The organism is Klebsiella sp. JN_Kp126 (genome assembly GCF_033843325.1).
GTDB classification, from domain to species: Bacteria; Pseudomonadota; Gammaproteobacteria; order Enterobacterales; family Enterobacteriaceae; genus Klebsiella; species Klebsiella michiganensis.
The window spans coordinates 1-55510 of the sequence record NZ_JAWXQV010000076.1 but is presented as its reverse complement, the minus strand read 5'-3'; the positions used below and the strand labels follow the sequence as shown (position 1 = coordinate 55510).

Genomic DNA, 55510 nt, shown 5'->3' with positions numbered 1-55510 from the left:
GGCATCAAACAAGTGAAGAGCCCATCCTGACGGATGGGCTTTTTGCGTTTTTGTCATTTAAAATTGCCAGATTTTAGGCACGCCATGGTACCTGCTCCCCCTGACAATCAGGCAAGCCTTCCCTCGCTATATACGGTAAACTAATGCAGATTTTGCATCTGGAAGCCATTATGAGCCACTCACTTAAGCCCTGGAACACCTTCGGTATTGACCGTTCTGCCAAAGCGATTGTACGCGCCGAAACTGAAAAACAGCTACTGGATGCCTGGCAAAATGCCACCGCAGAGCGCCAGCCAACCCTGATCCTTGGTGAAGGAAGCAATGTTCTGTTCCTGAAGGATTATTCCGGTACGGTCATTATCAACCGTATTATGGGGATAGAAGTGAGTGAAACATCTGACGCGTGGCATTTGCATGTTGGTGCAGGAGAAAACTGGCATCAGTTGGTCCAGTTTGCGCTAAATAACGGAATGCCGGGCCTGGAAAATCTTGCTTTGATTCCTGGCTGCGCCGGCTCCTCGCCGATTCAAAATATTGGTGCTTACGGCGTTGAATTACAGAAGGTTTGCCGGTACGTCGACTGCATTGAGTTGGTCACGGGGGTGAAACAGCGTCTTTCCGCTGCTGAATGTCGCTTTGGCTACCGGGACAGTATTTTTAAACATGAATATCAGGACCGCTACGCCATTGTGGCGGTTGGTTTGACGTTGCCAAAAGCCTGGCAACCCGTTTTGACCTACGGTGATTTAACCCGGCTCGATCCGCAAACCGTTACCCCGCAGCAGGTATTTGACGCCGTCTGTCATATGCGCATGACCAAACTCCCCGATCCAAAAGTGAATGGAAATGCGGGGAGCTTCTTTAAGAACCCGGTCGTTAGCGCGGACAAGGCGCAAGCGCTGCTGGCGACCTATCCGGGCATCCCTCACTACCCTCAGCCGGATGGCAGTATGAAACTTGCCGCCGGCTGGCTTATCGATCAATGCCAGCTTAAAGGTAAAGTGATGGGTGGCGCAGCGGTGCATAGCCAGCAGGCGCTGGTATTGATCAATCAGCATCAGGCAACCAGTGAAGACGTGGTTGAGCTGGCTCATTACGTACGCCAGCAGGTTGGTGAGAAGTTTAATATTTGGTTACAGCCGGAAGTGCGCTTTATCGGTGAAACGGGTGAAGTTAATGCCGAGGAGACCATCGCATGAAAGACTACACCGTTCCTTTGACGCTAATATCGATCCTGGCCGACGCTGAATTTCACTCAGGTGAACAGCTTGGCGAGCGTTTAGGGATGAGTCGGGCAGCAATCAACAAGCATATTCAAACGTTACGCGATTGGGGAGTCGACGTATTTACCGTTCCGGGTAAAGGCTACAGTCTCCCTGAGCCTATCCAGCTTCTGGATGAAGAGCAGATCGCCAGGCAGATCGAGCATGGCCGGGTAACCGTACTACCGGTGATTGATTCCACGAACCAGTATCTTCTGGACAGACTTAGCGAACTGCAATCGGGTGATGCCTGCGTGGCTGAGTATCAGCAGGCAGGTCGCGGCCGCCGCGGGCGCAAGTGGTTCTCGCCGTTTGGTTCTAACCTTTACCTTTCAATGTACTGGCGACTGGAGCAGGGCCCTGCTGCGGCTATAGGCTTGAGTCTGGTCATTGGGATCGTCATTGCCGAGGTGCTGCAAAGCCTGGGGGCGGATAAAGTTCGGGTGAAATGGCCAAACGATCTCTATTTACAGGATCGGAAGCTGTCCGGGATCCTGGTGGAACTGACGGGGAAAACCGGCGATGCTGCGCAGATAGTCAGCGGCGCGGGGATTAACCTCATGATGCGCCGGGTGGAGTCTGATGTTGTCAATCAGGGTTGGATCAGCCTCCAGGAGGCAGGGATCTCTATCGATCGTAATACGTTAGCGGCTTGTCTGATTAAAGAGCTGCGGGCAGGATTTAAACTTTTTGAGAATGAAGGTCTGGCACCCTATCTCACCCGCTGGGAAAAGCTCGATAACTTTATTAATCGACCGGTTAAACTTATTATTGGCGATAAAGAGATCTTTGGTATTTCGCGAGGTATTGATGCTCAAGGCGCATTATTACTGGAGCAGGACGGGATGGTAAAACCCTGGATTGGCGGTGAGATATCATTGCGCAGCGCTGAATAAAAAAAGGGGAGCTAACGCTCCCTTTTTTATTTTCTTAAACGCACCTGATTCACAGAGTGGTTTGCGCTTTTGGTCATTATAAGGCTGGCTCGCTCACGCGTTGGTAGAATGTTCTCTTTTAAATTCAAAAGATTAATCTCATTCCACAGCGATGTGGCAATATCAATTGCTTCATCTTTAGACAGCTGAGCATAGCTATGAAAATAGGAGTCCGGGTCGGTAAACGCGCCTTCGCGGAATTTCAGAAAACGATTGATATACCAGTTTTTTAGCAGTTCTTCAGGCGCATCAACGTAAATTGAAAAATCAACGAAGTCCGAAACAAATACATGATGCGGATCGTGTGGATAATCCATGCCGCTCTGCAGAACATTTAATCCCTCAAGAATTAATATATCAGGCTGCGTGACGGTTTTATCCCCATCAGGAATGACGTCGTAAATCAGATGTGAATAGACCGGCGCCGTAGCGTCAGGAACGCCGGATTTCAGGTCTGAGACGAATTTAACCAGGCGATGCATGTCATAAGACTGCGGGAAGCCCTTCTTCTTCATCAGGCCGCGTTCTTTCAATACCGCGTTAGGGTGCAGAAAACCATCCGTCGTGATTAATTCTACGTGTCGATGTTCAGGCCAGCGGCTCAGCAATGCTTGCAGCACGCGCGCGGTAGTGCTCTTCCCGACCGCCACGCTACCCGCAATGCTAATGATGTAAGGAATACGTTGGCCGTTGGTGCCAAGGAATTGTTCCAGTACAGCCTGGCGGCGCAGATTAGAGCTGATATAGAAATTGAGTAAACGCGACAGCGGCAAATAAATTTCCGCTACTTCTTCCAGGGAAAGATCTTCGTTGATGCCTTTTAACCGCGTGATTTCTTCTTCTGTTAGCGTCATCGGAACGGAATCACGAAGCGCAGCCCATTGGTCGCGGTTAAATTGTAGATACGGTGTCATTAACGTTTGCTCTTTTAGGCTCATAAGCATGCTCTTGCAACCGCCGAATTACATGAAGGCGGGGTGCTTCACACTAGTTAATCAGGACAATGGGCAGGAGGGTAACACCAGATTGCGAGGAATAATAAGAAAAAAACTCATTGAATGATGCTTTCTAAAGGTAGCATCACAGAGATGAATGGTTTGGTAAGGGGATATAAAGTTCTCAGCAGAGACCCGTGGGTTATTCATTGAATCGGGTGGTCAGGTGATGGGGTATCGATGCCGCTTTAGCGACATCACTCTACTTTTTGCCCTCCTCGGCAACCCTGTCCGTGAGGATGATTGGCGTATTTTTGTCCTGCTCTGTTTGAAATTACACCATTTTTTCTCGTTTGAGCACAAAATGTGAGCAATAGAACATTTTCTGCAATTTTTTAGTTGCATGAACTCGCAGGTCTCCCTAGAATGCGCGCTACTTGATGCCGACTTAGCTCAGTAGGTAGAGCAACTGACTTGTAATCAGTAGGTCACCAGTTCGATTCCGGTAGTCGGCACCATCAAGTGCCTGGTGGGGTTCCCGAGCGGCCAAAGGGAGCAGACTGTAAATCTGCCGTCATCGACTTCGAAGGTTCGAATCCTTCCCCCACCACCATCTTTCGGCAACGCTTTGCGGAGCCAGAGTTGATTGGTTAAACTGGTCAGCTCAAACAAAAAAAGAGACGCTTCTCTTTTTTTTGTTATAGAAAGAACTGGGTAGCCGAGTTTCAGGATGCGGGCATCGTATAATGGCTATTACCTCAGCCTTCCAAGCTGATGATGCGGGTTCGATTCCCGCTGCCCGCTCCAAACGTGCTGATATGGCTCAGTTGGTAGAGCGCACCCTTGGTAAGGGTGAGGTCCCCAGTTCGACTCTGGGTATCAGCACCACTTCTTTATCTCTCCTCCCCTGTTTCTCTCTTGTTTATTGCATTCAACAAGTCGGGCATGTTGCCCGGTTGATGTGGTGATATCACCGATTTATCCGTGTCTTAGAGGGACAATCGATGTCTAAAGAAAAGTTTGAACGTACAAAACCGCACGTTAACGTCGGTACTATCGGCCACGTTGACCATGGTAAAACAACGCTGACCGCTGCAATCACTACCGTTCTGGCTAAAACCTACGGTGGTTCTGCTCGCGCATTCGACCAGATCGATAACGCGCCGGAAGAAAAAGCTCGTGGTATCACCATCAACACTTCTCACGTTGAATATGACACCCCGACTCGCCACTACGCGCACGTAGACTGCCCGGGCCACGCCGACTATGTTAAAAACATGATCACCGGTGCTGCGCAGATGGACGGCGCGATCCTGGTTGTTGCTGCGACTGACGGCCCGATGCCGCAGACTCGTGAGCATATCCTGCTGGGTCGTCAGGTAGGCGTTCCGTACATCATCGTGTTCCTGAACAAATGCGACATGGTTGATGACGAAGAGCTGCTGGAACTGGTTGAAATGGAAGTTCGTGAACTTCTGTCTCAGTACGATTTCCCGGGCGACGACACTCCGATCGTTCGCGGTTCCGCTCTGAAAGCGCTGGAAGGCGACGCAGACTGGGAAGCGAAAATCATCGAACTGGCTGGCTACCTGGATTCTTACATCCCGGAACCAGAGCGTGCGATTGACAAGCCGTTCCTGCTGCCGATCGAAGACGTATTCTCCATCTCCGGTCGTGGTACCGTTGTTACCGGTCGTGTAGAGCGCGGTATCATCAAAGTTGGCGAAGAAGTTGAAATCGTTGGTATCAAAGAGACTGCGAAGTCTACCTGTACTGGCGTTGAAATGTTCCGCAAACTGCTGGACGAAGGCCGTGCTGGTGAGAACGTCGGTGTTCTGCTGCGTGGTATCAAGCGTGAAGAAATCGAACGTGGTCAGGTACTGGCTAAGCCGGGTTCTATCAAGCCGCACACCAAGTTCGAATCTGAAGTGTACATTCTGTCCAAAGACGAAGGCGGCCGTCATACTCCGTTCTTCAAAGGCTACCGTCCGCAGTTCTACTTCCGTACAACTGACGTGACTGGCACCATCGAACTGCCGGAAGGCGTAGAGATGGTAATGCCGGGCGACAACATCAAAATGGTTGTTACCCTGATCCACCCAATCGCGATGGACGACGGTCTGCGTTTCGCAATCCGTGAAGGTGGCCGTACCGTTGGCGCGGGCGTGGTTGCTAAAGTTCTCGGCTAATTGCTGATAACATTTGACGCAATGCGCAATAAAAGGGCATCATTTGATGCCCTTTTTGCACGCTTTCACACCAGAACCTGGCTCATCAGTGATTTTTTGGGTCATAATCATTGCTGAGACAGGCTCTGAAGAGGGCGTTAAGTCCGAAACGCAGCAGAGCATTTCGGTTTGGTCGCCTCGCATTTCATGCGGGGTGAAGTTATTTGTCTGAATTCTTGTGACAGGTTGGTTTATGAGTGCGAATACCGAAGCTCAAGGGAGCGGGCGCGGCCTCGAAGCGATGAAGTGGACAATCGTAGTCGTGCTGCTGGTTGTGGCCATCGTCGGCAACTTCCTTTATCGTGACATTATGCTGGCAGTGCGTGCGCTGGCTGTAGTGATTCTGATCGCTGCAGCGGGCGGTGTCGCGCTGTTAACGACAAAAGGTAAGGCGACAGTCGCCTTCGCTCGTGAAGCGAGAACCGAAGTCCGCAAGGTGATCTGGCCGACTCGCCAGGAAACGTTGCATACCACGCTGATTGTTGCCGCAGTGACTGCCGTAATGTCACTGATCCTGTGGGGACTGGATGGTATTCTGGTTCGCCTGGTATCCTTTATCACTGGCCTGAGGTTCTGAGATGTCTGAAGCTCCTAAAAAACGCTGGTACGTCGTTCAGGCGTTTTCCGGTTTTGAAGGTCGCGTAGCTACCTCGTTGCGTGAACATATCAAATTACACAATATGGAAGAGTTGTTTGGCGAAGTCATGGTGCCGACCGAAGAAGTGGTCGAAATCCGCGGCGGCCAGCGTCGTAAAAGCGAACGCAAATTCTTCCCGGGCTACGTGCTGGTCCAGATGGTGATGAACGACGCGAGCTGGCACCTGGTGCGCAGCGTACCGCGTGTGATGGGTTTCATCGGCGGTACATCTGACCGTCCGGCACCGATCAGCGACAAAGAAGTCGACGCGATCATGAACCGTCTGCAGCAGGTTGGCGATAAGCCGCGGCCGAAAACGCTGTTTGAGCCGGGTGAAATGGTTCGCGTTAGCGACGGTCCATTTGCCGACTTTAACGGTGTGGTTGAAGAAGTGGACTACGAGAAGTCTCGTCTGAAAGTGTCCGTTTCTATCTTCGGTCGTGCGACGCCGGTTGAGCTGGACTTCGCTCAGGTAGAAAAAGCCTAACAGCCGATCAAAAAAGCAACGTTTTAATCGTTGCATGAGGCGCGGAATTGACATACAATTTCGCGCCTTTTGTTTTTATGGGTCTGATTCCCATAAAGCGATATTTATCACGGGGAGCCTTTTTAGGCGCTACACCCAAACGAGGAAATTTACATGGCTAAGAAAGTACAAGCCTATGTCAAGCTGCAGGTTGCAGCTGGTATGGCAAACCCGAGTCCGCCGGTTGGTCCAGCACTGGGTCAGCAGGGTGTGAACATCATGGAATTCTGCAAAGCGTTCAACGCAAAAACTGAATCCCTGGAAAAAGGTCTGCCGATCCCGGTTGTTATTACCGTTTACGCTGACCGTTCTTTCACCTTCGTTACCAAAACTCCGCCGGCAGCAGTTCTGCTGAAAAAAGCGGCTGGTATCAAGTCTGGTTCCGGTAAACCGAACAAAGACAAAGTAGGTAAAATTTCCCGCGCTCAGCTGCAGGAAATCGCGCAGACCAAAGCTGCCGACATGACTGGTTCCGACATTGAAGCGATGACTCGCTCCATTGAAGGTACTGCACGTTCCATGGGCCTGGTAGTGGAGGACTAAGAAATGGCTAAACTGACCAAGCGCATGTCCGTGATTCGTGACAAAGTTGATGCGACCAAACAGTACGACATCAACGAAGCCATCTCTCTGCTGAAAGAACTGGCTACTGCTAAGTTCGTTGAAAGCGTTGATGTTGCCGTTAACCTCGGCATCGACGCGCGTAAATCTGACCAGAACGTCCGCGGCGCGACCGTACTGCCGCACGGTACTGGCCGTTCAGTTCGCGTAGCCGTATTTGCCCAGGGCCCGAACGCTGAAGCAGCTAAAGCTGCTGGCGCAGAGCTGGTAGGTATGGAAGATCTGGCTGACCAGATCAAAAAAGGCGAAATGAACTTTGACGTTGTTATTGCTTCCCCGGATGCAATGCGCGTTGTTGGCCAGCTGGGCCAGGTTCTGGGTCCACGCGGCCTGATGCCAAACCCGAAAGTGGGTACCGTAACGCCGAACGTTGCTGAAGCTGTTAAGAACGCTAAAGCAGGTCAGGTTCGTTACCGTAACGACAAAAACGGCATCATCCACACCACCATCGGTAAAGTGGATTTTGACGCTGATAAACTGAAAGAAAACCTGGAAGCTCTGCTGGTTGCGCTGAAAAAAGCAAAACCGACTCAGGCTAAAGGCGTGTACATCAAGAAAATCAGCATCTCCACCACCATGGGTGCTGGCGTTGCCGTTGATCAGGCTGGTCTGAGCGCTTCTGCGAACTAAGATTAGCTTTACGTGGGCGGTGAATTTGTCTACAATCTTACCCCCACGTATTCTGCTTATAGCAGACGTATAGCCGAGATATTCAGGCTGTGGCAAGGCGACAAATGAGTGAATCGCCTGGAGCATAGTTAACTATGTGACTGGTGTGAACGAAGGCAGTCAATGCCGCCACAGATTGAATAGCGACGGATAGACAAGATTTGTTCGTTGGAGCCTGGCCTATCCAGGCCTCCGTCGAAGACCGCAGGTGTTTCGCAAGAGACTTAATGCCCTGCGTAGACGGTGACAGAACGCTAAGATTATTTTTGGATACTCTGGCTTGTTTCTGCTCACCGTATTAAGACGCTCTTCTCTTTGAGTAGAGTGAAGTGAGTTCCGGAGCATGAGCTCTGGCAAACATCCAGGAGCAAAGCTAATGGCTTTAAATCTTCAAGACAAACAAGCGATTGTTGCTGAAGTCAGCGAAGTAGCCAAAGGCGCGCTGTCTGCAGTAGTTGCGGATTCCCGTGGCGTGACTGTAGACAAAATGACTGAACTGCGTAAAGCAGGTCGTGAAGCTGGCGTATACATGCGTGTTGTTCGCAACACCCTGCTGCGCCGCGTCGTTGAAGGTACTCCTTTCGAGTGCCTGAAAGACACGTTTGTTGGTCCGACCCTGATTGCATACTCTATGGAACACCCGGGCGCTGCCGCTCGTCTGTTCAAAGAGTTCGCGAAAGCGAATGCAAAATTTGAGGTCAAAGCCGCAGCCTTTGAAGGTGAGCTGATCCCGGCGTCGCAAATCGACCGCCTGGCAACTCTGCCGACCTACGAAGAAGCAATTGCACGCCTGATGGCAACCATGAAAGAAGCTTCGGCTGGCAAACTGGTTCGCACTCTGGCTGCTGTACGCGATGCGAAAGAAGCTGCTTAATCGCAGTTGTCTTTGTAAAGCATTCGCTTACGTATAAACTTATTCTGATATTCAGGAACAATTTAAATGTCTATCACTAAAGATCAAATCATTGAAGCAGTATCCGCTATGTCCGTAATGGACGTTGTTGAGCTGATCTCTGCAATGGAAGAAAAATTCGGTGTTTCCGCTGCTGCTGCTGTAGCTGTAGCTGCTGGCCCGGTTGAAGCTGCTGAAGAAAAAACTGAATTCGACGTAATTCTGAAAGGTATCGGCGCTAACAAAGTTGCCGTTATCAAAGCAGTACGTGGCGCAACTGGCCTGGGTCTGAAAGAAGCTAAAGACCTGGTAGAATCTGCTCCGGCCGCTCTGAAAGAAGGCGTGAGCAAAGATGACGCTGAAGCACTGAAAAAATCTCTGGAAGAAGCTGGCGCTGAAGTTGAAGTTAAATAAGCCAACCTTTCCGGTTGCAGCCTGAGAAATCAGGCTGATGGCTGGTGACTTTTTAGTCACCAGCCTTTTTGCGCTGTAAGGCGCCAGTAGAATTTCACACTGTTTGACTACTGGTTGTCCTGACAATGCTTGTTTCTATAGACGACTTAATATACTGCGACAGGTTAGGGCTCCTGAGCTGTGTAAATCGCAATGAAATGGTTTAAGCGTGATAGAAACAGGTATTGCGGAAAGTGTTCCATTTTCCGGTCAACAAAATAGTGTTGCATAAAAAACTGCCTTATGTGGGCAGATGGGTCGACTTGTCAGCGAGCTGAGGAACCCTATGGTTTACTCCTATACCGAGAAAAAACGTATTCGTAAGGATTTTGGTAAACGTCCGCAGGTTCTGGACATACCTTATCTCCTTTCTATCCAGCTTGACTCGTTTCAGAAGTTCATCGAGCAAGATCCTGAAGGGCAGTATGGTCTGGAAGCAGCTTTCCGTTCCGTATTCCCGATTAAAAGCTACAGCGGTAACTCTGAGCTGCAGTACGTCAGCTACCGTCTGGGCGAACCGGTTTTTGACGTTAAAGAATGTCAGATCCGTGGCGTGACCTACTCGGCACCGCTGCGCGTCAAACTGCGTCTGGTGATCTACGAGCGCGAAGCGCCGGAAGGCACCGTTAAAGACATTAAAGAACAAGAAGTCTACATGGGCGAAATTCCGCTCATGACCGACAATGGTACCTTCGTTATCAACGGTACCGAGCGCGTTATCGTTTCTCAGCTGCACCGTAGCCCGGGCGTCTTCTTTGACAGTGACAAAGGTAAGACCCACTCTTCCGGTAAGGTCCTGTATAACGCACGTATCATTCCTTACCGTGGCTCCTGGCTGGACTTCGAGTTCGACCCGAAAGACAACCTGTTTGTCCGTATCGACCGTCGTCGTAAGCTGCCGGCTACCATCATCCTGCGCGCGCTGAATTACACCACTGAGCAGATCCTTGACCTGTTCTTCGAGAAAGTGGTCTTTGAAATTCGCGATAACAAGCTGCAGATGGAACTGGTACCGGAGCGTCTGCGCGGCGAAACGGCCTCCTTCGACATCGAAGCGAACGGCAAAGTGTACGTTGAGAAAGGGCGTCGCATCACCGCACGTCACATTCGCCAGCTGGAAAAAGACGATATCAAACATATCGAAGTTCCGGTTGAGTACATCGCTGGCAAAGTTGCCTCTAAAGACTATGTTGACGAATCTACTGGCGAGCTGATCTGCCCGGCGAACATGGAGCTGAGCCTGGATCTGCTGGCCAAGCTGAGCCAGTCTGGCCATAAGCGTATCGAAACGCTGTTCACCAACGATCTGGATCACGGTCCGTACATCTCTGAGACTGTACGCGTCGACCCGACCAACGACCGTCTGAGCGCGCTGGTAGAAATCTACCGCATGATGCGCCCAGGTGAGCCGCCGACTCGTGAAGCGGCTGAAAGCCTGTTCGAGAACCTGTTCTTCTCCGAAGACCGCTACGATCTGTCCGCGGTAGGTCGTATGAAGTTCAACCGTTCTCTGCTGCGCGACGAAATCGAAGGTTCCGGTATCCTGAGCAAAGAAGACATCATCGAAGTGATGAAGAAGCTCATCGATATCCGTAACGGTAAAGGCGAAGTCGATGATATCGACCACCTCGGCAACCGTCGTATCCGTTCCGTTGGCGAAATGGCGGAAAACCAGTTCCGCGTTGGCCTGGTCCGCGTAGAGCGTGCGGTGAAAGAGCGTCTGTCTCTGGGCGATCTGGATACCCTGATGCCTCAGGATATGATCAACGCCAAGCCGATTTCTGCGGCAGTGAAAGAGTTCTTTGGCTCCAGCCAGCTGTCTCAGTTTATGGACCAGAACAACCCGCTGTCTGAGATTACGCACAAACGTCGTATCTCTGCACTCGGCCCGGGCGGTCTGACCCGTGAACGCGCAGGCTTTGAAGTTCGAGACGTACACCCGACCCACTACGGTCGCGTATGTCCAATCGAAACGCCTGAAGGTCCGAACATCGGTCTGATCAACTCCCTGTCCGTGTACGCACAGACGAACGAATACGGTTTCCTCGAGACCCCGTACCGTAAAGTGACTGACGGTGTTGTAACCGACGAAATTCATTACCTGTCTGCTATCGAAGAAGGCAACTACGTTATTGCTCAGGCGAACTCCAACCTGGATGACGAAGGCCACTTTGTAGAAGATCTGGTTACCTGCCGTAGTAAAGGCGAATCCAGCTTGTTCAGCCGCGACCAGGTTGACTACATGGACGTATCCACCCAGCAGGTGGTATCCGTCGGTGCGTCCCTGATCCCGTTCCTGGAACACGATGACGCCAACCGTGCATTGATGGGTGCGAACATGCAACGTCAGGCCGTTCCGACTCTGCGCGCTGATAAGCCGCTGGTTGGTACCGGTATGGAACGTGCTGTTGCCGTTGACTCCGGTGTAACTGCGGTCGCTAAACGTGGCGGTACCGTTCAGTACGTGGATGCTTCCCGTATCGTTATCAAAGTTAACGAAGACGAGATGTACCCGGGCGAAGCCGGTATCGACATCTATAACCTGACCAAGTACACCCGTTCTAACCAGAACACCTGCATCAACCAGATGCCGTGTGTCTCTCTGGGTGAGCCGATTGAGCGCGGTGACGTGCTGGCTGACGGCCCGTCTACCGACCTCGGTGAACTGGCGCTCGGTCAGAACATGCGCGTCGCGTTCATGCCGTGGAACGGTTACAACTTCGAAGACTCCATCCTCGTTTCCGAGCGCGTTGTCCAGGAAGACCGTTTTACCACCATCCACATTCAGGAACTGGCGTGCGTGTCTCGTGACACCAAGCTGGGGCCGGAAGAGATCACCGCCGACATCCCGAACGTGGGTGAAGCTGCGCTCTCTAAACTGGATGAATCCGGTATCGTTTATATCGGCGCGGAAGTGACCGGTGGCGATATTCTGGTTGGTAAGGTAACGCCGAAAGGTGAAACCCAGCTGACGCCGGAAGAGAAACTGCTGCGTGCGATCTTCGGTGAGAAAGCGTCTGACGTTAAAGACTCTTCCCTGCGCGTACCAAACGGTGTCTCCGGTACCATTATCGACGTTCAGGTCTTTACCCGCGACGGCGTAGAAAAAGACAAACGCGCGCTGGAAATCGAAGAGATGCAGCTCAAACAGGCGAAGAAAGACCTGTCTGAAGAACTGCAGATCCTCGAAGCTGGCCTGTTTGGTCGTATCTACGCGGTGCTGGTCTCCGGCGGTATCGAAGCTGAGAAGCTCGATAAGCTGCCGCGCGATCGCTGGCTGGAACTGGGCCTGACCGACGAAGAGAAACAGAATCAGCTGGAACAGCTGGCTGAGCAGTACGACGAACTGAAACACGAGTTCGAGAAAAAACTCGAAGCGAAACGCCGCAAAATCACTCAGGGCGACGATCTGGCACCGGGCGTGCTGAAGATTGTCAAAGTGTATCTGGCCGTTAAACGTCAGATTCAGCCTGGTGACAAAATGGCAGGCCGTCACGGTAACAAGGGTGTTATCTCTAAGATCAACCCGATCGAAGATATGCCTTACGATGAAAACGGCACGCCGGTTGACATCGTACTGAACCCGCTGGGCGTACCGTCTCGTATGAACATCGGTCAGATCCTGGAAACTCACCTGGGTATGGCTGCGAAAGGTATTGGCGAGAAAATCAACGCCATGCTGAAACAGCAGCAGGAAGTCGCCAAACTGCGCGAATTCATCCAGCGTGCCTACGATCTGGGCACCGACGTGCGTCAGAAGGTTGATCTGAATACCTTCACTGACGAAGAAGTTATGCGTCTCGCTGAAAACCTGAAAAAAGGTATGCCGATCGCAACGCCGGTCTTCGACGGTGCGAAAGAGTCTGAAATCAAGGAACTGTTACAGCTTGGTGGCCTGCCGACTTCCGGCCAGATCACCCTGTTCGACGGTCGTACCGGTGAGCAATTCGAGCGCCAGGTTACCGTTGGCTACATGTACATGCTGAAACTGAACCACCTGGTTGATGACAAGATGCATGCGCGTTCTACCGGTTCTTACAGCCTGGTTACTCAGCAGCCGCTGGGTGGTAAGGCGCAGTTCGGTGGTCAGCGCTTCGGGGAGATGGAAGTGTGGGCGCTGGAAGCATATGGCGCAGCATACACCCTGCAGGAAATGCTCACCGTTAAGTCTGATGACGTGAACGGCCGTACTAAGATGTATAAGAACATCGTGGACGGCAACCATCAGATGGAACCGGGCATGCCGGAATCCTTCAACGTACTGTTGAAAGAGATTCGCTCGCTGGGCATCAACATCGAACTGGAAGACGAGTAACTCTCGCTCAAACAGGTCACTGGTGCCGGGGTAAGACCCGGCGCCAGATTGTGCTAACTCCGACGGGAGCAAATCCGTGAAAGACTTATTAAAGTTTCTGAAAGCGCAAACTAAAACCGAAGAGTTTGATGCGATCAAAATTGCTCTGGCATCGCCAGACATGATCCGTTCATGGTCTTTTGGTGAAGTTAAAAAGCCGGAAACCATTAACTACCGTACGTTCAAACCTGAGCGTGACGGCCTTTTCTGTGCGCGTATTTTCGGGCCAGTAAAAGACTACGAGTGCCTGTGCGGTAAGTACAAGCGCCTGAAACACCGCGGTGTGATCTGTGAGAAGTGCGGCGTTGAAGTGACCCAGACTAAAGTGCGCCGTGAGCGTATGGGCCACATCGAGCTGGCGTCTCCGACCGCCCACATCTGGTTCCTGAAGTCTCTGCCGTCCCGTATCGGCCTGCTGCTCGATATGCCGCTGCGCGATATCGAACGCGTGCTGTACTTCGAATCCTATGTGGTTATCGAAGGCGGTATGACCAACCTGGAACGCCAGCAGATCCTGACTGAAGAACAGTATCTGGATGCGCTGGAAGAGTTCGGTGACGAATTTGACGCGAAGATGGGTGCGGAAGCTATCCAGGCCCTGCTGAAGAGCATGGATCTGGAGCAAGAGTGCGAAACTCTGCGCGAAGAGCTGAACGAAACCAACTCCGAAACCAAGCGTAAGAAGCTGACCAAGCGTATCAAACTGCTGGAAGCGTTCGTACAGTCTGGCAACAAGCCGGAGTGGATGATCCTGACCGTTCTGCCGGTTCTGCCGCCAGATCTGCGTCCGCTGGTTCCGCTGGATGGCGGTCGTTTCGCGACTTCTGACCTGAACGATCTGTATCGTCGCGTCATTAACCGTAACAACCGTCTGAAACGTCTGCTGGATCTGGCTGCGCCGGACATCATCGTACGCAACGAAAAACGTATGCTGCAGGAAGCGGTCGACGCCCTGCTGGATAACGGTCGTCGCGGTCGTGCGATCACCGGTTCTAACAAACGTCCTCTGAAATCTTTGGCCGATATGATCAAAGGTAAGCAGGGTCGTTTCCGTCAGAACCTGCTCGGTAAGCGCGTTGACTACTCCGGTCGTTCTGTAATCACCGTAGGTCCATACCTGCGTCTGCATCAGTGCGGTCTGCCGAAGAAAATGGCGCTGGAGCTGTTCAAACCGTTCATCTACGGCAAGCTGGAACTGCGTGGCCTCGCCACCACCATTAAAGCTGCTAAGAAAATGGTTGAGCGTGAAGAAGCTGTCGTTTGGGATATCCTGGACGAAGTGATCCGCGAACACCCGGTACTGCTGAACCGTGCACCAACCCTGCACCGTCTGGGTATCCAGGCATTTGAGCCGGTACTGATCGAAGGTAAAGCTATTCAGCTGCACCCGCTGGTTTGTGCGGCATACAACGCCGACTTCGATGGTGACCAGATGGCTGTTCACGTACCGCTGACGCTGGAAGCCCAGCTCGAAGCGCGTGCGCTGATGATGTCTACCAACAACATCCTGTCTCCGGCGAACGGCGAACCAATCATCGTTCCGTCTCAGGACGTTGTACTGGGTCTGTACTACATGACCCGTGACTGTGTTAACGCCAAAGGCGAAGGCATGGTGCTGACTGGCCCGAAAGAAGCTGAGCGTATTTATCGCGCTGGCCTGGCCTCTCTGCATGCGCGCGTTAAAGTGCGTATCACCGAATACGAAAAAGATGAAAACGGCGAGTTCGTTGCGAAAACCAGCCTGAAAGATACGACCGTTGGTCGTGCCATTCTGTGGATGATCGTACCGAAAGGTCTGCCTTTCTCCATCGTCAACCAGGCGCTGGGCAAGAAAGCCATCTCTAAGATGCTGAATACCTGCTACCGTATTCTGGGCCTGAAACCGACCGTTATTTTTGCGGACCAGACGATGTACACCGGCTTTGCTTATGCAGCGCGCTCAGGTGCATCCGTTGGTATCGATGACATGGTCATCCCGGAGAAAAAATACGAGATCATCAGCGAAGCGGAAGCGGAAGTTGCTGAGATTCAGGAGCAGTTCCAGTCGGGTCTGGTTACCGCTGGCGAACGCTACAACAAAGTTATCGATATCTGGGCCGCGGCGAACGATCGTGTATCCAAAGCGATGATGGACAACCTGCAAACTGAAACCGTTATTAACCGTAACGGCGAAGAAGAGCAGCAGGTCTCCTTCAACAGCATTTACATGATGGCCGACTCCGGTGCGCGTGGTTCTGCTGCACAGATTCGTCAGCTTGCCGGTATGCGTGGTCTGATGGCGAAGCCGGATGGCTCCATCATCGAAACGCCAATCACCGCGAACTTCCGTGAAGGTCTGAACGTACTCCAGTACTTCATCTCCACGCACGGTGCGCGTAAAGGTCTGGCGGATACCGCACTGAAAACGGCGAACTCCGGTTACCTGACTCGTCGTCTGGTTGACGTTGCGCAGGACCTGGTCGTGACTGAAGACGACTGTGGCACCCTGGAAGGCATCACCATGACCCCGGTTATCGAGGGTGGCGATGTTAAAGAGCCGCTGCGCGATCGCGTACTGGGTCGTGTGACCGCTGAAGACGTTCTGAAGCCGGGTACGGCGGACATTCTGGTTCCACGCAACACGCTGCTGCACGAGCACTGGTGCGATCTGCTGGAAGAGAACTCCGTTGACTCCGTCAAAGTGCGTTCCGTTGTATCCTGTGACACCGACTTTGGTGTATGTGCGCACTGCTACGGTCGTGACCTGGCGCGTGGCCACATCATCAACAAAGGTGAGGCTATCGGCGTTATCGCGGCACAGTCCATCGGTGAGCCGGGTACACAGCTGACGATGCGTACGTTCCACATCGGTGGTGCGGCATCTCGTGCGGCTGCTGAGTCCAGCATCCAGGTGAAAAACAAAGGTAGCATCCGTCTGAGCAATGCGAAGTCGGTTGTGAACTCCAGCGGTAAGCTGGTTATTACTTCCCGTAATACCGAGCTGAAGCTGATCGACGAATTCGGTCGTACCAAAGAGAGCTATAAAGTGCCTTACGGCTCTGTTATGGCGAAAGGTGATGGCGAGCAGGTTGCCGGCGGTGAAACCGTAGCAAACTGGGATCCGCACACCATGCCGGTTATCACCGAAGTGAGTGGTTTTGTCCGCTTCACTGACATGATTGACGGCCAGACCATTACTCGTCAGACCGACGAGCTGACCGGTCTGTCTTCTCTGGTGGTTCTGGATTCTGCAGAGCGTACCACTGGCGGTAAAGATCTGCGTCCGGCGCTGAAAATCGTTGATGCTCAGGGCAATGACGTTCTGATCCCTGGCACCGATATGCCTGCGCAGTACTTCCTGCCGGGTAAAGCGATTGTTCAGCTGGAAGATGGCGTCCAGATCAGTTCTGGTGACACCCTGGCACGTGTACCGCAGGAATCCGGCGGTACCAAGGACATCACCGGTGGTCTGCCGCGCGTTGCCGACCTGTTCGAAGCGCGTCGTCCGAAAGAGCCGGCAATCCTGGCTGAAATCAGCGGCATCATTTCCTTCGGTAAAGAAACCAAAGGGAAACGTCGTCTGGTTATCACCCCGGTAGACGGTAGCGATCCGTACGAAGAGATGATTCCTAAGTGGCGTCAGCTCAACGTGTTCGAAGGTGAACGCGTAGAACGTGGTGACGTGGTTTCCGACGGTCCGGAAGCGCCGCACGACATTCTGCGTCTGCGTGGCGTGCATGCTGTGACTCGTTACATCGTTAACGAAGTTCAGGACGTATACCGTCTGCAGGGCGTTAAGATTAACGATAAGCACATCGAAGTTATCGTTCGTCAGATGCTGCGTAAAGCGACCATCGAAAGCGCCGGTAGCTCCGACTTCCTGGAAGGCGAACAGGTTGAATACTCTCGCGTTAAGATTGCTAACCGCGATCTGGAAGCGAACGGCAAAGTGGGTGCAACATTCTCCCGCGATCTGCTGGGTATCACCAAAGCGTCCCTGGCAACCGAATCGTTCATCTCTGCCGCATCGTTCCAGGAGACCACGCGTGTCCTGACCGAAGCAGCCGTTGCGGGTAAACGCGACGAACTGCGTGGCCTGAAAGAGAACGTTATCGTGGGTCGTCTGATCCCGGCCGGTACCGGTTATGCGTACCACCAGGATCGTATGCGCCGTCGCGCAGCGGGCGAACTGCCAGCAGCGCCGCAGGTCAGCGTGGAAGAAGCTTCTGCTAACCTGGCAGAACTGCTGAACGCGGGTCTGGGCGGTTCTGACAACGATTAATCGTTGATTCGCTAAACGCTCAAAAAGCCAGTCAGGTCACCTGACTGGCTTTTTTATTGCCTGCCAGTTTATTCCGTCTACTTTTTTATTACATTTTATTGATGTAATAGCTGCAATTAATTAGCAAATATAAACCACTCCTATAATGATTTATTTCCATGACTGTTTTTCATCTTCAATGAAAGGGTGAAAATTCTACGCGTGTCAAAAAATAAGCACCGCAAACGCTATATAGTCAAAAAACTAAAATAATCATGTGATTACTTTCCCGGTTCTTTTCGGTTTACCGCAGCCGAGGGGATTTTTACGCCTGTTAAAAGGCGATGGAGGAGGTGAACTAATAAAAACAAAGCGGAGAGTATTGTCGTTATTTAATGGATAGCTTCTGGGGGATGTATGGAATTTGCTATACAACTTATCATTATCTTAATTTGTTTGTTCTATGGTGCGAGAAAGGGCGGCATTGCGCTCGGCCTTTTAGGCGGCATTGGGCTAGTTATCCTGGTCTTTGTTTTTCACCTGAAGCCTGGAAAACCGCCCGTCGATGTCATGCTGGTCATTATCGCCGTCGTGGCGGCATCGGCGACGCTGCAGGCTTCCGGTGGTTTAGACGTGATGCTGCAGATTGCCGAGAAACTCCTGCGGCGAAACCCGAAATATGTCTCGATCGTCGCGCCATTCGTCACCTGTACGCTGACGATTCTTTGCGGCACGGGGCACGTGGTATATACCATTCTGCCGATTATTTATGATGTCGCCATCAAAAATAACATCCGTCCGGAGCGACCCATGGCCGCCAGCTCGATCGGCGCGCAGATGGGGATTATCGCCAGCCCGGTTTCCGTGGCGGTTGTCTCGCTGGTGGCAATGCTTGGCAACTTTACCTTTAACGGCAAGCACCTTGAATTTCTCGACCTGCTGGCGATAACCATTCCGTCCACGCTGCTGGGGATTCTGGCCATTGGTATCTTCAGCTGGTTTCGCGGCAAAGACCTCGATAAAGACGAAACCTTCCAGGCCTTTATTGCGGTACCGGAAAACCGTCACTACGTGTACGGGGACACGGCCACGCTGCTGGATAGAAAGCTTCCGACCAGCAACTGGATTGCGATGTGGATTTTTCTGGCCTCAATCGCGGTTGTCGCCCTGCTCGGCGCCTTCTCCGAACTGCGTCCGGCATTCGATGGTAAGCCGCTGTCGATGGTGCTGGTGATCCAGATGTTTATGCTGCTCTCCGGGGCGCTCATCATCATCATTACGAAAACGAATCCGGCTTCGATCTCCAAAAATGAGGTGTTCCGTTCCGGGATGATCGCTATCGTTGCCGTGTACGGCATCGCGTGGATGGCGGAAACGATGTTCGGCGCGCACATGACCGAGATTAAAGGCGTGCTCGGGGAGATGGTGAAGGAGTACCCGTGGGCCTACGCTATCGTTCTGCTGCTGGTATCGAAGTTTGTTAACTCCCAGGCGGCTGCGCTGGCGGCGATCGTTCCGGTGGCGTTGGCGATTGGCGTCGATCCGGCCTACATCGTCGCTTCCGCGCCCGCCTGCTACGGCTATTACATTCTGCCGACCTACCCAAGCGATCTGGCGGCGATTCAGTTCGACCGCTCAGGTACCACGCATATCAGCCGCTTTGTGATTAACCATAGCTTTATTCTGCCAGGGCTCATTGGCGTCAGCGTCTCTTGCGTCTTTGGCTGGGTATTTGCGGCGATGTACGGATTTCTTTAAGAGGATACAGGCGCCGGTAGCGGCGCCTGTTAAGTCGTTGACGTTATTGTGCGAGCGGAATTCGGCGATAGAGCTCAATCATGTCGGTAGCCAGATCCTGAATGACCATCGCGTTCATCAGGTGGTCCTGAGAGTGTACGGTAATCAGGTTAACCGGAAGCTTGCCGCTGCCTTCATCCATGCCAATCAGCTGGGTCTGGATTTTATGCGCATGCTTGACGAATTCATGGGATTCCGCCATCGCCTGTTCGGCCGCAGCAAAATCGCCTTTACGCGCCAGCTGCAGAGCGGTTAACGCCGAGCTGCGCGCAGAACCGGCGTTAACCAGCAGCTCCATGATGATCGTTTCTAAATCTTCCATCTCTTACTCCATCAGCTTCAGGGCTTTATCAAGCACGGCATCGCCTTTCATCATGCCGTAATCCATCATATCGATGACGGCGACTTTTTTACCAAACGGGTCGGCCATTGCCTGTAGCTTGGCCTGCTCGTACTTCACCTGAGGGCCGAGCAGGATAATATCGGCAGCGGCAAGATTATCTTTAAACTCGGCAACCGGTACGGCTTTGATGGAGACTTCCACGCCTTTTTGTTGCGCAGCGGCCTGCATACGTTGAACCAGCATGCTGGTGGACATACCTGCGGCACAGCATAAAACGATATTCTTCATAATTGTTGGCCCTTATGTTCCTTGATGTACCATCTTTATCGCGGGCAGGCGGGCGGGACAACCGCTTTACGGTGATTGTGTGTAAGTCATCACAAAATAATGAAACCGGTTTCGGTTTTGGGGGAGAAAACGCTAAAAGCCGCGTCCGACGGGCCGGAAACGGTAGGCTCTGTCATGCGCGGACGATGCGGTTTTTGCCCTGCTGCTTGGCTTTGTACAGCGCTTCATCAACGCTCACCACCAGTTGCTCCAGGGGCTCCATATTCCATTCGCCGAGGCCTGCGCTAAAGGTGACCGTCAATCCTTCTTCACGCCAGGAGCGCTGCGCAACGCGGGCCCGCCAGCTCTCCAGCAGCATCAGGGCGTCATCGCTATGTCCGGCGGCGAAGATCGCCGCAAACTCTTCGCCGCCGTAGCGGTAAAGAGAAATTTGCAGGGGCTGGAGGATTTGCAGCCCTTCCCGGGCGACATTGCGCAGCACGATATCGCCGTTGAGGTGACCCCAGGTGTCGTTTATCGTTTTGAAGTTATCAATATCAACCAGCGCAAGAGAAAAGGGCTGATGATCGTTCATCAGCGCGGCGATATCGCTGTCAAAGGCGCGGCGGTTCTTGCAGCCGGTTAGCGCGTCGATGGTCGCCTGGCGAACGTAGGTTAACTCGCGCTGCTTATTGCTCTCGATGGCTTTGCTGAGCATCGCTTCCAGCCGCGGGGCGCGCTGAACATCCCCGGTTTTAATCGCATTGATGATGTTCATCAACACCGTACGTGAAGCATGGCGCAGATACAGTCCAAACAGCACAATAACGATCGCGGCCAGGGCAAAGCTCCAGGCGACGATATCCGTTTCATGGCGCGTTAAGTTGACCAGCGTCGAGTTATCGACCCGATAAATAACAAACCAGTCGGGGTTGGTAAAGGAGTAGTAATAGTACCAGGTGTCCGTATTGGTATCGTAAAGCTGGCCTTCGCCGCTGGTCATTCTGTCCATCAAGGCTTCACTGACGTAGGGTTTAAATAAAGCGCCAGGGTCGGGATGGAGAACGACTTTACCATCGCGTTGCACCACAAAAAATTCCCCCTGGACCGGTGCAACCATCTGCCGTAACGCGTAGCCCATTGAGGTGAGATCGAGATGAAACGCGAGACTGCCCTTTAGCCGTCCCTCTGGAGAAATTATGGGTTTGTAGACGGTAATCGTCGGATGATGCGTGAAGTAGTCGTTGTACGGGCTGGTATACCGACTGAAGGTACTGGCTTCCGCTTGCTTAATAAACCACGGCCTTGTTTTGGCATCGAAGGACTGGCTGTCTTCCGTCTCCAGAACCTCGGGCGCGCGCAGATAGTGCCCATTGGTATCCGCCAGCGAGATGGACGAAACGGTCTGCATCATATTTTGCAACTGCATTAGCTGCATCAACCCTTTTTCCGGATTGACGTTAACCGCCTCATTCAGCGCATCGTTGCGGGCAAAGAAAGTGGCGGCGCGGGTGAGGATAAAGTCGTTGCCCTGCAGCAGCGTCTCCGTGTAGTTGGTCGCCATATTGTGGGTAAAATTGCGATTAATATGATGATAATCTTCGAGAAAATCATTCCTCTGCGTCGTCGTGGCAAACACCGCTATCAGCAAGAAGCTGAATAAAATACCCGCAAATCCGATGATAATCGGCGTGGTGAAAGAGAGCTTTCTATTATGACGAGCCATGAGTCGTAAATCGTTCCAGAAGCGTTAAACCGTGGGTGGAGACGCAGGTTTAGCCAGCATGCCTGCTGAGCGAATCAGATAAAACTCCGGTAATTATAACGCTGACGTTGTGATATGGACTGATTAATATTCGATATTGATAGAATTACCGTTGCCGCAAAGAGGCGGGAGCAGGGCGAAAAGGAGGAAGAGTGAATATTCGCCCTGGTCAGCGTCCGCTGCTGACAGGGGCAGAATAGAGAAACGGGAACAGGGCCACAATCTCCCGTTTCTCTTATTACGATCGTGCATGAAGAACGTTTAAGAAATTACATTCGTTATCATGACGATTGGGAGGCGCGTCCCAGCCAGCTGTCCCAATCCTTCCATACCGGCTGTAGACCGCTGGCCACCAGCGCGCTGGCGACCTCTTCCGGGCGGCGGTCATCGTGAGGCGCGAACTGCTCCAGCTCCGGATGGTTATCGGCATACCCGCCGGGCTGGGTTTTCGAAAAGGCGCTGACGTTGTTGATGGCCAGCGGGATCACCCGATCGCGGAACCAGGGGGATTCGCGGGTGGAGAGCGAGAGTTCCACTTCCGGAGCCAGCAGGCGGAAGGCGCAAATAGTTTGCACCAGCTGCCGTTCATCCATTAATGAGGCGGGCTCGATACCCCCCGCGCAAGGCCGCAGACGTGGGAAGGAGATGGAGTAGCGGCTGCGCCAGTAATGCTGCTGGAGCCACAGCAGATGCTCCGCCACCATAAAGCAGTCCACCCGCCAGCTGTCGGAGAGGCCAATAAGTGCGCCAAGGCCAATTTTATCAATCCCCGCCTGCCCAAGCCTGTCCGGCGTATCCAGCCGCCAGAAGAAGTCCTGCTTTTTCCCTTTCAGATGGTGTTTCGCATACATGCTTTCATGATAGGTCTCCTGATAGACCATCACCCCGTCCAGACCGAGGGTTTTCAGCTCGGCGTACTCTTCCATCGCCAGCGGCTGGACCTCCATATGCAGCGAGGCGAACTGGCGGCGAATCGCGGGCAGATGTTGACGAAAGTAGTCCATGCCGACCTTGCCCTGATGTTCGCCGGTCACCAGCAGCAGATGCTCAAAGCCCATTTCGCGGATCGCCGCGCATTCACGGGCTATTTCCGCCTCATCCAGAGTCTTGCGCTTGATGCGGTTACTCATTGAGAAACCGCAGTAGGTACAGTCGTTGGCGCAGAGATTAGAGAGATACAGCGGGACATAAAAGCTGACGGTATTACCAAAACGCTGGCGAGTCAGGCGCTGAGCGCGCTGGGCCAGAGGCTCCAGATAGTCCGCGGCGGCGGGGGAGAGCAGGGCCATCATATCGTCACGGCTGAGCTGTTTTGCCGCCAGGGCGCGTTCAACGTCGGCGGGGGTTTTCCCGTTGATTCGCAGGCGAATATCGTCCCAGTCCAGCTGCCGCCAACGGTCAGTGAAGGTGTTCATACCCGCGCCTCCAGAAAGCCGGTCAGCGGGCTGGTGGCCTGCGCCTGCGCGCTGCGCACGCCCGGGCCTGCCTGTCGGGCCAGCAAGCCGGCATCGATCGCTAAACGGAAGGCCCGCGCCATGGTTACCGGATCGTCGGCAACGGCGATGGCGGTATTCACCAGTACCGCGTCAGCGCCCATTTCCAGCGCCTGCGCCGCGTGGCTCGGCACGCCAATACCCGCGTCAACGACTACCGGCACCGTGGCCTGCGCGATAATAATCTCCAGCATCGCTTTAGTTTCCAGCCCCTGATTGGAGCCGATGGGCGCGCCGAGCGGCATCACCGCCGCGCAGCCCGCTTCTTCAAGGCGCTTGCACAGCACCGGGTCGGCGCCGCAGTAGGGCAGCACCACGAAGCCTTCCCGTACCAGAATCTCCGCCGCTTTCAGCGTTTCAATCGGATCGGGGAGCAGCCAGCGGGCGTCCGGATGAATTTCCAGCTTCAGCCAGTGGGTGCCCAGCGCCTCCCGCGCCAGGCGGGCGGCAAATACCGCCTCTTCCGCCGTTTTGGCGCCGGAGGTGTTGGGCAGCAGGCTAACGCCGGCCGCCAGCAGCGGCGCGAGGATCGCGTCATTATGCTGACGGAGATCGACGCGCTTCATCGCCAGCGTCACCAGCTGGCTGCCGGAGGCGCGAATGGCCTCCACCATGACGTCGGGGGCGGCGAATTTACCTGTGCCGGTGAAAAGATGTGACTCAAAGGTTTTATCCGCAATACGTAACATGTCAGCCTCCAGCGATAACCTGAAAAAGCAGGATTTGATCGCCTTCCTGTAAGAGATGATCTTGCCACCGTTCACGCGGCAGGATGCGTTGATTGAGCGCCAGCGCGACGCCCGGCTGCTGCTGTTCCAGCTGCGTGAGCAGATCGGCGACGGAGGTCGCTTCGGCGCACTGCAACGGTTCATCGTTAAACCATATCCGCATGCTGTCCTCCGCATACCGGACAGCCCTGAGCCCGCTGGAGCGCGAGAGTGCGCCAGCTGCTGGTTCGGGCATCGAACAGGCGCAGCGTGTTCCGCGGGGCCATCATGCCGGCGAGCAGCTTGATGGCCTCCAGCGCCTGTAGGGTACCCATCATGCCAACCACCGGACCGATAATGCCCGCCGTACGGCAGTTGCGCTCAGGCTCGTTAGCGTCCGGCCACAGACAGCGATAGCAGCCCTGCTCCCACGGCGGCGTCAGTACCATCAGCTGCCCCCCAAGCCCGACGGCGCTGGCGGTAATCAGCGGCGTTTTAAGCGCGACGCAGGCGGCGTTGATCGCCTGTCGGGTCGCCATGTTATCGGTGCAATCCAGTACCACATCGGCCTTCGCCACTTCATCCCGCAGGGCCTTTCCGCCTAACCGCTGCTTCAGCGCAATCAGTTCAATCTGCGGATTTAACTGAGCCAGCCGGGCCCTGGCGGCCGTGGTTTTAGGCTGAGCGATATCCTCGCTGGTGAACAAAATTTGTCGCTGCAGGTTACTGACGTGCACGTCGTCGTCATCGACCAGCACCAGCGTGCCGACGCCAGCGCCGGCAAGATAGAGCGCGGCGGGAGAGCCCAGCCCGCCGAGACCCACGATCAACACCCGGCTGGCCAGCAGCATTTGCTGGCCTTCAATGGCGATATCCTCCAGCAGCAGCTGGCGGCTATAGCGCATAAAATCGCTGTCATTCATCACCGGCTCCCGCTATCTCGAGCAGCCGGGCCGTTGCCTGTCGCCAGTCGGCCGCCTGAGTAATGGCGCTGACCACCGCAACGCTGCCGACGCCGGTCGCCAGTACCGCCGGGGCGCGCTCAAGGCTGATGCCGCCAATCGCCACGGTTGGATAATCCCCGAGTCGCTGAATATGCTGCGCCAGCTGATCCAGCCCCTGAGGGGCGGAAGGCATCTGCTTGGTTTGCGTTGGAAAAACGTGCCCAAGCGCGATGTAAGAGGGACGCGCCGCCAGCGCGATATCAATTTCCATATCGTCATGCGTCGAAACGCCAAGACGCAGCCCGGCGTTGCGGATGGCGCTGAGGTCGGTCGTTTCCAGATCCTCCTGGCCTAAATGCACGCCGTAAGCCTGATGTTTGATGGCCAGGCGCCAGTAATCGTTAATAAACAGCCGCGCATGGTATTTGCGTCCCAGGGCGATAGCGGCAACGACATGCTCTTCAACCTCACTATCGCGTTTATCCTTGATGCGCAGCTGGATAGTGCGAACGCCCGCGGCCAGCAGGCGTTCGATCCACGCGACGCTATCGACGACTGGATAAAGCCCCAGGCGGAAAGGGACGGATGGAAAATCGGGTTGATACATCAGGCTTCCTCCTTACGTAGATAGATTTCACCGCCGCGGGCGCGAAAGTTATCCGACATATCGGCCATCCCCACTTCGATGGTCTGCGCGGCGGCGTAGTCGCGAACTTCCTGGCTTATCTTCATTGAGCAGAATTTAGGGCCGCACATGGAGCAGAAGTGGGCCACTTTGCCTGACTCCTGCGGCAGGGTTTCGTCGTGGTAAGCGCGCGCGGTGAACGGGTCGAGCGCCAGATTAAACTGATCTTCCCAGCGGAACTCGAAGCGCGCTTTCGACATGGCGTTATCGCGGATCTGCGCGCCGGGGTGGCCTTTGGCGAGATCGGCGGCGTGGGCGGCAATTTTGTAGGTAATCAGACCCTGCTTAACGTCTTCTTTATTCGGCAGGCCGAGGTGCTCTTTTGGCGTCACGTAGCAGAGCATCGCGCAGCCGAACCAGCCGATCATGGCGGCGCCAATTCCCGAGGTGAAATGGTCATAGCCCGGCGCGATATCGGTGGTTAGCGGCCCTAAGGTGTAGAACGGCGCTTCGTGGCAGTGCTCCAGCTCTTCGGCCATATTGCGCTGAATCATCTGCATCGGCACGTGGCCCGGGCCCTCGATCATCACCTGTACGTCATACTCCCAGGCGATTTTGGTCAGTTCGCCCAGGGTGTGCAGTTCGGCGAACTGCGCTTCGTCGTTGGCATCCTGAATCGAGCCGGGACGCAGACCGTCGCCCAATGACAGCGAGACGTCATAGGCGGCGCAGATTTCGCAGATTTCGCGGAAATGCTGGTAGAGGAAATTCTCTTTGTGATGGGACAGGCACCATTTCGCCATGATTGAGCCGCCGCGGGAGACGATGCCGGTCAGGCGCCTGGCGGTCATCGGCACGTAGCGCAGCAGCACGCCCGCATGGATGGTGAAGTAGTCCACCCCCTGTTCCGCCTGCTCGAGCAGCGTGTCGCGGAAGGCTTCCCAGGTGAGATCTTCGGCGATCCCGTTGACCTTCTCCAGCGCCTGGTAGATCGGCACCGTACCGATCGGTACCGGACTATTGCGCAGGATCCACTCGCGGGTCTCGTGAATATAGCGGCCGGTGGAGAGGTCCATGACCGTATCCGCTCCCCAGCGCGTCGCCCACACCAGCTTCTCGACCTCTTCTTCAATCGACGAGGTGACCGCCGAGTTGCCGATATTGGCGTTAACCTTCACGAGGAAGTTGCGGCCAATAATCATCGGTTCGGATTCCGGATGATTAATATTGGCCGGGATAATCGCGCGCCCGGCGGCGACTTCAGCCCGCACAAACTCCGGGGTGATATTCTCCGGCAGCCGCGCGCCAAACCCAACGCCCGGATGCTGCTGGCGCAGCACTTCGCCACGAATACGCTCGCGGCCCATATTCTCGCGAATGGCGATGAACTCCATTTCCGGGGTGACAATCCCCTGACGGGCGTAGTGCAGCTGCGTCACGCATTTCCCGACGATGGCGCGCCTGGGCGTGAGCAGGCCGGTAAAGCGCAGTTCGTTGAGGCCATCATCCGCCAACCGCTCTCTGGTATAGGCCGAGCTGCGATCGCTGAGTGCTTCGCAGTCGCGGCGCGCATCAATCCACGGCTGACGCAGTTTTGCCAGACCCTGCTGAACGTTAATCGCGACGTGCGGATCGCCATAGGGGCCGGAGGTGTCATAGACCGGAATAGCTTCGTTCGCTTCGTACTGAGGATTATCTTTGCTGCCGCCGATAAGCGTCGGGCTCAGCTGAATTTCGCGCATCGGTACGCGAATATCTTCCTGCGAACCGGGGATATAGATGCGCTGCGAATTGGGAAATGCGGTACCTTCCAGGGTGTCGATAAAGCGCTGGGCGCGTTCGCGTTGCTCTCGACGCGTGAGTTTGGTTGTAGACATAGCTCATTCCAGTTAAACAGGATATGGCTTGCCAGACGACGGATGGAGTAACAGATGCGATCGGCCCTGAAGAGGCAGATGCTAAACGCAGTTTACTCTTGTTCCCTTCGCAGGTATTAGCCTGATCAGGTTCCGCGGATCCCGAATTAACGGTCTCAGCCTTTTCCACTGTGGAAAATGGGCACTCCGACAAGATGACATCCCCTCTCCGTGAGGGGGAATGTATGTAAACTACGCGTTAATGGCTCACAACTCAAGCGGTCGGCGCGATATTGTCGCTGACGTTGTCTTTGCGGCTGTGGGCGACGGCGAGGGCGATCAGGTTATCTTCCAGCGCAAAGCGCGCTTCCAGCGCTTCGCCGATGTCCGACAGCGCCTGCTGGAACTCAAGGTAGTTATCGTGATCGATGGCGTTTTCGAGGCAGGAGTCGTAATAATCCATGATCTGCTGGGTATTGGCCTGCAGCTGTGGATAAATCTTAGTGGCGGCTAAAAGTGGCGTATCGCCTTCCAATTCGCCGATAAAGCGTTCATAAATATTAAAATGGCCGGAGGAGAGGTAGTCCACCAGGCTTTGACAAAAATCATCCAGCGCTTTCTCATTAAGCCGCATAAATGATTCTTTGCCGGGCTTCAGGCCAACCAGGTTGTAGTAAGCCACAAGCAAATGCTTACGTACTTGTAGCCAGCGATCGACCAGTTTATTGCTGCCTCCAACACGTTCCGTCAGGTTTTCCAGCTGGTTTAACATGGTTGACTCCGCAAGGTTTTAAGAGAAATACGTTGCTCACCAAAATGTAAATTTAATGTTAAAAGTGCCAGTAAAATAAAGGTAGTGCAATAGATATGGATCGTATTATTGAAAAATTAGATCGCGGCTGGTGGATCGTCAGCCACGAACAGAAATTATGGTTGCCCGATGGAGAATTGCCCTACGGCGAAGCGGTAAATTTTAATCTTGCGGGGCAGCCCGCGCTGCGAATCGGAGAATGGCAGGGCGATCCGGTGTGGCTGGTCCGCCAGGATCGCCGGCATGAGATGGGATCGCTGCGTCAGGTGCTCGATCAGGATGCTGGCCTTTTTCAACTGGCGGGACGCGGGATCCAGCTGGCGGAGTTCTACCGCTCGCACAAATTCTGCGGCTACTGCGGGCATCCGATGCACCCCAGCAAAACCGAGTGGGCAATGCTGTGCAGCCACTGCCGCGAACGCTACTACCCGCAAATCGCCCCCTGCATTATCGTCGCCATCCGTCGGGATGATTCTATCCTGCTGGCGCAGCATACTCGCCATCGTAACGGCGTGCATACGGTGCTGGCCGGGTTTGTCGAAGTCGGCGAAACCCTGGAGCAGACCGTTGCCCGCGAGGTGATGGAGGAGAGCGGCATTAAGGTGAAAAACCTGCGCTACGTGACCTCTCAGCCCTGGCCGTTCCCACAATCGCTGATGACCGCATTTATGGCCGAGTACGATAGCGGCGAGATTGTCATCGACAAGAAAGAGCTGCTGGAGGCGGGATGGTATCGCTATGACAATCTGCCGCTTTTGCCGCCGCCGGGCACCGTGGCGCGCCGTCTGATTGAAGATACCGTGGCGATGTGTCGGGCAGAGTATGAGTGACATGTTACATATACTTTATCCTTCAAATTGCCTCTTTGTTGGCTGCTTTCACTTACCCCAGTCACTTACTTGAGTAAGCTCCTTGGGTTCATTCAATTGCCGCCTCGATCCACTTTGAATGATTTTGTGTATAAACTTGGCGCATCAACGCTAAAGGAATGTAAAAATGACCGAACTGAAGAACGATCGCTACCTGCGCGCGCTGCTACGCCAGCCGGTTGATGTCACCCCGGTATGGATGATGCGTCAGGCGGGCCGCTATTTACCGGAATATAAGGCCACCCGCGCCGAGGCGGGCGATTTTATGTCGCTGTGTAAAAACGCCGAGCTTGCCTGTGAAGTGACGCTGCAGCCGCTGCGCCGCTATAAGCTGGATGCGGCTATCCTCTTCTCGGACATTCTCACCATCCCGGATGCGATGGGGCTGGGGCTCTATTTCGAAGCCGGGGAGGGCCCGCGTTTTACCTCACCCATTACCGGCAAAGCGGATGTCGATAAATTACCCGTCCCCGACCCGGAAGATGAGCTTGGCTACGTGATGAACGCCGTGCGCACCATCCGCCGTGAGCTGAAGGGAGAAGTGCCGCTGATTGGCTTTTCCGGCAGCCCGTGGACGCTGGCGACCTACATGGTGGAAGGCGGCAGCAGCAAAGCGTTTACGGTGATCAAAAAGATGATGTACGCCGAGCCGCAGGCCCTGCACGCGCTGCTCGATAAGCTGGCGAAAAGCGTCACGCTGTATCTGAATGCGCAAATCAAAGCGGGCGCGCAGTCGGTGATGATCTTTGATACCTGGGGCGGGGTGCTGACCGGCCGGGATTATCAGCAGTTCTCGCTCTATTACATGCATAAAATCGTTGATGGGCTGCTGCGTGAGAATGATGGCCGCCGCGTGCCGGTGACGCTGTTTACCAAAGGCGGCGGGCAGTGGCTGGAAGCGATGGCGGAAACCGGCTGCGATGCGCTGGGGCTCGACTGGACGACCGATATCGCCGATGCGCGGCGTCGCGTCGGCCATAAAGTCGCCCTGCAGGGCAATATGGATCCCTCGATGCTCTATGCCCCTCCGGCGCGCATCGAAGAAGAGGTGGCGACCATTCTCGCCGGGTTTGGCCAGGGCGAAGGCCATGTCTTTAACCTTGGGCACGGCATTCATCAGGACGTCGACCCGGAACATGCGGGCGTATTTGTGGAGGCAGTGCACCGGTTGTCGGCGCCATACCACCGTTAAGGAGTGAATATGGATTTGTCATCGCTACGCACCCAGCAGCTCAGCCTGGCGGCATCGGTTGAACGAGGCGATCGGCTGGACCAGGATCCGCCGACGCTGATCGGCGGAGCGGATGTTGGATTTGAGCAAGAGGGAGAGGTGACCCGGGCGGCGATGGTACTGCTGAGCTATCCGTCCCTGGAGCTGGTGGAGTATCAGGTCGCGCGCGTCGCGACCACGATGCCCTATATCCCCGGCTTCCTCTCCTTTCGCGAAACCCCCGCGCTGCTGGCGGCCTGGGAGCAGCTTTCGCAGAAGCCAAATCTCTTATTTGTTGATGGCCACGGTATTTCCCACCCGCGCCGCCTCGGCGTCGCCAGCCATTTTGGTCTGCTGGTGGATGTGCCGACCATCGGCGTGGCGAAAAAACGGCTGTGCGGTAAGTTCGAGCCGCTGGGCGATGAGCCCGGCGCGCTGGCGCCGTTGTTAGATAAAGGCGAGCAGCTGGCGTGGGTTTTGCGCAGTAAAACGCGCTGTAATCCCCTGTTTGTGAGTACCGGGCACCGCGTGGGCCTGGATAGCGCGCTGATGTGGGTGGAGCGCTGCCTGAAAGGCTACCGCCTGCCTGAACCGACGCGCTGGGCTGATGCCGTGGCGTCCCGGCGTCCGGCGTTTGTGCGTTGGCAAGCAAATCACGACTGATTCAGGTACACTGCGGCTAATTTCTGACTTCGAGATTTCATCATGTTACAAAACCCGATTCATCTGCGTCTGGAGAAGCTGGAAAGCTGGCAGCACGTGACCTTTATGGCCTGCCTGTGCGAGCGGATGTACCCCAACTACGCCATGTTCTGTCAGCAAACTGAGTTCGCCGATGGCCAGCTTTATCGCCGTATTCTCGATCTGATCTGGGAAACGCTGACGGTAAAAGATGCGAAGGTGAATTTCGACAGCCAGCTGGAAAAGCTGGAAGAGGCGATTCCGGCCGCTGATGATTACGACCTGTACGGCGTCTATCCGGCCATTGATGCCTGCGTGGCCTTGAGTGAGCTGATTCATTCGCGGCTGAGCGGCGAAACGCTCGAACATGCTATTGAAGTCAGCAAGAGCTCGATCACCACCGTTGCGATGCTGGAAATGACCCAGGCTGGTCGCGAAATGACCGACGAAGAGCTCAAGGAAAACCCGGCAGTCGAACAAGAATGGGATATTCAGTGGGAGATTTTCCGTCTTCTGGCCGACTGTGAAGAACGCGATATTGAACTGATCAAAGGGCTGCGTGCAGACCTTCGCGAGGCCGGTGAGAGCAATATTGGTATAAATTTTCAGCAATGAGACCAGAAAACGTGATTTACCGCCTGAATTGTAGCTTCTGAAGGCTTCCATTCCGCCCCCCGTCTGGTCTACATTTGGGGGGCGAAAAAACGTGGCTATCGGTGCGTGTATGCAGGAGAGTGCTTTTCAGGCATTTCCGTCGCACTCGATGCTTAGCAAGCGATAAACACATTGTAAGGATAACTTATGAACAAGACTCAACTGATTGATGTAATTGCGGACAAAGCTGACCTGTCCAAAGCACAGGCGAAAGCTGCCCTGGAATCTACCCTGGCTGCAATTACCGAGTCTCTGAAAGAAGGTGATGCTGTTCAACTGGTTGGTTTCGGTACCTTCAAAGTGAACCACCGCGCTGAGCGTACTGGCCGCAACCCGCAGACCGGTAATGAAATCAAAATCGCCGCAGCAAACGTACCGGCATTTGTTTCTGGTAAAGCTCTGAAAGACGCAGTTAAGTAAGACCGCGTGGCAGTGTACAGTTTTATCGAAGGGGCTTGTCGGCCCCTTTTGTCTACCTGGCGCCGCACGCTGGCGCTGGTAGGCGTATTGCTGCTCACTGCCTGCAGCCATGATTCCTCTCTCCCGCCGTTTACCGCCAGCGGATATGCGGATAACCAGGGGGCGATGCGTATCTGGCGCAAAGATTCTAACGGCGAGGTCCATCTCCTTGCCGCCTTCAGTCCATGGCGTCATGGTAATACTTCGACCAGCGAGTACCGCTGGCAGGATGGCCAGCTCGCGCTGATTGAACTCAACGTCTACGGTAAACCGCCGGAACATATTCGCGCCCGGTTTGATGCGCAGGGCGAACTCAGCTTTATGCAGCGTGAAATCGATGGGCAGAAGCAGCAGCTTTCCAGCGATCAGGTCGCGCTATACCGCTATCGCGCTGAGCAAATACGCCAGACCAGCGACGCTCTGCGTCAGGGACGCGTTATGCTGCGCCAGGGGCGCTGGCATGCCAACAGGACGGTGACCACCTGTGAAGGTCAGACCGTGAAGCCTGACCTCGATACGCAGGCGCTGGCGCATATTGAGCGACGTCAGAATCACTCATCCATTGAGGTCAGCGTGGCGTGGCTGGAAGCGCCTGAAGGCTCTCAGCTGCTGCTGGTGGCAAACGAAGATTTCTGCACCTGGCAGCCGACCGAAAAAAGCTTCTGAGATCAGCTCACTTTAGCGAGAGCGACGCAGCGCCAGGGTTCTCCATATGGCCCACTCACCCCACCAACCAAGCCGCGCTCCCGGCAGGGACGATATACGCCTGCCTGCGTCAGGGCCGCCAAAGAAATGCTCCTGCGGTTCCCGCAGTCCTCTCACCCTTCCGGTTCCGGGATCAGCCTCGAACGTCTCATCCAGTCTGAACGCGTAGAGATCGATTGTGTGAAACGCGTAATATCTGGTTTAACACGGCGGATCAGCGCCTATGGATTGCATGGTCATAGCGATAGATGTTCCGCGGTAGCGATACGTGGGGACACTTCCTTCGACCTCAGGGCATGAAAATGTGCGTTCGGTTACCTTTTATACCGGCATGAATCAGCAGGAAATCACATCGTTATGATTTTTTTTTAAAATAAGTTGCTCATCCAAAAAGATGAAATTTGAAATTTAGAGCATTCGTTTTGCAATGGTTTAGATATGTGAAACTATATGTCTTTCCACAATAGTGCCATGAATAGATATTAATGAAATGTAAATCCAAATAGATGAGTCACGATTCTCCTCAAGTGAGTTCTGCCATATTATTTTTATAAAAAATTATTATTACATGATCTTGCCATCTCAGTTTTTCGTAAGAAAAATCCTGTCTTTGGGTTGGGAAGGATCTGGCGTCTGGTGCGGGTGTGTTTTTGCGTATTCTATTTTCTTGGGATTTCATAAGAAAAATCCCACGCTATGCGTTGTGTTTAATCTGATAATCATCGCTCAAGGTTGATTTAGGTGTATTGCTCAATGAAAAAAGCACGGCTACAATGCGCCGCATCCGCTAATGAAAACCTGAGCGTTGAATCTTTCAGGCTATTGTTTCGGGTACATAAAGAGGATGTCTAATAATAACTTCTCGATAATGGGCATAGACTGGAAATATGCCAGTGAACGCTATGTTCAACCTAGTATTCATTTTAAATAAGGATATCACAGATGAAAAAGATGACCATGACTGAAGCAAGCGTAATTGTTGGCGGTACTTGCACCACCTGCGTTAACAGCTTCGAACTGACTCTGGTGGGTGATGAAACTGCATGTAATGCAGTAAAAACCTGCACTGACAAGCATGGCGTAGTAACTAAGTCGTATACCCCGGCAGCCCTGTCAAACTGCGGTAATGCAGGCTGAGAAACAGCTGTTTCTCATTAAAACAGAGTAAATAGGATTAGTATTTATTCTGCCAGAGCGTTGTATGTTTATACAACGCTCGCCTGAGTCTGTTAAATATTGTTTTCAGGATGAAAAAGTACCGTGAAAAAAAGAATTCTTCCCCTTTTTGCTTATACCGTTTTTGTTGCGGTAGTTTCGGCGTTGATTACCACCGCGTGGTTCCACACCTTTGTATTCAATCAAAAGGGTGATGTTGAGCAGCAGGCGCTGGTATCGCTGGCGGCGGAAAAAGTCACAAACAGTCCGATCGTCGGCGGGGAAGATATTATTGAAATATTCTCATACGGTTGCCATTACTGCGAGGTGAACGAAGAGAACGTGGATGCGCTGGAAAAGCGTATGCCAGCAGGCAAGAAGCTGGTGCGTATTCATTTCAATCTGGATGGTCAGGGCGGACTGGCGCGCTACGCACCGGTATTTGCTACCCTGCAGGTCATGGGCATTGAAGAGGCGCATCGCAAAAGCGCTTACGACGCGGTTATAAAGCATAAAATTGATTTAGGCGATGCAGTCCAACGCGAGGCGTGGCTCGCAGAGAATAAAATTAGCATTGCGCAATACAATAGAGTCAGCCAGTCCGTGAAAGTCAAAGAACTGCTGGAATATATGACCCAGGTGACCCGCTATTATAATATTAATGCCACGCCGGCTTTTATTGTCGCTAAAAAGTGGGTGGCATTCCAGGACAGTGAGTTTCCGGTGTTCTCTGATAAATTAATCTCGCTTTTAGAAACCGATCGGGTGCCGGAGAAATAATGAAATTCTTTGCCCTGTGGTGTGCGCTGTTTTGGAAAAACCTGACTGTTAAATATCAGTGGTTTTTATATAAACTCCAGCTTATTGCCTACCGGGCGCATTGCTTACTCTTCCGGCGCCTGCACTATCGCGTTGTTTTTGCTTTCTCTCATGTCAGCCGTTTTTTGGGGCTGACACGACGCGATCTAAAGCTACGGGCAGCCGTTGCAGAAGCAAACCGCCGGTGTCTGCTTAACGATAAGAAGAAATTTGATTACATCTGGCTGACCCAGCGTCGGCAGCTGTTGGTTCAGGCGGTCACCTACGGGCAAAATCGCCGGGTAATGCAGGAACTCGCTGACTGTTCAGCACAGCTCAATGCCGTTGTTGAACCGCTGCAACGTGCGCACCAGTCAGTGATTCTTGCGCCTATGCACATGGTTTCAGACGTACTGAGCACGATGGTCGGCGCAGCGGTATTTCCAGGGAAAGCGACGGTCATCACCTCCCGTAGCGCGAATGCTCATTCTGAAGCCGAGCGTCAGCTCGGTGGCGTGGATCTCACGTATTGCTCAATTCATGAAGATAACAAAAACATCGCCGGCAACCTGATGACGTCGGTGATGGAGGCGGCTGAAAATAAACGTAATATTATTCTTTTCCCTGATATTACTCCTGACTTTACGCAGTTTGCCAGCAAGGACAAAACCGAGAAACTGCACTGTCAGTTATTCGGTCGTCAGGCCAATCTGCACAGCGGCATTATCCGCATGGCCAGAATGATGTCCGCGAAGGTGGTTTTTTATCATCTTTATTACGATCGGGGGCTGAAAATTATTATTCAAGAGCCCGTTCCGGCAAAAAAGCTAAAGCAGGAAATGCCTCTTATTATTGAACAAAGTATTCGTGAGCATTCTACCGACTGGATGTTGTGGCATTCTCACTCGCTGTTTTTCATCAATGATTAAAAATGTGAAAAAAGCACAGCGCGGCGATATTAGTGAACAGAACAGGACGTTCTAAGGTGTCGATTATGGATAATATTATTCCTCAAATGGTTTATCAGGCAGAAACGAACGAGTGTGCGCTGGCATGTCTCTCCATGCTGGCAGAAACACAGGGACTCAATGCGCCGCTTGAAGAGCTACGCGAGCGCTTTCCTGCATCCGCTCATGGTACAGCGCTTTCAACCATGTGCGACATCCTTTCTGAGCTGGCGATCCCCGCCTATCCGGTGGCTTTTGAGCTGGATGAGATCGCCGAACTCCCTTTGCCGGCCATTTTGCACTACGGCGCGAGCCATTATGTGCTGCTGGCTTATCGTCAGGGCAGCTACGTGTGCGTGATGAATCCGGCCATAGGCGAACAACTCTTGCCTGTTGCTGCGTTAAAATCTGAAATTAGCGGTTATGCGCTGGTGCTTGATCGGGAAGCGGAGAAAACCGTACAGCCTGTGGATCAGCATAAACGCACGCGACGTTTTCGCGCGCTGGCGTGTATGAGCCTTAAGCAGACGGCCGCGATCCCCGGAATCTATCGTTTGATGGTGTTGGCGTTTTTGGTCTCTCTGACCTTGTTCATTATGCCGGTGATGGTCAGCTCTGCTATCAACAACGTTTTCTCTTCCGGCGGACAAACTGAATTTCCCTATTTCTACTACCTGCTTGCCTTCATGGTCTCGACCCTGCTGGCTTTCCTCGTGCGCAGCGTGACGGAACGGTTTATCAAACGTTTTGTTGTTATGCAAAGCCTCAGTGGCTTTGCCCGTCTTTTAACCCACTCGCTCTCTTTCTTTGAAAAGCGTAGTCCAGGCGAAATCTATAGCCGCTTCTCCAACTGGCAGCTGGCGGCGGCGCAAAAAATTGAACTGGATAACGGTCTGCGCGTGGATTGGGTGGTTGGCGTCATCGCGCTGGGCGTGATGTGTTACATCAGCCCCATGCTGGCCTCCATCTCCGCCGTCGGCGTGACGCTAATGGGGCTGGTGAGCGTCTGGGCGATTTTCCGCGATCGCTATTTCACCCAGCAAATTCAGGCGAAGAGCGCCGATCAAAGCGATTTTCTGCTGGAAACCATTCAAGGGTTTGCCACGCTGAAATCTGCCGGATTGCAGGGGCAGCGCCAGGCGGCGTTCGCCCGATATGCGTTATCCCTCTTTGACTGTCGTCAGAAGCAGAGAGTGTATGAACAGGTGAAGACCAGCCTGTACCAGCTGATTGGCAGCCTTGAGATGGTCTTTTTCATGCTGCTGGCGCTGCCGCTGCTGAAAGACAATCGCATCTCGCTGGGCGAGTTCTTTGCCTATAGCTTCGTGCGTCAGATTTTTACTGCCTACATTACGCAGATTTTCTTCTCAGTGCTGCGTAAGAACCAGCTGCACGTGATTGATACTCGTGCTGCCGATCTATTCCCGCAGGCCAAAAAAGAGACCCTCAATGAGCTACTGCCGCCTGCGCGGTTCAGCCAACAGCTCCACTATCGTGAACTTCAGTATGCTTACGAGCCGGGAAAACCGGTGCTCGATCGGGTGTCACTGCTGCTGAAACAGGGAGAGACGCTGGCGATTGTCGGTGAATCGGGCTCAGGAAAAAGTACCTTGCTGAAAGTGATTGCCGGGCTTATCGAACCTCAGGCGGGAGAAATTCTTGCCGACGGGCAGCCTGTCAGCAGCCGCCAGGCGCAGAAGCTGTTCTTCCTGCAAAGCCAGGAAGATATCCTTTTCAATACCAGCGTGTTGCAAAACATTACCCTATTCGATCGGGAATATGATGAGAAAAAACAGCTGCGCATCGATAAATCACTGCGTGGGCTGAACCTGACTGAGGTGGTTAATAGTCTGCCGGGGAAACAAAACGCGCTGATCCGCGAAAGCCACCCCGCGCTATCGCTTGGGCAACGTCAGCGTCTGATGCTGGCGCGTGCGATGTATAGCGATTGTCCGGTGATGGTGCTGGATGAGCCAACCGCCAATCTTGACGAACAGACCGCGCAGCAGGTGATGCGCACGCTGATTGATCATTGTCGCGAATACGGAAAAACGCTGATTACCGTGACCCACAGTGAGACAACGCTACCGCTGTTTGACCGTCACTGTTCGATGAAAAACGGCCGCATGGAAGCGCTGCCGGGTGCTAATACATTCGCGCTTATCCCTGAAGGAGCGCCCGCATGAGTTTCGCAATCAGGCGATTGTCCGCCATGACGGCCAGACGCCGCAAGGCATGCTATGGACTGGCGGCGCTATTAGCGATCCTGCTGATGGGGGGGGCGCAGGGCGTGTACAACGCGTTTTCAGAGAGTGCTGAGCCGGCGGCAACCTATATCATCGACCGCGGCGATATCGAAAAAACCGTGCTGGCCACCGGGATCCTCAAACCGTCTGTCCAGGTCAATGTCGGGGCACAGGTCAACGGTCAGTTAAAAAAACTGTACGTCCGCGTCGGTGAACGGGTGACCCAGGGGCAGCTGCTAGCCGAAATCGACCCAACGCTGCAGCAGAGCGAACTGCGTAAGTCTGAAGCGGCGCTGGAGAGTGCGGTATCGCAGAAACAGGCATCACAGTTCACGCTTACCCAGTATGAGCTCGAGCTGAAACGCCAGCTGCGGATGGATCGCGACGGATCGGGAACGAAAAGCAATCTCGAGGAAGCGCAGGCCAGGGTTGATACCCAGAAGGCGCAGGTGAGAGTCAACATGGCTCAGATTGTGCAGGCACAGATGGCGCTGGAAACGGCGAAAGCCAATCTGGGCTATACGCGGATCCTCGCGCCGGTGGACGGGCAGGTACTCGGTATTGTCACCAAAGAGGGACAGACCGTGGTCTCTTCACAGACTGCGCCAACCATCCTGGTCCTGGCGAATGTCGATACCATGACGGTGCAAACCCGTATTTCAGAAACGGACATCTTGAAAGTCCATCCTGGTCAGCCGCTGTGGTTTTATGTGGTCGCCGAACCCAAGCGCCGCTACCGGAGCGTGATGGGGGTACTCCAGGACGCGCCGAACGACGCCTTACAGGATGATAGTGCTCGTCCTCAGGGGCAACAGGCTTCTGCCGTTTATTATAACGGAGTCTTCAGCGTGCCGAACCCCGAGCATCGGTTGAGAACCTCAATGACGGCGCAGGTATTTATCATCACCGATCGGGCTAAAAATGTGCTGCGTCTACCGGTAGTGGCGTTGGGGCAGCCGCAGGGGGCCAATAGCTATCATGTACAGGTGCTCAATGGCGATAAGGCTGAACAACGTCTGATCCAGGTGGGTATCAACGACCGTCAGTTTGTTGAGGTAAAAGCGGGTCTGAACGAGGGCGATCGCGTGGTGATTGCGCACAATGATACAGGGACGACGAATGGCTGATTCCCCGATCGTTGAACTTTCGCACATCTCCCGCCATTTTGGTTCAGGTACTGCTGCCGTTACTGTACTGAAGGATGTTTCTCTGTGCGTTCATGCCGGAGAAATGGTGGCGATTATCGGTGCGTCAGGTTCCGGTAAATCCACGCTGATGAACATTATCGGGTGCCTGGATAAACCGTCGGAAGGCGAAATGCGCATTATGGATGTGCCTGCGCAGGTGGCCAGCAGCGAACAGCTGGCGCAGCTACGCAGCCAGTATCTGGGCTTTATCTTTCAGCGGTATCATCTGATGCCGTATCTGACCGCCCTCGAAAATGTCACCATTCCGGCTCTATACACAGATATGCCAGCCTCTGAGCGCAAGACGCGGGCGGAATATTTGCTCAGCCGCTTAGGTCTTGATGAGCGCATGAATTACCGTCCTGCACAGTTGTCCGGCGGCCAGCAGCAACGTGTGAGTATCGCGCGCGCCCTGATGAACGGGGCGCCGGTGATCCTGGCGGATGAACCAACCGGAGCTCTCGACAGCAGCAGCGGTCAGGAGCTGATGGCCATTTTACATGGCCTGCACCAGGCCGGGCATACGCTCATTATCGTGACCCATGACCGCAGCATCGCGGAACAGTGCCAGCGTATTGTCGAAATCCACGACGGTCAGATTATTGCAGACCGGGTCAATCCGGTCATCTCGCAGGTGGTATCCCGGGGACTACCTGCCATTGCCGCTACCGGGCGAACGCCTGTGTGGCAGAGCATCAAAGAGGCGGTACGCATGGCGTGGCGCTCCTTGCTCGGGCATCGGATCCGCGCTTTTCTCTCCATGTTGGGCATTATCATCGGCATCTCCTCCGTGGTCTCTTCCATGGCGGTGGGCGAAGGTGCGCGGCAAAATATTCTGAGCCAGATAAGCCAGCTGGGCACCAGTACTATCGAAATACAGCCCGGTCTGGGCTGGGATAGGCCGCGTCCAGATTTTGAACGTTCACTGACCCTGGAAGATGTGGAATTACTCAGCAAGCAACCGTATATCGACAGCATTTCGCCCGTTGTGAGTAAAACCGTGATAACGGTCCGCGGTGGCAAGCAGGTTCTTGCATCGCTGTCGGGCGTCAGTAGCGGCTTCTTCCGCGTACAGGGGCTGAATTTTATTGTTGGAAATCGATTTACAGCGCGCGATTTGGACGAGCGTGAACCGGTGGTCATCATCGATCAGAACGTGCAGCGCTCGCTGTTTCCTGGCGGGCAGGATCCGTTGGGCGAAATTATTCAGCTTTCCGGCGCACCCTATCGGGTGATCGGCGTGGCCGCGAAAAAAGGTCCGAAGTCTATCGGTGAACAGCCTGGCGCGTGGATCCCGTACACCTCATTGCTGGAGCGTATGTCAGGTGATTCGCCGTTACAGTCCATTACTCTGCGCATCGCCGACGGCTATCTGATAGAGGCCGCCCAGCGAAATGTGGAGCAGCTGCTGGATTCCGTGCACGGTAAGCGTGATTTCTTCACTATGACCAACGATCAGCTAACGAAGACCATGCGTAAAACGTCGGAATCGATGACGCTGCTGATCACGGCAATCGCAGGGATTTCTCTGCTGGTGGGCGGAGTGGGGGTAATGAATATCATGCTGGTGTCGGTGACGGAGAGGACGCATGAGATTGGTATTCGCCTCTCGGTCGGCGCCCGTCCCGCAGACATCATGCGTCAGTTCCTGATCGAAGCCACGGTGATTTGTACGCTCGGCGGTCTCATCGGCATTATCGGTTCCGGCGTGGCCGGGATGATTTTCTCTCTGGTCACTCAGGAATTCACCATGGTGTTCACCTGGCCGCCAATCCTTCTGGCCTGCGGATTTTCCGCACTGATCGGTCTTGGATTTGGTTTTTTCCCGGCGCGCAATGCTGCCCGCCTGCATCCGACAGAGGCATTGGCCCGCGAATGAAAAAACTGAACCTACTTTTAACGATCGCTTTGGCGCTGGCGCTGGGCGAGGCGGCATATACCACACCGTGCTCAAGCACCAAATCCTACAGCGGTCATCTGATCGCCGCCGCCGGCAGTTTTGAATCGATTCTTTGCCTTCAGGCGATGGAGCATCAGATCGTGCCTGCCACCTGTCATCTTGATTCGCCCGATCCCGCGTGCGATCTGGATTACGTACCCAATACGCATCGCCCGGCAGTCCTGAGAACGACGCTCAATCTGAGCTTCGGTTTTGGTGGCGCTAACGCGGCGTTAGTTATCGGGCGGGGGGAAAATGACGCTGTGCTATAGCCTGCGTGATGCAGAACGCTGGGCGGCATTTTCCGGCGACGATAATCCGATTCACTTTGACGCAACCGAAGCGAAGCGTTTTGGCCTGGACGGCTTATGTGTACACGGTATGCGCGCGATGCTGGATGTAAAGTCTGCGCTTAGCGCTGCTCTGGAAAGAGAGGCTTTGCCATCTGGCGACTTGATGTTCAGCTGCCGCCTGCGCGAACCGGTAGCATGTGAGATGCCCTATCAACTGTCGATCCGTGAAACGCTCCGTCAGGAACAGGTGCTGATCGGGGGGAGTTTGCTGAATGTTCAGACGCAACGGATCGGCATCAGTAGCAAGCTGGCCAGCGCCAAAGCGTTAACGATATTGCCGGTCATGCAGCCCTATACGCTTGGCGAAGAGGCGTTGACAGCGTTATATGATCAATTCCTTGCAGTAGAAAGCCCGGCGGCACCTCTGTGGAGTTTTCTTGATGCGGTGTTATTTCGTGAATTAGTCAATGCACCAGAAACGCTTGAAACCGTGCATAGCATTTTTCCTGGGCATGAGGTTGCCAGTCTGCGTGACGTTTTTCGTCTGGCGCAGGTCGTGCAAACCCATCATGAGGCCCATTTTTCTCCTCAGCTGCTGAGTCTGCGGGGAGAAAACCAGCGAATTAAATCGTTTTATTATTCCATCCAGCCGACGCTGGTGATGGGAGAGAAGCATTCCGGGTTGATTTTAGTGGCTGGCATTCAGGCGTGGCGCCTCAATGAGCCGCTGATTTCCGTTACGGTGACGTTGAAAACCGGGCCGCTGGCAGCGTAGACGACGATATTAGTCAACAACTTACAATCCACCCCAAAATACATTTACAGTCAGAATTAAAGGAATAAAACATGACGCAATTTGATGAAGTTTACAGCAAGGTTTGCGAGATGCTGTGTGATGCGAAAGATCTGGAGTTGGATGATCTGGATCCAGATATGCCGCTACATAAGCTGAAGCTTGATAGCCTGGACTACGTGGAACTGATGGTACTGGCAAAGAAAGAGTTTGCTGTCACCGTTGGAGCCGATCTGTTCATTGATCGTCCGAACATGACGCTTCGTGAATTATGCCAATACCTCAGCGAAAAAAGTCACTAAACCATGCAGGATAAATGGATTTTAGTGACCGGTGGGAGCCGGGGTATCGGGCGCGCTACGGTGCTTCGTCTGGCGAAAGAATGGAACGTGGTGTTTACCTGGTGTCAGAATGAGTCGGCGGCACGGGAAGTGGAACGCGCATGTGAGGGGCTACCGGGAAGAGTCGAGAGCTATCAATGCGATGGACGCGATGAGCCGGAAGTAAAACGTGTGGCCAGCGAACTGCTGGCACGCTACGGCGCTCCTTACGCACTGGTTCATAATGCGGGCATCACACTGGATGCACTGCACATTCACCAAAGCCCGGATAACTGGCGACAAGTGATGGATACCAACGTTAACGCCATCTTCTACTGGAATCAGATCCTGATCGAACCAATGATGATGCAGGGTAGTGGTTCTGTGGTGTTGATGTCGTCAGTCACCGGAGTGAAGGGCAACACTGGGCAGAGCGCTTATGGCGCGAGTAAAGCGGCGATGATTGGCCTGGCACGGACTCTGGCGATAGAGCTAGGGCGTTTCGGCGTGCGGGTCAATTGTCTGCTGCCCGGCTATATTGATACCGATATTATGGCCGAAATACCGAAAGAGAAGCGCGGGGCGCTGCGTCAAACCATTCCGATGAAGCGCTTCGGGAAAGCAGAAGAGATATCAGGCGCAGTGGCATGGCTGGTTAGCGGTGATAGTACCTACATGACAGGACAAACGCTTGTTCTGGATGGGGGCCTTTCAGCCTAACCCATATCGCAATACTCTATTCAGCTTAAACGGGACGCAATGCGTCTCGTTTTTTTTGCCTGAACGACAAATCACCCTTATCGCTTGCGAAGAACTTCGCGCATCTGAAAAATAAAACCCGGTGTATCCCGGGAATGCATGAACAAACTAAGAATTTTCCTTACGATAAAATCTATCAAATGCTGGGAAAAAGCATCCTGCCAAAGCGAAAACGGGCAGTGTAATGACTGTTTATACTGCTACCGTATGTATTGCATGATGCTAGCGCAGTTCTCAAACGCTATTTCGATAGGCTAATCCTCCTGCCTGGATTTAAATAACCGCCGGGTGGCTCTTTATAAAATAGCGCGTCATTTGTATCTGAGTTACTCTAAGGAGAGCATTTATTTTTTCTTATTCACTAAATTACCGTTTTGGTTAGATGTTAAAGTAGATGGATTTATCATATTTAATGTATTCTCAGGACTGGTGAATATGGCTTGTTTTCCTTGAAAGGAAATGGCGTTCTGGCGTGATGAGTACTGACTATTTTTTTAAAAGCTATTGCGGTAAAATTTAATCGAGTTAATTTCTATCTGGCATCTTTTATATGAAAAGATCCCTAAGTTTATTGCGATGTCTGGCCCTGTCTGAAGTTGAAGTATTGCCTGGAATTATACTATTATATAGTTGCGGAGGTTTGTTACTTGTTGATTTTAATGGATTTAACTAAGGGTTTGTATGTTGATGAGCTCAGTGGTTGGCGGCTGAATGATATCGATGTTCTCTGGTTAAATAATGGCTTTGCTACCTTTTCTTCTCTTGAGCAGAGAGAACGAATTTTTATTGATGTGGCTAAATAAAAGAAAATAGAATCGGGGATAATACCGACTTCTTCTTACTTCCCGGCAGAGCAACAGTACCCCAAAAAGAATCTGCTGGTAGATATGAAAATTATAGCCAGACAGAAAATCTGATGACTAAGGCTCCGCCGCATAAGTTAAGTTATGGTAATGCTATTTCGTTGACTGAGCGAAATAAAGATACCCGATTATTTCAGACTTAGCTGAATTGTCGCAATGCTCATAATGCGGGTTATATACCGAAAGTAGTGTGCAGATAATAAGTTGACGTTATCAAACGAATGTAACAAATTATTTCAATGCGGTGAATTAAACCATGGTAGGTGTTTTGGTTTTTTGGATTTTACATCCCCTTTTAGTCGATATAAAAAACTAAATTATCTGCATAAAATGAAGTAATAGCCTGATTAGTTTTTCCGTGATTAAGTTTGTTTAATTAAATAAGTACCATGAATATAAGAAAAAACCGAGTTGGTTAAACGGTAATTAAACAAGAAATAATCGCGTAACGCATTGAAAAATATAAAATAAAAATAATTTAAGTCAGAGTGAAGAAATCAACGTTGACTTCAAATTACTAGCTAATTAAATTGAGCCCTAATTTAGTTCAAATGAATCGTTTGTCTTTCGGGTAAACCGTCCGACGCTTTATTAATTGGGGTCGGAGACTTCATGAGCTAAATAAAAGGGAATGACATGGTTTTGTCAAAACTGATTCGATCTCCGGTTCTGTCCAGGTAAATCGATTTACATTGTTAATAGGGATACATTTAATGAAAAAGAATCTTCTTGCTGTTGCTCTGATGGCCACTTCTGCATTTGCTTCTTCTGCTTTCGCTTCTGACGGCGCGGTTAACTTCACTGGTAGCATCACTGATGCGGCATGTACTGTCGACACTGCATCTCAAAACCAGGACGTATTCCTGGGCAACATCGCGCGTACAGCATTCCCGGTAGCAGGTTCACTGGCTGCAGCTAAGAAATTCACTCTGGTCCTGAAAAATTGCCCAGACACCGTGACCGGTGCAACCGTACGTTTTGACGGTACCCAGGTTTCTGGCGACAACTCTGTTCTGGCATTGACCGCGGGTAGCAGCACTGCTAAAGGCGTGGGCGTTCAGATTTCTGACGACCAGAACAAAGTGGTTCCGCTGTACGAAGACTCTTCTGTTTATCCTCTGGTTAGCACTGCTGATAACAACCTGAACTTCAGCGCACGTTACATCTCTCTGACTGATGCCGTGACCGTAGGTGATGCAAACGCAGTAACTCAGTTTACCGTTGTTTATCAGTAAGTTCGAATGAGCTAAATCAGACCAGGGGCAATTTATGCCTCTGGTCTTTTTGAATATCCAGACAGGCAGGGACAGCATGAAAACATGGCGCGCCGGAGTGGCGGCAGCATTATTAATGACCCTTAGTGCAACATCGCAGGCTGGGGTTGTGGTCGGTGGTACACGCCTGATCTACGAAGGTGGGAAGAAAGAGGCATCTATTAACCTCAGTAACCCTGATAAAAATATCTATCTCATCCAGTCATGGGTGGATAGTGAAGGTCGGGGAAAAGGGACGCAGGCTGAAAAAGCTCCGTTCATCGTCACGCCTCCACTATTCCGACTGGACAGCAATCAGCAGAACATATTGCGCATAGTGCGCGCAGGCGGCAATCTGCCAGAAGACAAAGAGTCTTTGTTCTGGCTGAATATCAAATCGATACCTTCTGCAGAGAAGAAAGAAAACACGCTGCAAATTGCAGTGAAAACACGTATCAAGCTGATTTTCCGTCCTTCAGGGGTTAAGAGCACGCTTGAAGAGGCGTCAAAAACATTGACCTGGAAGCGGACGGGTAACCGGGTTCAGGTGACCAATCCCTCCTCGCATTACATCACTTTTTTCAACGTCAAAATCAACGGCACGGTGATGAAAAACATCACTATGGTTGCACCGCGATCGGAGGCAAGTTTCGATTTGCCAGCTAATGCCGCCGGTGGTTCGCTGAGCTGGCAGTTTATCAATGATTATGGCGGTGCCAGCAACGCACTGACTGTCAGCCTTTAAGCTCCTCGCCGTAGCCCTGTTTTGTTGATTAAACAAGGAAGTAAAGAACGTTAGTCATCCAGGCTACGTTAATACATGGAAAAATTAAATGGACAATATAACGAAGAGTCATATTTCCGGGGGTTTTTCACGTTCCCGCCTTGCCTTGCTGGTGACATGTCAGATAGCCATGTTGATGAGCGGAGCAGAACTGGCTCACGCGGCGGGGTATTTCAACCCGGCGTTACTTGAAATTGATAATCCTGACCAGGGTAATGCGGATTTATCCATTTTCGAAGAGGGCGCATTACAGCCGCCGGGAATTTATCGCGTCGATATCTATCTTAACGGTTCAGAGGTCGATACCCGGGAGGTGAAATTTGCCCTGACGACGGACGCTTCTGGTAAGCAAAGCCTTCAGCCTTGCCTGAGCGGTGAGCAACTGCGTGATATGGGGGTAAAAATTGGCATGTACCCCGGTATAGCGGCTACAGACGAATGTGCCAATTTCACCGGCGAAATAGCTCAGTCCTCAGCCAATTTCCGCTTTGATCAACAACGTCTGGACCTGAGTATCCCGCAGGCAGCGCTGAATTCTCAGGCGCGCGGGTACGTTTCTCCGGAAAAATGGGACCCAGGTATTCCGGCGTTACTGATGAACTACAGCTTCAGCGGGGCAAATGCTGAAGCACGGAATAATGACACCAAAGACTCAGATACCTATTACCTGAATCTGCGCTCCGGAATAAACCTGGGAGCATGGCGTTTCCGTAACTACTCCACCTGGAACCGTGACAGCAGAGGCAATGAGCACTGGGATTCCATCAATACCTATTTGCAACGTGATATTCATACGCTGAGAAGCCAGCTGACGCTGGGTGACAGTAACTCGCCGGCGGATATTTTTGACTCTGTACCGTTTCGTGGGGCTCAGCTCTCTTCCGACGATGACATGCTACCGGACAGCCTGAAAGGTTATTCTCCCGTGGTACGTGGTATTGCGCGTAGCAATGCGCAGGTCACTATCCGCCAGAACGGATACGTTATCTATCAAAGTTATGTACCGGCCGGATCGTTTGCCATTTCTGACCTCTACCCGACCGCGGGCAGCGGTGACCTTAATGTGACCGTTAAGGAGGCTGATGGGAGTGAACGCACGATGGTCGTGCCATTTGCCTCCGTACCGGTTCTTCAGCGCGAAGGTCGCCTGAAATACAGCGTCACGAGCGGTCAGTATCGTTCGTATAACAATGACGTTGAAAAAACGCTGTTTAGCCAGGGAACCGCGATTTTTGGTTTGCCACATGGTGCAACGATATATGGCGGGCTACAGGCGGCGAGCAAATATCAGTCGCTGGCCATCGGCCTGGGTCAGAACCTTGGCGCGATCGGTGCGCTGTCTGCCGACGTCACCCAGGCGTGGTCCAGGCAGGAACATATGGATAAAGATAACGGCCAGTCGTACAGGCTGCGCTACGGTAAAAGTTTTGTCCAAACCGGTACTAACTTCAGTCTGGCCAGCTACCGCTATTCCACCTCAGGCTTTTATACATTGCAGGAGGCGCTGGAAAGCTATGCCGGAGACAACGGATATTATAACGATCATAAGAAAAGTCGTGCTGAACTGACGCTGAGCCAGAACTTGTGGGAAAAGGCTGGTTCGCTGTCGGTAAGCCTGGTGAAAGAAGAGTACTGGAATAACAACCGTTCTACCGAATCGGCCAGCGTGGGCTACAACAACACCTGGAACGGGATTTCTTATGGGCTCAACTATACCTATAACCGCAATGGTGTAGACAGTTACCAAAATCGAACCTATTACACCGATCGGATTGTGGCCGCGAACATCAGCGTCCCATTAAGCAAATGGCTGCCGGGTAGTTACGCCACCTACAACCTGAATAGCAGTAAAAACGGTAATACCTCGCAAAGCGTTGGCCTTAGCGGTACCGCGCTGCCTGACGACAACCTGAATTACAGCATCAGCCAGGGATATACCTCTCAGGGTGAGGGGGCGAACGGTTACGCCAGCGCTGACTACAAAGGTGGCTACGGTGAAGTGAATGTTGGTTATGGCTATGACCATAGCCAGAGCCGCGTAGATTACGGCTTGCAGGGCGGTATCTTAGTGCATGAAAACGGGGTAACGCTTTCCCAGCCACTGAGTGAAACCATGGCGCTGGTTAAAGCGCCAGGTGCGGCCGACGTGAACATTGCCAACAACACCGGCGTGAAAACAGACTGGCGCGGCTATGCTGTCGTGCCTTACGTCACGGCATACCGACGCAACCAGATTGCACTCGACACGTCTACCTTACCAGACAACGTGGATATGACGCTGACCAGTACCTCGGTGATCCCAACCCGAGGGGCCGTGGTACGTGCAGATTTTGATCCGAACGTCGGCCAGCGTGTACTTATGACGCTGACCCGCGTCAACGGCGAGCCTGTACCATTTGGCGCCACCGCGGGTAGCGACGGCAAAAATAGCGGCGCCAGTATCGTTGGCGACGGTGGGCAGGTTTATCTGTCGGGCATGGACGATTCTGGAACGCTCACGGTGAAATGGGGGTCGACAGCGGATCAGACCTGTCGGGTGAATTACCGTCTGCCTGAACAAACGGCTACATCGGGTATTCAACTTATGAACGGAGACTGCCGATAAGGCGGAATATGGAAATGACCGAGCGCACAAATAAATTTTTCACCGGTATGGTACAACGCCGAAACCCATTATGCCGTTTCGTCAGTGGAAAAAATGCCGCACTGCTTTGCCTGGCGCTGGCCGGAGGGATGTTAAGTACTACCGCAAAAGCGGCAGCGTGTTATGCGACTGCTGGACAGAAAACCTATAACTTCAATATGAGTTATTTGTTAGCCGATCCGACGCAAAACTCGGCAGGAAGGGTGATCAACAACGCCTATCAGTGGAACCTTAGCGGTAACTACAACGTGACCTGTTCTTGCTCGGGTACCTATACCGGGGCTTATATCACTGCAAAAGTGCCGGATACCGGGCAGGTGTACAGCGACGGTAACCTTAACTATTACGCGATTAACGAGTATCTGGCTGTGGCCAGTGAGGTCTTTATTGGCGGGAACTATCAGGGTTTGAAGGCAACGCCGTTCACCAGCGTGAGCAACCGGAACATCGCGACCAATTGCGACAAATATCCTTACGCTACCGGCGCGCGTGGAACGATTTCCCTGTACTTCCGCCGGCCATTCGTAGGTGTACAGACGATTCCTCTGACCAAAGTCGTCGATGTGTATATCGCTTCCGATGCAACGACTCAGGCCAGCACGCCGGTTTCAACCGTCTGGATGAGCGGAACGGTTACCGTTCCGCAATCATGCACGATTAATGGTGGCGGAGTTATTAGCGTGCCTTTAGGCAGCATCATGTCTGGCGATATTGTTACCAAAGGTGAAATGGCTAAAAACTTCACGCCGAAAAACGTCAACTTTAACGTGGCCTGTACCAATATCTCCGAAGGCGTGAAGGTCAGTCTCTCCTTCCAGGGAACACCGGATGCGAACGATCCGACCGCGTTCTCGACGACCAACAATGACGTGGGCGTCAGAATCCAGAACCCATCAGGAAGCACTATCGTTCCGCAGGGAGGAGAGTTACCGCTGACGATGGACTATGGCTCTCAAGTGGGAAAATCGTCGATTAGTCTATTTCCAATTAACACGACGGGTAATGCGCCTGATACAGGCGACTTCACCGCAACGGCCACTATTCGTGCTGAAATACAATAATTCCGGGGCAAACCGGTAAGGGAAAAATGATGAAGGGAACAATGTCTTTATTGAACAAAAAAGCTCCGGCATTATTGCTGTGTCTGGCAGCTGCTGTACTGTCTCAGTCAGCGAGCGCTGCTGACGCTCAACTGAATATAACTGGTAATATTAAAGCTTCCCCATGTAAAGTTAACGTGCCGACCGGTGGCGTCAATGTGGACCTGGGGCAGAGCATTATGGCTTCAACATTATCGGATGCAGGTTCAGCTACTGATTGGAAGCCTATCGCTATTGAAGTAATTAGTTGCCCATCGACGACGACATCGGCCACTATGACCCTGAACGGCACGCCGGATACCACTGAAAGTGCCATGTACTCAAACGCTGGAACGGCAACTGGGGTTCAAATCGAACTGCAAAATACGGCGGGTGCCGCGTTGGGTAATGCGTCAACGATGATTCAGGATATTAATGCCGCTACCCAGGGGACGACCTTCAATATGCAGGCGCGGGCATACAGCTCAAAGGGTAAAGCGACGCCTGGCACTATCGTCGGTGCCGTGCAGTTAACCTTCGTATACCAGTAATGAGAAATAAGCGCGGACTCAGGAAGAGCCTGTGCTTTAATCAGGATATCTGTACCAGTAGCCCTTCCGTTCGGGAGGGTGACTGATAATACAAGGAAAGTATTATGAACAGTATTAATAGCTCGGACTCATCTTGCGTTTCTTTTGTCGATTCAGCAGATAGCGGCGTGCTGATAATGGATGCATGCCCCATCACCGCGCTGGGTATCAAGCGTGTGTTAACCCAGACTTGCGGGATTACCGAGCCCATAAACTATGTAAGAAATCTTGCCAGTATTTCGCCGATCGTTGCCAGCGCACCACCCGCGCTGCTTGTCATGGACATCTGCGGTGAAAAAGAATTAATGCTTGATGGGCTGCGTTTACTGGCACACCTGTATGAATCACATCCGGCGTTAAAAATTATCATCTGTACCGATTTTCGCGATCCCCGTGTTCTTGCGCTGTTGGCCTTGTCAAATGCCCGCGGCATCTTATTGAAACACGAGCCGGTGCTGGCGTTGGCACAATGTGTTTCTGAAGTCGTGTCAGGGGGAAGGCAGTGGCTGAGCCCGAAAACAAAACAGCTGCTCTCCAAGACGACTCAGACAAATAGCCCACTGACTGCCCGGGAACTGGATGTGCTGGTGCATCTTTTTTCAGGTCAGAACGTTTCTCGTGTAGCGCAGACGTTGCATCGTAATATCCGTACGGTGAGTACGCATAAGCGCAATGCGATGGTAAAACTGGGATTTCACAATGATAGTGAACTCTTTTCTCAGGGTACCTGGATGGCAAAAGTTGGCCCCGTTGCCTGTCTTTAAGATCTAACCATAACTTGTTTTGTACACAAAAAATGGCCGGGGCATTTCCGGCCAGCAAGCAAGGAGCAGCCGCGTGATGAATTTATCGTATCCGCCGTCTCGAACGATCGCCTTGATGGATAGCCATCCCCTGACGCTTTCCGGACTTTCGACACTCATTAAATCCGTTGACGCAACATGCGATATTCGGATCACCGAGCCGAGTCTGGGCAAAATCTCAGAAGCACTGATGTACCAGTCAGTCGATATCCTTGTTACCGATCTGCAAAGTGCAGAGGAAAATCCGCACGAAGGGCTGGATATTTTACTGCGTCTGGGGACCCAGTTCCCCGACCTGAATGTGGTGGTGTATACGTTTTGCCATGACAGCAATGCGCTGCGGAAGCTACTGAATCAGCATAACTTCAGCGTGATCGCGCGTGGGGAGTCGATGACCGATACTGAAGACTTCTTTAAAAGAGCGTTTGTGCAAAAACGCGTGCTTAGCCCGAAAATTTGCAGCAACCTCACACGGATTAATCAGAACAATGAGTGCGTCACTTCCCGATTAACGCGTAGTGAAATTGATGTGCTGAAGCATCTGTTTAACGGTATGGACTTACAACAAATTGCGGGTATGAAGCAGCTAAGTATCAAAACGATCAGCGCGCATAAATGCAATGCGATGCGTAAGCTCGGGGTGCAATCGGATTCTGAACTATTTGTTTTATTGAAGAATACATTCGATGAGCGTCCGGTGCGCCATGATGAATGCGGCGATCGCGAAGCTGCACCGATTTAATATGTTTCCAGGCGCGGCGGAATAGCTGCCGGTTTGTTCCCCCCACCGACCCGCGGCGAAGGGGAACAGACGACTCTGTTACGCGTTTTGCTCACGTTCAATAGCGCGCCAGCCGATGTCGTTACGGCTAAAGCTGCCGTCCCAGCGGATATCGCTCATCAGGGCGTAAGCGCGCTTTTGCGCTTCAGCGACGGTGTGACCCAGCGCGGTAGCGCAGAGCACCCGGCCGCCGCTGGTCAGCACGCGATCGTCATCAGCGAGTCTGGTACCGGCGTGGAAGACCTTGCCGTCAGCCGCTTCTTCCAGCGGCAGGCCGTGGATCTCATCACCGGTGCTGTAGTTGCCCGGATAGCCACCGGCGGCGATCACCACGCCCAGCGAGGCGCGTTCGTCCCACTCGGAGGTTTTCTCATTCAGCTTGCCGTCGCAGGCGGCGAGGCACAGATCTACCAGATCCGATTTCATGCGCAGCATGATCGGCTGGGTTTCCGGATCGCCAAAGCGGCAGTTGAACTCGATAACCTTCGGGTTTCCCTGTTTATCGATCATCAGGCCCGCATAGAGGAAACCGGTGTAGGTGTTCCCTTCCGCTGCCATACCTTTTACGGTTGGCCAGATAATGCGTTCCATGGTGCGCTGGTGAACCTCATCGGTTACCACCGGCGCCGGTGAGTAAGCGCCCATACCGCCCGTGTTCGGGCCGGTATCGCCATTGCCCACGCGTTTGTGATCCTGGCTGGTGGCCATCGGCAGGACGTGCTCGCCGTCGACCATCACGATAAAGCTCGCCTCTTCGCCGTCGAGGAACTCTTCAATGACGATGCGGTGTCCGGCGTCGCCAAAGGCGTTACCTGCCAGCATGTCGTGAACGGCGGCTTCCGCTTCTTCCTGCGTCATGGCAACAATCACGCCCTTGCCGGCGGCCAGGCCGTCGGCCTTGATGACGATTGGCGCGCCTTTCTCACGCAGGTACGCCAGCGCGGGCTCGACTTCGGTGAAGTTCTGGTATTCCGCCGTCGGGATGTTATGACGCGCGAGGAAATCTTTGGTGAAGGCTTTGGAGCCTTCGAGCTGCGCCGCGCCTTCCGTAGGGCCGAAGATTTTCAGCCCTGCGGCACGGAACGCATCGACAACGCCAATTACCAGCGGCGCTTCCGGGCCAACGATGGTCAGGTCAATCTTCTCGCTTTGCGCAAAGCTCAGCAGCGCCGGAATATCGGTGACGCCGATAGCCACGTTCTGCAGCGCCGGTTCCAGCGCGGTGCCCGCGTTACCCGGGGCGACAAAAACGGTATCAACCTGCGGTGACTGTGCGGCCTTCCAGGCCAGCGCGTGTTCGCGTCCGCCGTTGCCAATAACTAATACTTTCATCGTCTGCTCCGTGAATTAATGGCGGAAGTGGCGCATGTCGGTGAAGATCATCGCGATGCCGTGCTCATCGGCTGCGGCAATCACCTCTTCGTCGCGAATAGAACCACCGGGCTGAATGACGCAGCTCACGCCAACGGCAGCAGCGGCATCAATACCGTCGCGGAACGGGAAGAAAGCGTCGGACGCCATAGCCGAACCTTTCACTTCCAGACCTTCATCACCGGCTTTAATCCCGGCGATTTTGGCGGAGTAAACGCGGCTCATCTGGCCTGCGCCTATCCCGATGGTCATATTCTCTTTGGCGTACACAATGGCGTTGGATTTAACGAATTTCGCCACTTTCCAGCAGAACAGCGCATCGCGCAGTTCCTGCTCGGTCGGCTGGCGTTTGGAAACCACGCGCAGTTCGCCTTCCGTAACCATACCCAGATCGCGATCCTGAACCAGCAGGCCGCCGTTAACGCGTTTGAAGTCCAGACCAGGTACGCGCTGCGTCCACTGACCGCAGGTCAGGACGCGGACATTCTGTTTCGCGGCAGTGATCTTCAGGGCTTCTTCCGTCGCAGACGGCGCGATGATCACTTCAACAAACTGGCGGGAGATGATCGCCTGCGCGGTTTCGGCATCCAGTTCGCGGTTAAACGCGATAATGCCGCCGAAGGCAGAGGTCGGGTCAGTTTTGTACGCACGGTCGTAGGCGTCCAGAATAGAGGTGCTTACCGCTACGCCACATGGGTTGGCGTGCTTCACAATAACGCAGGCCGGCTCGCTGAATTCTTTGACGCATTCCAGCGCGGCATCGGTGTCAGCGATGTTGTTATAGGAGAGCGCTTTACCCTGAACCTGCTGTGCAGTGGCAACAGAGGCTTCTTTGACTTCTTCTTCTATATAGAAGGCCGCCTGCTGGTGGCTGTTTTCACCATAGCGCATATCCTGCTTCTTAATGAAGTTCAGATTCAGGGTGCGCGGGAAGCGACCCGCGGCTTCTTTGCTCTCGCCGTGATAGGCCGGAACCATGCTGCCGAAGTAGTTGGCAATCATGCTGTCGTAGGCGGCGGTGTGTTCGAATGCCTTAATGGCGAGGTCGAAGCGGGTGTCGAGGGTCAGGGAGCCTTCGTTGGCATCCATCTCTTTAATAATGGCATCGTAGTCGCTGCTCTTCACCACGATGGCGACGTCTTTATGGTTCTTCGCCGCTGAGCGAACCATGGTTGGGCCGCCGATATCAATGTTTTCTACCGCATCTTCCAGCGAGCAGCCCTCGCGGGCAACGGTTTGAGCAAACGGATACAGGTTAACCACCACCATATCAATAGGCGCGATACCGTGTTGTTCCATAATACCGTCATCCTGGCCACGGCGACCGAGAATACCGCCGTGAACTTTCGGATGCAGGGTCTTCACGCGTCCGTCCATCATTTCCGGGAAACCGGTGTAGTCAGAGACTTCGGTAACCGGCAGACCTTTCTCAGCCAGCAGGCGTGCGGTACCACCCGTAGACAGTAGCTCGACACCACGAGCGGAAAGCGCCTGCGCGAATTCGACGATACCGGCCTTGTCAGAAACACTGAGCAGGGCGCGGCGGACTGGACGACGTTGTTGCATGGTATTAAATCCCCAGGATTTGAATATTACAGAGAGCGTTAGGTGAATTTTTGTCTAAAAACTCACCTAACGCACCCAACCGGGCATCCTTGTTATAGCGCGGCATTGTAACGAAAACGTTTGCGCAACGCTCGCGAATTTTTATCTTTCTCTTTTTAGCCCAGGATCGCGCCCTATAGAGAGAAGAGAGCGGGCCTTTATAAGAGGGTATCGGCCGCCACTTGTGGATAATTCTGTGCGTAACAGGGTATAAAGCGGGGTTTTGCTGGGGAATGCAGCAGTCAGTCATTTTTCTGCAATTTTACTATTGCGGATGCTCGGGAACTCCCTATAATGCGCCTCCATCGACACGGCAGATGTGAATCACTTCACAAACAACCGGGTCGGTTGAAGAGAAAAAA

General features: G+C 53.2%; 48 protein-coding genes, 4 tRNA genes, 1 pseudogene and 1 riboswitch. Of the genes and pseudogenes, 40 read left to right on the top strand and 13 right to left on the bottom strand.

Annotated elements, in window-relative coordinates; translation table 11 throughout:
* Window positions 1–170: 170 nt before the first annotated feature.
* Both murB and birA read left to right on the top strand, forming a co-directional pair.
* Window positions 171–1199, top strand: coding sequence for a UDP-N-acetylmuramate dehydrogenase (gene murB / locus SIK97_RS18050; RefSeq protein WP_049081087.1), 1029 nt, complete (start codon window positions 171–173; stop codon window positions 1197–1199).
* Window positions 1196–2158 (top strand): bifunctional biotin--[acetyl-CoA-carboxylase] ligase/biotin operon repressor BirA, encoded by a 963-nt coding sequence (birA, locus tag SIK97_RS18045; RefSeq protein WP_014837096.1) that lies wholly within the window; start codon window positions 1196–1198, stop codon window positions 2156–2158. The genes murB and birA overlap by 4 nt, the downstream gene beginning before the upstream one ends.
* Before the next feature lie 26 nt (window positions 2159–2184).
* Here birA and coaA read toward each other — a convergent pair whose 3' ends face one another.
* On the bottom strand, window positions 2185–3135 hold the full coding sequence (gene coaA / locus SIK97_RS18040; RefSeq protein WP_014227490.1) for a type I pantothenate kinase: 951 nt from the start codon (window positions 3133–3135) through the stop codon (window positions 2185–2187).
* 439 nt (window positions 3136–3574) lie between these two features.
* Between coaA and SIK97_RS18035 the strand changes: the two genes are divergently transcribed.
* The 14 genes from SIK97_RS18035 (at window position 3575) to dcuB (ending at window position 19510) form a co-directional block, all read left to right on the top strand.
* Window positions 3575–3650 (top strand) — tRNA-Thr (locus tag SIK97_RS18035).
* Between the two features lie 10 nt (window positions 3651–3660).
* Window positions 3661–3745, top strand: a tRNA-Tyr gene (locus SIK97_RS18030).
* Window positions 3746–3864: 119 nt separating this feature from the next.
* Window positions 3865–3939, top strand: a tRNA-Gly gene (locus tag SIK97_RS18025).
* Between the two features lie 5 nt (window positions 3940–3944).
* A tRNA-Thr gene (locus SIK97_RS18020) sits at window positions 3945–4020 on the top strand.
* Between the two features lie 116 nt (window positions 4021–4136).
* Entirely contained in the window at window positions 4137–5321 is a 1185-nt protein-coding gene (gene tuf, locus SIK97_RS18015; RefSeq protein ID WP_004097636.1) for an elongation factor Tu, read from the top strand.
* A gap of 232 nt (window positions 5322–5553) precedes the next feature.
* Window positions 5554–5937, top strand: coding sequence for a preprotein translocase subunit SecE (secE, locus tag SIK97_RS18010; RefSeq protein ID WP_004097638.1), 384 nt, complete (start codon window positions 5554–5556; stop codon window positions 5935–5937).
* 1 nt (window position 5938) lies between these two features.
* Window positions 5939–6484: a transcription termination/antitermination protein NusG gene (nusG, locus tag SIK97_RS18005; RefSeq protein ID WP_002438628.1), complete on the top strand. Its 546-nt coding sequence runs from the start codon at window positions 5939–5941 to the stop codon at window positions 6482–6484.
* 153 nt (window positions 6485–6637) lie between these two features.
* The gene (gene rplK / locus SIK97_RS18000; protein ID WP_004097640.1) at window positions 6638–7066 is read left to right on the top strand and encodes a 50S ribosomal protein L11; all 429 of its coding nucleotides are present in this window, start codon (window positions 6638–6640) and stop codon (window positions 7064–7066) included.
* A 3-nt stretch (window positions 7067–7069) separates the two neighbouring features.
* Complete coding sequence (gene rplA / locus SIK97_RS17995) at window positions 7070–7774, top strand: 50S ribosomal protein L1 (RefSeq protein ID WP_004097642.1); 705 nt, start codon at window positions 7070–7072, stop codon at window positions 7772–7774.
* A gap of 415 nt (window positions 7775–8189) precedes the next feature.
* A complete protein-coding gene (rplJ, locus tag SIK97_RS17990; protein ID WP_004097644.1) occupies window positions 8190–8687 on the top strand; it encodes a 50S ribosomal protein L10 in 498 nt (165 codons plus the stop codon).
* A gap of 66 nt (window positions 8688–8753) precedes the next feature.
* Entirely contained in the window at window positions 8754–9119 is a 366-nt protein-coding gene (gene rplL / locus SIK97_RS17985; protein ID WP_004097645.1) for a 50S ribosomal protein L7/L12, read from the top strand.
* A gap of 325 nt (window positions 9120–9444) precedes the next feature.
* Window positions 9445–13473, top strand: a complete 4029-nt coding sequence (gene rpoB, locus SIK97_RS17980; RefSeq protein WP_004097647.1) for a DNA-directed RNA polymerase subunit beta — start codon at window positions 9445–9447, stop codon at window positions 13471–13473.
* Between the two features lie 76 nt (window positions 13474–13549).
* On the top strand, window positions 13550–17773 hold the full coding sequence (rpoC, locus tag SIK97_RS17975; RefSeq protein ID WP_004097649.1) for a DNA-directed RNA polymerase subunit beta': 4224 nt from the start codon (window positions 13550–13552) through the stop codon (window positions 17771–17773).
* 396 nt (window positions 17774–18169) lie between these two features.
* The gene (gene dcuB / locus SIK97_RS17970) at window positions 18170–19510 is read left to right on the top strand and encodes an anaerobic C4-dicarboxylate transporter DcuB (RefSeq protein WP_057174074.1); all 1341 of its coding nucleotides are present in this window, start codon (window positions 18170–18172) and stop codon (window positions 19508–19510) included.
* 43 nt (window positions 19511–19553) lie between these two features.
* Here the strand turns inward: dcuB and SIK97_RS17965 are convergent, their stop codons facing one another.
* The 10 genes from SIK97_RS17965 to SIK97_RS17920 form a co-directional block, all read right to left on the bottom strand.
* Window positions 19554–19871 carry a PTS lactose/cellobiose transporter subunit IIA gene (locus tag SIK97_RS17965; protein ID WP_004097651.1) on the bottom strand — a complete coding sequence of 106 codons (318 nt, stop codon included), beginning with the start codon at window positions 19869–19871 and terminating at the stop codon, window positions 19554–19556.
* 3 nt (window positions 19872–19874) lie between these two features.
* Complete coding sequence (locus SIK97_RS17960) at window positions 19875–20180, bottom strand: PTS sugar transporter subunit IIB (RefSeq protein WP_004097653.1); 306 nt, start codon at window positions 20178–20180, stop codon at window positions 19875–19877.
* A 172-nt stretch (window positions 20181–20352) separates the two neighbouring features.
* Window positions 20353–21885 carry a sensor domain-containing diguanylate cyclase gene (locus SIK97_RS17955; protein WP_057174073.1) on the bottom strand — a complete coding sequence of 511 codons (1533 nt, stop codon included), beginning with the start codon at window positions 21883–21885 and terminating at the stop codon, window positions 20353–20355.
* 320 nt (window positions 21886–22205) lie between these two features.
* The gene (gene thiH, locus SIK97_RS17950; RefSeq protein ID WP_014227494.1) at window positions 22206–23339 is read right to left on the bottom strand and encodes a 2-iminoacetate synthase ThiH; all 1134 of its coding nucleotides are present in this window, start codon (window positions 23337–23339) and stop codon (window positions 22206–22208) included.
* Window positions 23336–24106: a thiazole synthase gene (gene thiG / locus SIK97_RS17945; RefSeq protein ID WP_025107535.1), complete on the bottom strand. Its 771-nt coding sequence runs from the start codon at window positions 24104–24106 to the stop codon at window positions 23336–23338. Before thiG ends, thiH begins: the two co-directional genes overlap by 4 nt.
* A gap of 1 nt (window position 24107) precedes the next feature.
* Window positions 24108–24308, bottom strand: a complete 201-nt coding sequence (gene thiS, locus SIK97_RS17940) for a sulfur carrier protein ThiS (protein WP_032692783.1) — start codon at window positions 24306–24308, stop codon at window positions 24108–24110.
* Entirely contained in the window at window positions 24292–25047 is a 756-nt protein-coding gene (locus SIK97_RS17935) for a HesA/MoeB/ThiF family protein (protein WP_032747403.1), read from the bottom strand. Before SIK97_RS17935 ends, thiS begins: the two co-directional genes overlap by 17 nt.
* A complete protein-coding gene (thiE, locus tag SIK97_RS17930; protein ID WP_032747405.1) occupies window positions 25040–25675 on the bottom strand; it encodes a thiamine phosphate synthase in 636 nt (211 codons plus the stop codon). Before thiE ends, SIK97_RS17935 begins: the two co-directional genes overlap by 8 nt.
* Entirely contained in the window at window positions 25675–27570 is a 1896-nt protein-coding gene (thiC, locus tag SIK97_RS17925; RefSeq protein ID WP_047722748.1) for a phosphomethylpyrimidine synthase ThiC, read from the bottom strand. The genes thiE and thiC overlap by 1 nt, the downstream gene beginning before the upstream one ends.
* Window positions 27571–27655: 85 nt before the next feature.
* Window positions 27656–27769, bottom strand: a riboswitch (TPP riboswitch).
* 54 nt (window positions 27770–27823) lie between these two features.
* Window positions 27824–28321: an Rsd/AlgQ family anti-sigma factor gene (locus tag SIK97_RS17920; protein ID WP_014837106.1), complete on the bottom strand. Its 498-nt coding sequence runs from the start codon at window positions 28319–28321 to the stop codon at window positions 27824–27826.
* A 95-nt stretch (window positions 28322–28416) separates the two neighbouring features.
* Here SIK97_RS17920 and nudC point away from each other — a divergent pair, with 95 nt between their 5' ends.
* The 24 genes and pseudogenes from nudC to SIK97_RS17800 all read left to right on the top strand — a co-directional run bounded on the left by nudC (window position 28417) and on the right by SIK97_RS17800 (window position 52133).
* Window positions 28417–29190 (top strand): NAD(+) diphosphatase, encoded by a 774-nt coding sequence (gene nudC, locus SIK97_RS17915; protein ID WP_004097667.1) that lies wholly within the window; start codon window positions 28417–28419, stop codon window positions 29188–29190.
* Between the two features lie 166 nt (window positions 29191–29356).
* Window positions 29357–30421 carry a uroporphyrinogen decarboxylase gene (gene hemE / locus SIK97_RS17910; protein ID WP_014227501.1) on the top strand — a complete coding sequence of 355 codons (1065 nt, stop codon included), beginning with the start codon at window positions 29357–29359 and terminating at the stop codon, window positions 30419–30421.
* 9 nt (window positions 30422–30430) lie between these two features.
* Window positions 30431–31102 (top strand): deoxyribonuclease V, encoded by a 672-nt coding sequence (gene nfi, locus SIK97_RS17905; RefSeq protein ID WP_025107530.1) that lies wholly within the window; start codon window positions 30431–30433, stop codon window positions 31100–31102.
* A gap of 42 nt (window positions 31103–31144) precedes the next feature.
* Window positions 31145–31735 carry a YjaG family protein gene (locus SIK97_RS17900; RefSeq protein ID WP_004097673.1) on the top strand — a complete coding sequence of 197 codons (591 nt, stop codon included), beginning with the start codon at window positions 31145–31147 and terminating at the stop codon, window positions 31733–31735.
* A 186-nt stretch (window positions 31736–31921) separates the two neighbouring features.
* Window positions 31922–32194, top strand: coding sequence for a nucleoid-associated protein HU-alpha (hupA, locus tag SIK97_RS17895; RefSeq protein ID WP_004097675.1), 273 nt, complete (start codon window positions 31922–31924; stop codon window positions 32192–32194).
* A 12-nt stretch (window positions 32195–32206) separates the two neighbouring features.
* A complete protein-coding gene (locus SIK97_RS17890; RefSeq protein WP_004097677.1) occupies window positions 32207–32899 on the top strand; it encodes a DUF1481 domain-containing protein in 693 nt (230 codons plus the stop codon).
* A 981-nt stretch (window positions 32900–33880) separates the two neighbouring features.
* Complete coding sequence (locus SIK97_RS17885) at window positions 33881–34075, top strand: DUF4762 family protein (protein ID WP_032747414.1); 195 nt, start codon at window positions 33881–33883, stop codon at window positions 34073–34075.
* A gap of 123 nt (window positions 34076–34198) precedes the next feature.
* A complete protein-coding gene (locus SIK97_RS17880; RefSeq protein ID WP_032747417.1) occupies window positions 34199–34873 on the top strand; it encodes a DsbA family protein in 675 nt (224 codons plus the stop codon).
* Window positions 34873–35820 carry an ABC transporter gene (locus SIK97_RS17875; RefSeq protein ID WP_032747418.1) on the top strand — a complete coding sequence of 316 codons (948 nt, stop codon included), beginning with the start codon at window positions 34873–34875 and terminating at the stop codon, window positions 35818–35820. Before SIK97_RS17880 ends, SIK97_RS17875 begins: the two co-directional genes overlap by 1 nt.
* Window positions 35821–35885: 65 nt before the next feature.
* Complete coding sequence (locus SIK97_RS17870; protein WP_032747420.1) at window positions 35886–38024, top strand: peptidase domain-containing ABC transporter; 2139 nt, start codon at window positions 35886–35888, stop codon at window positions 38022–38024.
* 26 nt (window positions 38025–38050) lie between these two features.
* Entirely contained in the window at window positions 38051–39211 is a 1161-nt protein-coding gene (locus SIK97_RS17865; protein WP_413614544.1) for an efflux RND transporter periplasmic adaptor subunit, read from the top strand.
* Entirely contained in the window at window positions 39204–41150 is a 1947-nt protein-coding gene (locus SIK97_RS17860) for a MacB family efflux pump subunit (protein ID WP_032747424.1), read from the top strand. The genes SIK97_RS17865 and SIK97_RS17860 overlap by 8 nt, the downstream gene beginning before the upstream one ends.
* A 20-nt stretch (window positions 41151–41170) precedes the next feature.
* A pseudogene (locus SIK97_RS17855) lies at window positions 41171–41482 on the top strand (beta-ketoacyl-[acyl-carrier-protein] synthase family protein); the annotation flags it as partial.
* On the top strand, window positions 41466–42278 hold the full coding sequence (locus SIK97_RS17850) for a MaoC/PaaZ C-terminal domain-containing protein (protein WP_032747428.1): 813 nt from the start codon (window positions 41466–41468) through the stop codon (window positions 42276–42278). The pseudogene SIK97_RS17855 and the gene SIK97_RS17850, both read left to right, overlap by 17 nt.
* A 71-nt stretch (window positions 42279–42349) precedes the next feature.
* Window positions 42350–42598 (top strand): acyl carrier protein, encoded by a 249-nt coding sequence (locus SIK97_RS17845; RefSeq protein WP_032747429.1) that lies wholly within the window; start codon window positions 42350–42352, stop codon window positions 42596–42598.
* Between the two features lie 3 nt (window positions 42599–42601).
* Entirely contained in the window at window positions 42602–43336 is a 735-nt protein-coding gene (locus tag SIK97_RS17840) for an SDR family NAD(P)-dependent oxidoreductase (protein ID WP_032747432.1), read from the top strand.
* A 686-nt stretch (window positions 43337–44022) separates the two neighbouring features.
* On the top strand, window positions 44023–44178 hold the full coding sequence (locus SIK97_RS17835; protein WP_155774234.1) for a hypothetical protein: 156 nt from the start codon (window positions 44023–44025) through the stop codon (window positions 44176–44178).
* A 773-nt stretch (window positions 44179–44951) separates the two neighbouring features.
* On the top strand, window positions 44952–45473 hold the full coding sequence (locus SIK97_RS17830) for a fimbrial protein (protein WP_032747442.1): 522 nt from the start codon (window positions 44952–44954) through the stop codon (window positions 45471–45473).
* 76 nt (window positions 45474–45549) lie between these two features.
* The gene (locus tag SIK97_RS17825; RefSeq protein WP_032750011.1) at window positions 45550–46236 is read left to right on the top strand and encodes a molecular chaperone; all 687 of its coding nucleotides are present in this window, start codon (window positions 45550–45552) and stop codon (window positions 46234–46236) included.
* A gap of 88 nt (window positions 46237–46324) precedes the next feature.
* Window positions 46325–48880 carry a fimbria/pilus outer membrane usher protein gene (locus SIK97_RS17820; RefSeq protein WP_032747445.1) on the top strand — a complete coding sequence of 852 codons (2556 nt, stop codon included), beginning with the start codon at window positions 46325–46327 and terminating at the stop codon, window positions 48878–48880.
* An 8-nt stretch (window positions 48881–48888) separates the two neighbouring features.
* A complete protein-coding gene (locus SIK97_RS17815) occupies window positions 48889–49980 on the top strand; it encodes a fimbrial protein (RefSeq protein ID WP_050597565.1) in 1092 nt (363 codons plus the stop codon).
* A gap of 26 nt (window positions 49981–50006) precedes the next feature.
* Window positions 50007–50549, top strand: a complete 543-nt coding sequence (locus tag SIK97_RS17810) for a fimbrial protein (RefSeq protein WP_077254479.1) — start codon at window positions 50007–50009, stop codon at window positions 50547–50549.
* Between the two features lie 104 nt (window positions 50550–50653).
* Window positions 50654–51352 carry a response regulator transcription factor gene (locus tag SIK97_RS17805; protein WP_032747448.1) on the top strand — a complete coding sequence of 233 codons (699 nt, stop codon included), beginning with the start codon at window positions 50654–50656 and terminating at the stop codon, window positions 51350–51352.
* 76 nt (window positions 51353–51428) lie between these two features.
* A complete protein-coding gene (locus tag SIK97_RS17800) occupies window positions 51429–52133 on the top strand; it encodes a response regulator transcription factor (protein ID WP_064381424.1) in 705 nt (234 codons plus the stop codon).
* 78 nt (window positions 52134–52211) lie between these two features.
* Here SIK97_RS17800 and purD read toward each other — a convergent pair whose 3' ends face one another.
* Together purD and purH are read right to left on the bottom strand one after the other, a co-directional pair.
* The gene (gene purD / locus SIK97_RS17795) at window positions 52212–53504 is read right to left on the bottom strand and encodes a phosphoribosylamine--glycine ligase (protein ID WP_032747452.1); all 1293 of its coding nucleotides are present in this window, start codon (window positions 53502–53504) and stop codon (window positions 52212–52214) included.
* 15 nt (window positions 53505–53519) lie between these two features.
* Window positions 53520–55109, bottom strand: coding sequence for a bifunctional phosphoribosylaminoimidazolecarboxamide formyltransferase/IMP cyclohydrolase (gene purH / locus SIK97_RS17790; RefSeq protein WP_004097693.1), 1590 nt, complete (start codon window positions 55107–55109; stop codon window positions 53520–53522).
* Window positions 55110–55510 lie beyond the last annotated feature (401 nt).

Excerpts from the sequence above, each read along its gene's own strand:
- murB (WP_049081087.1), top strand. The coding sequence starts at position 171 with ATGAGCCACTCACTTAAGCCCTGGAACACCTTCGGTATTGACCGTTCT.
- birA (WP_014837096.1), top strand. The coding sequence starts at position 1,196 with ATGAAAGACTACACCGTTCCTTTGACGCTAATATCGATCCTGGCCGAC.
- coaA (WP_014227490.1), bottom strand. The coding sequence starts at position 3,135 with ATGAGCCTAAAAGAGCAAACGTTAATGACACCGTATCTACAATTTAAC.
- tuf (WP_004097636.1), top strand. The coding sequence starts at position 4,137 with ATGTCTAAAGAAAAGTTTGAACGTACAAAACCGCACGTTAACGTCGGT.
- secE (WP_004097638.1), top strand. The coding sequence starts at position 5,554 with ATGAGTGCGAATACCGAAGCTCAAGGGAGCGGGCGCGGCCTCGAAGCG.
- nusG (WP_002438628.1), top strand. The coding sequence starts at position 5,939 with ATGTCTGAAGCTCCTAAAAAACGCTGGTACGTCGTTCAGGCGTTTTCC.
- rplK (WP_004097640.1), top strand. The coding sequence starts at position 6,638 with ATGGCTAAGAAAGTACAAGCCTATGTCAAGCTGCAGGTTGCAGCTGGT.
- rplA (WP_004097642.1), top strand. The coding sequence starts at position 7,070 with ATGGCTAAACTGACCAAGCGCATGTCCGTGATTCGTGACAAAGTTGAT.
- rplJ (WP_004097644.1), top strand. The coding sequence starts at position 8,190 with ATGGCTTTAAATCTTCAAGACAAACAAGCGATTGTTGCTGAAGTCAGC.
- rplL (WP_004097645.1), top strand. The coding sequence starts at position 8,754 with ATGTCTATCACTAAAGATCAAATCATTGAAGCAGTATCCGCTATGTCC.
- rpoB (WP_004097647.1), top strand. The coding sequence starts at position 9,445 with ATGGTTTACTCCTATACCGAGAAAAAACGTATTCGTAAGGATTTTGGT.
- dcuB (WP_057174074.1), top strand. The coding sequence starts at position 18,170 with ATGGAATTTGCTATACAACTTATCATTATCTTAATTTGTTTGTTCTAT.
- SIK97_RS17965 (WP_004097651.1), bottom strand. The coding sequence starts at position 19,871 with ATGGAAGATTTAGAAACGATCATCATGGAGCTGCTGGTTAACGCCGGT.
- SIK97_RS17960 (WP_004097653.1), bottom strand. The coding sequence starts at position 20,180 with ATGAAGAATATCGTTTTATGCTGTGCCGCAGGTATGTCCACCAGCATG.
- SIK97_RS17955 (WP_057174073.1), bottom strand. The coding sequence starts at position 21,885 with ATGGCTCGTCATAATAGAAAGCTCTCTTTCACCACGCCGATTATCATC.
- thiH (WP_014227494.1), bottom strand. The coding sequence starts at position 23,339 with ATGAACACCTTCACTGACCGTTGGCGGCAGCTGGACTGGGACGATATT.
- thiG (WP_025107535.1), bottom strand. The coding sequence starts at position 24,106 with ATGTTACGTATTGCGGATAAAACCTTTGAGTCACATCTTTTCACCGGC.
- thiS (WP_032692783.1), bottom strand. The coding sequence starts at position 24,308 with ATGCGGATATGGTTTAACGATGAACCGTTGCAGTGCGCCGAAGCGACC.
- SIK97_RS17935 (WP_032747403.1), bottom strand. The coding sequence starts at position 25,047 with ATGAATGACAGCGATTTTATGCGCTATAGCCGCCAGCTGCTGCTGGAG.
- thiE (WP_032747405.1), bottom strand. The coding sequence starts at position 25,675 with ATGTATCAACCCGATTTTCCATCCGTCCCTTTCCGCCTGGGGCTTTAT.
- thiC (WP_047722748.1), bottom strand. The coding sequence starts at position 27,570 with ATGTCTACAACCAAACTCACGCGTCGAGAGCAACGCGAACGCGCCCAG.
- SIK97_RS17920 (WP_014837106.1), bottom strand. The coding sequence starts at position 28,321 with ATGTTAAACCAGCTGGAAAACCTGACGGAACGTGTTGGAGGCAGCAAT.
- nudC (WP_004097667.1), top strand. The coding sequence starts at position 28,417 with ATGGATCGTATTATTGAAAAATTAGATCGCGGCTGGTGGATCGTCAGC.
- hemE (WP_014227501.1), top strand. The coding sequence starts at position 29,357 with ATGACCGAACTGAAGAACGATCGCTACCTGCGCGCGCTGCTACGCCAG.
- nfi (WP_025107530.1), top strand. The coding sequence starts at position 30,431 with ATGGATTTGTCATCGCTACGCACCCAGCAGCTCAGCCTGGCGGCATCG.
- SIK97_RS17900 (WP_004097673.1), top strand. The coding sequence starts at position 31,145 with ATGTTACAAAACCCGATTCATCTGCGTCTGGAGAAGCTGGAAAGCTGG.
- hupA (WP_004097675.1), top strand. The coding sequence starts at position 31,922 with ATGAACAAGACTCAACTGATTGATGTAATTGCGGACAAAGCTGACCTG.
- SIK97_RS17885 (WP_032747414.1), top strand. The coding sequence starts at position 33,881 with ATGAAAAAGATGACCATGACTGAAGCAAGCGTAATTGTTGGCGGTACT.
- SIK97_RS17875 (WP_032747418.1), top strand. The coding sequence starts at position 34,873 with ATGAAATTCTTTGCCCTGTGGTGTGCGCTGTTTTGGAAAAACCTGACT.
- SIK97_RS17870 (WP_032747420.1), top strand. The coding sequence starts at position 35,886 with ATGGATAATATTATTCCTCAAATGGTTTATCAGGCAGAAACGAACGAG.
- SIK97_RS17865 (WP_413614544.1), top strand. The coding sequence starts at position 38,051 with ATGACGGCCAGACGCCGCAAGGCATGCTATGGACTGGCGGCGCTATTA.
- SIK97_RS17860 (WP_032747424.1), top strand. The coding sequence starts at position 39,204 with ATGGCTGATTCCCCGATCGTTGAACTTTCGCACATCTCCCGCCATTTT.
- SIK97_RS17850 (WP_032747428.1), top strand. The coding sequence starts at position 41,466 with ATGACGCTGTGCTATAGCCTGCGTGATGCAGAACGCTGGGCGGCATTT.
- SIK97_RS17845 (WP_032747429.1), top strand. The coding sequence starts at position 42,350 with ATGACGCAATTTGATGAAGTTTACAGCAAGGTTTGCGAGATGCTGTGT.
- SIK97_RS17840 (WP_032747432.1), top strand. The coding sequence starts at position 42,602 with ATGCAGGATAAATGGATTTTAGTGACCGGTGGGAGCCGGGGTATCGGG.
- SIK97_RS17830 (WP_032747442.1), top strand. The coding sequence starts at position 44,952 with ATGAAAAAGAATCTTCTTGCTGTTGCTCTGATGGCCACTTCTGCATTT.
- SIK97_RS17825 (WP_032750011.1), top strand. The coding sequence starts at position 45,550 with ATGAAAACATGGCGCGCCGGAGTGGCGGCAGCATTATTAATGACCCTT.
- SIK97_RS17820 (WP_032747445.1), top strand. The coding sequence starts at position 46,325 with ATGGACAATATAACGAAGAGTCATATTTCCGGGGGTTTTTCACGTTCC.
- SIK97_RS17815 (WP_050597565.1), top strand. The coding sequence starts at position 48,889 with ATGGAAATGACCGAGCGCACAAATAAATTTTTCACCGGTATGGTACAA.
- SIK97_RS17810 (WP_077254479.1), top strand. The coding sequence starts at position 50,007 with ATGATGAAGGGAACAATGTCTTTATTGAACAAAAAAGCTCCGGCATTA.
- SIK97_RS17805 (WP_032747448.1), top strand. The coding sequence starts at position 50,654 with ATGAACAGTATTAATAGCTCGGACTCATCTTGCGTTTCTTTTGTCGAT.
- SIK97_RS17800 (WP_064381424.1), top strand. The coding sequence starts at position 51,429 with ATGAATTTATCGTATCCGCCGTCTCGAACGATCGCCTTGATGGATAGC.
- purD (WP_032747452.1), bottom strand. The coding sequence starts at position 53,504 with ATGAAAGTATTAGTTATTGGCAACGGCGGACGCGAACACGCGCTGGCC.
- purH (WP_004097693.1), bottom strand. The coding sequence starts at position 55,109 with ATGCAACAACGTCGTCCAGTCCGCCGCGCCCTGCTCAGTGTTTCTGAC.